The organism is Paenibacillus plantiphilus, from assembly GCF_927798095.1.
GTDB classification, from domain to species: domain Bacteria; phylum Bacillota; class Bacilli; order Paenibacillales; family Paenibacillaceae; genus Paenibacillus_Z; species Paenibacillus_Z plantiphilus.
This window is the reverse complement of the sequence record NZ_CAKMMF010000028.1, coordinates 1-57,671: the sequence shown is the minus strand read 5'-3', so window position 1 is coordinate 57,671 and position 57,671 is coordinate 1. Positions and strand designations below refer to the sequence as shown.

Genomic DNA, 57,671 nt, shown 5'->3' with positions numbered 1-57,671 from the left:
GAGACGTACACGTACAACAACCGCGGCAATCGGATCGCGTTGAAGAGCGACAGGATGCCGGATATTCCCGTTGGGGAAACCAATTACACGTATGATGCGTGGAATCGGTTGACCAGTGTCTCGAAGAGCGGAGGAGGGCAAGTAAGCTACAGATATAACGGAGACGGTTTGCTCTATGAACGGACAGAGAACAACACGACAGTTCGTTACTATTATGATGGCGATCAGATAATTGCAGAAGGCATTGTAGCCAATGGCAATGTAACGATGAAAGCGGAGTATACCCGGGGCAAAGGGCTGATTGCTCGTCAAGATGCCAGCGGCAAGCAATACTACTTGCATAATGGTCATGGCGATGTGGTCGAAATGAGGAACAGTACAGGCGATGTGAGCCTGAACCGCTATACGTATGACATGTGGGGCAATCCGCTGACGACGGTGGAGAGCGTAGCGAACCCGTTCCGCTATTCCGGCGAGTTGTGGGACCAGAGTGCAGGATTGCAGTATCTGCGGGCACGGTGGTATGATCCGAGTGTTGGGCGGTTTATAAGCAAGGATACGTATGAAGGGCAGATTGACAATCCGCTGACGATGAATTTGTATACGTATGTGCATAATAATCCGTTGAAGTATTCTGATCCGACGGGGCATATTGTTTGTGTGGGGGGAATCGATTCGTTCTGTCCGGGGACAGGTGCGGCAGTAAAAGAAATTGCTGATTTTGTAATATTGGATGATATCAGAACAATTCTTGACCCGAATTCATCTTTTTTTGATAAAACGCTTGCTGCGGCAGGTTTCATTCCCTTTGGAAAGTTTATAAAAGGTGGAAAACTAATCGTTGTTAAGTTAATGAACAAAGAAGGAGAAGTGATTGAACGAGCGACCAAATACTCAAATGACAACTGGAAAGCAGCTTCATCCTTGGACCTCATAGGATGCAATTGTTTTACTGCAGGGACAAAAGTTCAAACAGATGACGGTGAGAAAAATATCGAAGACATTGAAGTCGGAGATAAGGTCCTTGCCAAGGATGAGAATAACCCTAATGGAGAATTGGCTTACAAGGAAGTAACAGCTTTATATCGTAACCAACGTGATGATATTATTAAATTGTATGTTGGCGAGCAAATTATCGAGACAACAGACAACCATCCGTTCTGGGTTGAAGGTAAAGGCTGGGTCTACGCAGATAAACTTCGAGTGGGGGATAAACTTCAACAGGCTGACGGAAATAATCTTACGATTGACAAGGTTGAGTTTATTAAGCTTGATGAACCAGTTACTGTATACAACTTTACAGTTGCTGATTATCACACGTACTTTGTAACGGACATTGGGATTTGGGTTCATAACACAAATTGTCCTCTAGCTACAAAAAATAATTATCGTAAACTATATAAAGATGCAAATCCCGGAATGCCAAGCCATTACCAAGTGCATCATACGTTACCTCAAAAGTATGAGTCAATAATGAGTTATGCAGACATCAATATTCATGAAACTAAATATTTGCATGGGGTTGACCCAAAAATACATTCAAAAATAACTACTGAGTGGGCTCAATGGGACAAATCCCTTGGAAGGACACCAACGCCTCAAGAAATACAAGATTTTGCTAAACAAATAGATGAAAAGTATGGAGAGCATTGGTATAAATAAGGGGGTATTTAAATTGGATAAACAGAAATTGCTTTTTCAGAATCTCAAGAGGATTAAAGATTACTGGGCAAATGAAGTAACAAATAGCTTAAAGCCTTCAACTGATTTAATTTGGTCTAACTATGAAGAAAACTATAAGTTGTTACAAGGTAAACTAAGAACACCTGAGGAACAGGAAGCATTCAAAAATATTCAAGACGAAATAATTAAAGGTGTTTTACATTCCATTCTTGTCATGATAGATGGCGGAGACGCTTTGGCAGACGATATAAGAATTGATATTATTGATGAAGAAACAAGGGAATCGCTTAAAGAAAATATCGCATTGCACGAAGAGTTTGTAAGCTATCTTTTGGACGTAGAGTAATATAAGTGAGCTAGGGGACCCCGGAGGGGTTAAAGCCGCCTGAGAGTATTCTCGAGGCGGCTTTCTTCCTTAAATAAACAGCAACTGGGCGGATGTTCACCCCGTTTAAGGAGGTGTGAAAACGAAACAGTAGTCTCGTGTGATAAATACCTAACCTGCTGAGAAAGACGATAGATTGACTTTTTGTCCCCGCAATAATATATTATTGTGGGGACAAAAAGTGGGGTGAAGCGATGTCCTCTAAAAAGATGGGGCGTCCACCATCTGACAATCCCAAGAGCGAAACGATTAAGATACGAGTCGATCAGGAAATTATGAGCAAGCTCGATGCTTCCGCCGAGAAGCTGAATACGACCCGTTCAGATATCGTCCGCAAAGGAATTGAGAAGGTGTATGACGATCTCCAAAAATAAAGAAGGAAGCGGCGCGTCCGACGAAGAACACCGCCACTTCCTATCCCGCAACCGCTTCAATAAGCAGACTGCATAAATATCCTACCATGTGCAGAAAACTCATTCAAGCGGTGGCGATCAAATCTCATGGGAGGAAGAGCATGAATTCCATTTTGGGTGCATTGTATAGAGGCCAACTTAATCCAGACGAAACGATTGTACCGTCCGATCCTGAATATCGACCGTTAAACCGACAAATCGCAGCCATAAGGGATCAATTGAAAAACCGACTAAGCGAGCAAGATTTTTGCAAACTGGAGGAAATGTTCTGCTTACGTGACAAGTCCGACGGGCTGTACATGGAGGCAGCATTTCTTCATGGATTCAAGCTTGGTGCTGCCATGCAGATCGAAGTGATGATTGATCGCGAGGAGTTTGTTCGGGATGCGGCTTCTGGCTTGTCGTTATAATGAAACCAGCGAGTCCATGACTACCGTGCATTGAATGACGGAAGCGGTGATCTACTGAGACAGTACGGGATTGAGGGATTAAAGCATATCGAATTATTTACTTATGATTACCCCAAACCGTGGTTGTCTATCCAATGTAGCGACGTGACACTTGAAGAAGTTAAATAATGTTGCATAGACCTTGAGGGGACTTATCCTTCAAGGTCTTTCTTCTTACCCTCACCCAGAGCCGAATGGATTGGGAGGCTGCGATTTACGGGGGAATCGAACCGTAACGGACTCCGTATACCACAGCAGCGGGCGTATGATGACCACGATGTCCAATCCGACACCGCCGCAGGGCATTTTGTCTGCAATCAGTAATCTGAATATGAAAAAAGGCCAGCCACCATTTCAGATTAATGCTGGCGCAGAGAGCATCTCACCGGTCAGCGGCCGAAGGAAACTAATCTCTCGCTGCCTGGGCGCAATGGGCTATCCTTCTCATTGAATCGTTCTTATGATTCTTCCGCCGCCAATGTCTATGACAAAGAGCTGTCGTTCGGACTTATATGCTATTGTGTCCTTTATTATGACGCAACCAGATACACCGAGACTTATAATACGAATAACGGTGTAACGACACGTTCATATATCGATGACGGACGATTTATGATGGATTATAATCATGTTTCTGATAGCTACACGATGTCAAACTCCTACTATGCTGTGCGGTGGTGGAATTATATCATACGACGAGCGGGTCAGGTGGCTTTTGCTAACAATTGGTCACAGCCAGATTCGAATGGGATTCAAACCCGCACGATTCAGGAGATTAAAATCAATCATAATTCGTCTTTGGAAACAAGGTACTTAGACGCTGGAAACGGTCCTATTATTTCGTGGACGGATGTAGCCACGAACAAGCCTTACCAAGAGCAGCTCTATCCGCTCGGAGCGGGCTGGACGTGGGATATTCCCTATATCAAGACAGAGTTTGGGGATAAGAAGTTTTTGAACATGGGAAGCAAGGGCACCTATGAAATGGTCAACAACACGCTTAAGGGCTATCCGTGGAAGGATTTGACCGTTCTAACGGACACTACGGTTGTTGTGGAACGGTCAAATGTCGCCATCAAGTCGCTGGACGGCATTTATCAGCATTTTGCAACAGATGGACGACTAATTCAAATCTCAGACGCTTACAATAATACGATTCAATTCAAGTATTCCCAGCATGCCAAATATGGCAAGGTGCTGACCTCTATAACCGATGCGATCAACAATTCGATCACGATCGCTTATAGCGAAACGAGTATAACGTTAACGCAAGGGGACAAGGTTGTTCGCTATGACAAAAGCACCCAGTACAGAGGGAACCCGAGACCGCCCTTTGAAACATTGTCTAATGAGTACCTCACACAGGTCACCGATCCGCTTGGGCGAGTCACCCGATTTAATTATGAGGAAAGAAACGCGAAATACAGCACAACTGGAGCGGTTCCAACGGAGCCGAATCCGTTGCTTCTATTGACCCAGATCAAGTATCCGACGGGAGCCTCTACGAATTATACCTATGAATCGGCGGTTACGAACCGACTGCTTGGCGAGAGCGCATCGGAGCAAGTTTATCGGATGCAGTCGAGAAAGGATGTTGGAAACAACAGAGAGTTCAACAAGCTTGATTTCACCTATCTTGGTGACATAGGCAGCAGCTCTCAGAATAACTACAACTTCGGCACGACGATTCAGAACGGACTGAAGAACACCACGTTTAACTATCGCAAAGTCTATGTGGGCATTTCTCCCACCGTCTATACGAATAGCATTGTAGAGACAATAGGAGATGAGAGTCGGACGACAACCTTTCAATATGATGAGGCGCGCCGGATCACCAATCCGATCGTGACCACGAACACATTCAGCAAAGCGGGAACCAACGCAACGCCGACCATCGAACGTGTCAGCTATGATGATTATGGGAACGTGCTGTCACAGACGAATCCGCTTAATGTGACAACGACATTTTCGTACCATCCGACGACCCATCTGCTTGCTGCCTCGACTGAGCGAGTGGACGCGAACCAAACCCGCAATACGACTTATGAGCGCAATGCTCAGGGGAAAGTTACAGCGATCATTGTTACCAATCAGGCCGGAACCAAGCTGGCCCATAGCAAGTTCGAGCAAATCGACAGCTATGGAAATATTGGGAAAACAACCATTCTGGATGATGACCGGAATATCGAATATGTGATGGAATACGGCTATTCAGGCGCATTCCCCACAAAACAAACGGTTCAGGTTACGAATGCGGACGGTCAGCCAAGCACGATCGAAAATAAGCTTGAATACGATTCAAGCACCGGATGGGTCACATCGTTCACGAATGGTAATCATGAGCCAGGAAATAATCACATCACCACATATCAATATGACAAGCTAGGCAGACTGACTAAAGTGACGAATCCTGACCAGTCAACGATGAATGCCAGCTACAATGACGTGACCAATCAAGTAACAGTCGTCGATGAAACGGGTGTTACTAGCATTCAGAAATGGGATCAACTCGGCCACAAAATGGAAGAAGGCATCATGGACGGCGGCTACCGTGTGGTAAAGCAATACGATTATGACGCGTGGAGCAGGCCATTGTGGGAGCAGAATGGCAGCGGGCATCGCACTTCCTATCTGCATGACGCATGGAACAGAGTGACTCGGACAACGCTTCCGAACGGCGCTTACACGACGATGGGCTATGATGAGCTGAACCGGACAACGACCAGTACAGACCCATTGGGCGTACAGTCGCGAACGACAGTGGATCTGTTGGGCCGTGAAATTTTGTCGCAGATCAACAAAGGAGCCGGGTTTCAACAGCTAAGTTCAACGCAGTATGATGACATGGGTAATATAACCTTCTCCACCGATGCTCAGCATACGACCAAATATCAATATGACGCTTTGGGGCGCTTGACCTCCGTTACGGATCCGAAAAACGATACGACGAGCTATACGTATTCTCTGGCCGGATTTTTGAAGGAAATCCGCTACCCGGATGCTACGACAACGCAGAAGCGTTATGATCAGTTGGGAAGATTGGTGAGACAAACCGATACACTGGGGCAGTTCGAGAAAATGTATTACGATAAAAACAGTAATCTCGTGACTACTGTGGATCAGAAGGGACAAGTATTCCACTATCAGTACAACAACCGAAACTTTCTGACTGCTAAAAGTGGACCGAATGACGGTGTTGGATATACGTACGACCTGTCTGGACGAAGGAAATCGATGGCAGATAGCACGGGTTCGACAAACTATGTCTATAAGAACACGACAGGAGAACTGGTCGAGGTTCAATTCCCAGATACGAAGAAAATCTCGTACACCTATAATCAGCTTGGTCTGCGCGATACGATGACTGGACCATTCGGTCAAGTGAACGTTTATACCTATGATAATTTGAACCGGTTAAAGACGGTCGGACCTTCAATGACGGTCTTCGAGGCCGAATACGATTACTACAACAACAATTTGTTGAAAGAAATCAAGCAGCGGAACGGGAATAAAAGTACGTTCACGTATGACGGTTATTCGATTAATACGTTGATTCATACGAAGGCCAACGGCAGTGAAATCAATTATTTTGACTATGATTATGACGGAAATGGAAACATCACGGGACAGACGAGCAGACAGAACGGGCCGTTTGCCGCATACGGATACAGCTATGACAGCTTGAATCGAATTGCGACCTCCTCGCAATTTAACGAGACGTATACGTACAACAATCGAGGAAACCGGGTAGCATTGCAGAGCGATAGGATCCCTGATATCTCCCCTACCGAAGAAACCAATTATACGTATGATGCCTGGAATCGGTTAACGGGTGTTACCAAGAGCGGGGGAGGGCAAGTAAGCTACAGGTATAACGGTGATGGTTTGTTATATGAACGGACAGAGAATAACACGACAGTTCGCTACTATTATGACGGCGATCAGGTGATCGCAGAAGGTAATGTGGTCAATGGTACGGTGACGATGAAAGCGGAATATACCCGAGGCAAAGGGCTGATCGCTCGTCAAGATGCCAGCGACAAGCAATACTACTTGCACAACGGTCATGGCGATGTAGTGGAATTGCGGAACAGTACAGGTGAAGTAAGCCTGAACCGCTATACGTATGACATGTGGGGCAGCCCGCTGACGACGGTGGAGAGCGTAGCGAACCCGTTCCGTTACTCCGGCGAGCTGTGGGACCAGAGCGCAGGATTGCAGTATTTGCGGGCGCGGTGGTATGATCCAAGTGTCGGACGATTTATAAGCAAGGATACGTATGAAGGGCAGATTGACAATCCGCTGACGATGAATTTGTATACGTATGTGCATAATAATCCGTTGAAGTATACGGATCCGACCGGGCATCTGATATGTATGCCAGGAATGGAATCTTGCTCGGCACCGAGTTTTAAGGGAGTAATAGATTTTGTGCTGCTTGATGATCTGAATACGATAAGTTCATCGGAGACGACTTACGTTGAAAAAGGGTTAGCTTTGGTTTCATTGACTCCCTATGGAAAACTAGCAAAAGGCGGAAAAGTCATCATCAAAGCGGGCAGTGAGGCATGGCAATATATCAAGTCACTATTCAAAGGTTGTAATTGTTTTACTGCCGGAACAAAGGTTTTAACAGACGAAGGGGAGAAAAATATCGAAGACATTGAAGTCGGAGATAAGGTTCTCGCTAAGGATGAGAATAACCCTGATGGAGAGTTAGCCTACAAGGAAGTAACGGCTTTATACCGCAACCAACGTGATGATATTATTAAACTGCATGTTGGAGAGCAGGTCATCGAGACGACAGAAAACCATCCATTTTGGGTTGAAGGCAAAGGGTGGGTCTTCGCAGATGAGCTTCAAGTGGGGGACAAACTTCAAAAAGCTGATGGAAGCAACTTGACTATTGATAAGGTCGAGTTTGTTAAACTGGATGAGCCTGTTATGGTTTACAACTTTACGGTTGCTGATTACCATACGTATTATGTAACGGATATTGGTATATGGGTGCATAATACTCAATGTGGGGTTTTTTCAGCAATTAATAAAGACAAGCGACTAGTAAGAGCTGCTGAAGAAATGGGTAAGGATGCTACTATTCAAAAAGAAGCAGATGAATTGATAGCCAAATTTTTAAAGGGTAATACGAATCCTGGACTCGGCAGTAAAAACTTGTTTGGAAATATTAACTACTTACGTGGAAGGAATGGTGCTCGAGTTTTTTATAGAATGAATGACGGTAAAATGGAGATTTTGGGTAAATCAAATAAAGCTAATGAACAAACGGTTATAAATGCAATTACAGATTTATATAAATAAATATTGAATTGGTGGTGAGAATGTATGAGAGTAATGAAAATTCAATACCCGACTTCATTAGATAAAATAGAGGACATTTACAATGATAACATTGATGTAATTGTAACTCTTGAGGATGGCATTTCTAATGTGCTAGTTGTGTCTACGCCCCAAAATCATTATTGGTATATGGACAAAGAAGAGATTGACTATATACCGCCTTCACCACCCCATATTATGGTAAGAAGTCTAACAGAAGAAAATATTCGGACTGCTGTTGAAGCATTTGCAGAGAGTGATGCGTACTGGTTGAAAATTTATTTTCTTTTGGGGAATAGAGATGGTATCTTCGATATGCATAGTATTAACATAATGCTTGATGAAATTAAGAAAAACAACGATGAAATACTTGATTCCAACTAAAATTTCATATGCTTAAATAAGCGACCTTTGAGGGATAAACCTCTGAGGTCTTTTCTTCATTTCACTCCCAGTGCCGAATATAACGGGTGACTAAGTTCAATCAGACTTAACTCTTATCGTCCCCCACTGTTTACATAGGGATTATTCGGTAAAGGAGAAATTTTCTTTGCTAATCAGCAAATTACCCTGAGCGGAAGGAACCTCCCCATTGCGGTGCCAGTAACATTAACATATGCTTTGCCGAGAATCAATGCAGTCATTGCACTGAAAGTGCCCACCTTGAGAGGTATTAGTGAACCTCACCATTGCGCCATTTGACCTATAATCATATTATTAGGTTAACGAAGTTTGTACACAAATTAGAGGGGTAATGACTTTCAGCTATATATGCTAAATGGAGGAAAGGGGAACGATGAGCGTTGGAGCATTCCAAAACAGCAGGCGCAGCGCCTTTATTGAAAGACATTGCTTATGATGCCATCAAGGAACGGATTCTCGATGAAAGGTTCGAGCCCGGACGATTCTTGTCGGAGCGCGAGCTGATCGAGCTGCTGGAGATGAGCAAGACGCCGATCAAATCGGCGCTCACCCGGCTGGAGACGGAAGGGTTCGTAACGGTTTCCTCCAAGCAGGGCATCATTATTAATGACCTGACCTTGAATCGGATTGTCGATATATACGATCTTCGCCTTGCACTGGAAACGTTCAACATTCAGGCAATTGTTGGGCGTCTAACGCAGGAGCAGGGCAGCTTGCTTCTGGATAATCTCCGTGAAACGGAGGAGATTGTGGGGCGTTTGGACATTAAGGCATTCGCTCAGGCGGATCATCAATTTCATCTGCTGCTCTGCAGATTCGCCGGTAATCAGGAAATTTATCGTGTGCTGCTGAACTATCAGGACCATCTGCTGAGGATCACGCTTCGCCATCTGCGGAAGGACCCTGTGAGAATGGTAGGCTTTTATCAGGATCATGTCGAAATCTATGAGCTTCTCCAGCAAGGCAAGAAGGAATCCGTGGAGCGGCTTCGCGATCATCTGCAGCAAGCGAAGAGCAAGCTGTTTATGTAGCGCGGAAGGGATGAGGCGCCAGCCAAGATTCCGTTGTTAACTTCAGACTGATGGCAATAGGAAGGGGGTGTTCCCAGCAGCTTGCGGCTGCATGCGGTGACAGCTCCTTTCTTGTGTAGCTGGCAAGCTGGCAATCGCAGGTTTGCGCGGGGTATGATGAAGCAATGGTCGAACGTAGGGAGGACAAGCGTGAGAATACATATATTAGTTGCGGATGATGATCATCATATTCGCGAGCTGCTCCGATTTTTTCTGCGGAAGGAAGGCTACATGGTGATTGAAGCCGAGGATGGAGAGCGAGCGAGCCGCATTCTGGAGAATGAAACGGTTCATTTGGCGATCGTGGATGTGATGATGCCCGCAAGAGATGGACTGGAGCTGTGTCAGGAGATTAGGTCGTTCTATGATATTCCGGTGCTGATGCTGACCGCAAGAGGCGAGCTTGAGGATAAGGAGCGGGGCTTCCTGTCGGGTACGGACGACTATATGGTGAAGCCATTCGAGCCGAAGGAGCTGCTTTTCCGAATCAAGGCGCTTCTGCGGCGTTATCAGGTCGCATCCTCCGAGCTGATCACGTTGAATGGAACGGTCATTAATCGGAACAGCTATGAGGTGCATACGGATGGAGAGATTAGGACGCTGCCCCTCAAGGAATTCGAGCTGTTATCGCTATTAGGCAGTCAGCCGGGGCGGATATTTACGCGTGAACAGCTGCTGCAGCTCATATGGGGAGCCGATTACGGAGGGGACAGCCGGACAATCGATGTTCATATTAAGCGGCTTAGGGAACGGTTCTCGGGCAGAAGCGATGATTTTGCCATTACGACGGTACGAGGACTTGGATATAAATTAGAGGTGGCGGGCAAATGAAGACCTTATACGTGCGGATTGTGATGATTTTTGCACTGATCGCGCTAGTCAGCAGTCTGCTTGGTCTTGTGCTGTCGGCTGTCTACTATGAGAGCAAGCTCAGATCGGATAATGAACGCAAAATCGTTACTATCGCGCAAGAAATCAAAGCGCTGTACGAGGTGACGCCACAGCTGAACCTGCATGTTTATTTGACGCATATCGCGGAGATGGGATTCCAGATTTATGCGGTCGATAAGGAGGGGAGGGCAGTTGCTTATGGCGCTCCGTTCAAACGGGTTGAGCTGGACCGCATCCATATTCAGCGCGTGCTTCAGGGTGAGGTGTATAACGGAATTTCAGAAGAGGGGCGGCGTCTGCCCATCATCGGCCTGTTCGAGAACAGTGTGCGGAATACGATCGGTATTCCGGTGCAGGCGGGAGAGGATAGCCGAGCACTGTTCATACGTCCGAATCTGGTCCAGCAGATTGGCGAGGTACGCATTCTAATGGCGGTGCTTCTAGTCAGCACTTTCCTTATTAGCCTCGTCCTGATTGTTGTCCTGACGCGCTTCATCGTCAAGCCCGTGACTAAGCTGACGGCCGCAACCAAGGAGATCGTGGGCGGGAATTTCGAATATAAGATGGAGCTGGACATTGCGCGAGATGATGAGATCGGCAATTTGGCCCGCCATTTTGCAGCTATGGCCCAATCTCTGAAGAGGCTGGATGAGATGCGGCAGCAGTTCGTTGCTGATGTGTCTCATGAAATACAGTCGCCGCTTACGTCGATACAAGGCTTCGTTCAGGCGATTCTCGACAAGGATTCAACTCCAGAGGAGGCTGAGCGGTATTTGCAAATCATCGGGGAGGAAAGCCACCGCCTCTCTTCATTGAGCAAGCAGCTGCTAACTCTTGCGGCGCTGGATAAACAATCGAGCGGCGTGAATCGTACGGAATATCGGCTGGACGAGCAGCTTCGGCAAATCCTTATTATGCTGGAATGGCAATGGACGGACAAGCAGCGGGAAATCGAATTGGACTTGCCCCCACTGATGATTGCGGGGGATGAAAGCATGCTCTATCAGGTGTGGCTGAATCTGATCTCGAATAGTATCAAGTACACGGGGCAGGGCGATAAAATTATGATTGAAGCTGAGCAGTCAGCAGCATCAAACCAGATTATCGTGAGAATTAGCGATACAGGCATCGGCATCCCAGAGGCTGAGCTGCCTAATCTGTTCGAGCGATTCTACAAAGCGGACAAGGCAAGGAATCGAGCGAACACCGGGAGCGGACTCGGCCTGTCTATCGCCCGCGAAATTGTATCGCTTCATCAGGGAACGATAGAGATTCAGAGCGAATACGACGCTGGAACTACAGTCGTCGTACGTTTGCCGCAATAGCTGTTTAGCGGCTGGCAGTCATTTTATTGCTCCGCGGCGTGCGCGTGCAGCTCCCAGCGTGCGGTGTTTCGCTTGACGGCGGTCGCGTTGCATGACGGCGGTCGGTCGTCCAATCCATAATAGTGGCCTCATTTGTAATGCGCTGTTCATGGGCCGTTCATATCGTTATTCAATAATTTGAATAACGATATGAACCGTTTGAACAGGAGGCTACAACGCTTATGGTACGTCCATTGCAGAAATTCGTCGCATTCTCAAGTCGTCCAAGGGGAGCCGCAGTTATTCTTATTAGCTGGCTCCTCATTATTATTGTTCTTAGTGGAATTGCCCCGTCCGCCAAACCGTTCGCAATCAATTCAGGCGAGGGGAGCGTTGATGATCGTATTCCATCGGCTGTTGCACGGGAGATGCTGGGGGCGGCTTTTCCAGCTATCGAAGGACTGCCCGTCCTGCTTGTATTCCATAGCGCCGCTGATCAGCCGATCACGCCAGCGGTCAAGGAGCAGATTGCGCACATTAGCAGCTGGCTGTCCTCGAATGATCGCCCCGCTCAAATTGTGTCGTCCCTGCCATTCCATGATATGCCTGACGATGCGCAGAACAGGCTGTATTCGGAGGATGGGATGGCGTTGATTCTAACGGCAGCGCTATCGAAAGAGCTGGAAAGCAGTGAAATATACAATACTTTGCAGCAGATCGACAGCTATGTGAAGCAGACAGACATCGGCAGCATAGAGCTGACCATGACCGGACCGGCAGCCATTGCCGCAGACACGGTCACGCTGTTCAAAAATGCCGATCTGGTCCTGTTGTTCGCAACGATTGGTCTCATTCTGATCATTCTCATTGTCATCTATCGTTCGCCGCTGCTTGCAGTTATTCCACTCGTTATTGCAGGAATCGTCTACATGGTGGTTGATCGATTGTTGGGAATGGCAGCAGAGAATGGCTGGTTTGTCGTTGACAAGCAAGCTCTGTCGATTATGATGATTCTGTTATTCGCCGTCCTGACGGATTATTGTCTCTTCATCTTCTCCCGTTACCGGGAGGAATTATCCCGCATCGATTCCAAATATGAAGCGATGCAGCAGGCGATGCGCCATGTAGCAGAACCGATTCTGTTCAGCGGTGGAACGGTGCTTATCGCCATGCTGACCTTAATTGCCGCGATGTTCAAGCCGTACCACTACTTCGCGCCTGTATTTTCTGTTGCGATGTGTGTTATGCTGCTTGCGGGTCTGACACTTATTCCTGCGGTGTTTGCTATATTGGGCAGAAGGTCATTCTGGCCATTCCCTCCTAAGCTGAGCCTTGACGAGGGCCCGCAAGGAAACAAGCTGTGGAGAAGAACAGGGGCCTTCGTCACCAGAAAACCAGGCATGACAGCAGGTATTCTGCTGCTCGTATTAACGCTTGCAGCTGTGAATGCCGGAGCCATCCAATATTCCTTTAATATGATGAAATCCTTCCCGGAGGATATCGCCTCTCGTCAGGGATTTGATATTTTGGAGCAAAAGTATCCACCAGGGCAGTTGGCCCCCGTATCCATTATTCTGCAATCCTCGGAGCAGCTAGTTGCGGATAAGCCATTTATGGAGCAGCTCGCATCGCTTGTGAAGCAGTTGGAGTCAGCGGAGGGCGTAGCTGCCATTACACCACAGCTTGCGCAGGGTCCAGAGGGTGAGGCTGTTCTGCCCGATAGCGCGATATCGAAGGACAAGCAAGCGGTCCTGCTGCAAGCTGTATTGACGATGAATCCCTACGATGAAGCAGCGCTTGATATCGTTCAGACATGGCTGGATGACAGCGCAGAGCTGCTGAAGAACAGCGGCATGGATTCGGCTAGATTCTCCTTGCATTTGGCGGGAGGGACGGCGGAGCAGGTTGATGTAAGAGCGATGAATTTGCGCGATACGCTGATGATTATAGCGTTGATGACCTTGTTCATCACCATCATGCTGGCTATGCAGTCGAGATCGATTCTCTTGTCCCTCTGGATGATTCTGACCATCTTGCTCTCCTACGCCGCAACGCTGGGATTGAGCTGGCTCGTATTCCACGGCATACTGGGCTATGAATCCATCAGCTATCGTTTGCCGCTGTACTGCTTTGTTTTCCTCGTTGCATTAGGGGTGGATTACAATATTATGCTCGTCTCCCGCATTCGGGAGGAAGCGCGTGAATACAGCTGGAAGGCAGCGGTGGAGCGGGGTGTTGCTGCAACAGGCGGTGTCATCTCATCAGCGGGCATTATCCTCGCGGCAACCTTCGGCGTTCTAATGACCCAGCCGCTGCAGGAGCTGTATCTCTTCGGCTTCATGATGGCCCTTGGCATCCTGATCGATACCTTTATCGTTCGCGGCATGCTGCTTCCATCGATTCTCGTGCTGGCGAGCAAACGCAAATAGAAAGCTGTCCCGGGGGAAGTCTACTGCTTCCGGGACAGCTTGTTGCTGTTGCTGAGAATGGATGAGCACCGGCTGCCGATCCAACTAGCGTTTTTCCGGCCCTCTTGTAATAGCGCCATAGTGGCCAAATCGTTGGAGATCCGTCGGATTGTCCATGCATTAGCTATGACTAGAGCCATTTAATCATGACGAGACTTCATGACTGGAATCACTGGTCATATGACCGGCTCAATCCTTATGATGAAACAGTAGATTCAACGCAGGTTGATGAATATTCGATAAGGAGAGTCGGTTGGTATGAAGAACATGATCGGAAAAAGTGTGAAGCTCGCGATAGGCATGTCGCTGGTGGCATCTCTGCTCGTTGCAGGGGTAAGCAGCGCGAATAGCGCGAATGGCGAGAAGCCGAAGAAACAGGAGTGGACGAAGCTGGAGGCGGAAGGCAAGTTCTCTGCGCTTCAAATCGGGAATCGGGTGTACGTGTTCGACAACGAGAATCAGATTTTTACGACCAAGGGAGCGGGACAGCTTGGACCGCTGCAAAGCCTGTTCGTGCTAGGCAAAGGCACGCCTCATGAAATTCCTTTTGTCGTGGTGAAGAACAGTAAGAAGGGTCTGATGGTGTTCAGCGATCTATGGCCGAAGTTTGATGACGGAACGTATGCTGCCGATACGACGACTGCTTATGACGCCGGACGGATATTCTATGAGGCGAAGACGAATATTGTCAGCAAAACAGCCCATCATACGGCGGTTCAGAAGAACGGCGAGGTGATTCTGAACACGGCGAACGATTTTGACGATCTGAAGAAGGGTTATCATGAATCGTTCAGGGCAAAGGGAACTCTCAGAGGTCTTATTGTGTACGACTGCTGTGGTTATCTTGTAGTAGAGAACAGCGCGGGCGTGCTTGAGGTCTATCACGCTGGTGAGACCGGCGCGGAGAAGATCGGCGAAATTACGCTCCCATAAGCTAGCCAGCCGTATATGCAACTGCACAATTGCTGCACCTCCCCCTGAAAGTCCCCCTCGCATTGCAAAATGAATCCTACCTTCGCAGGAAGTAAGCGGCATCGACCGCTTGAAGCCAGAGGCTGTCCCCATTAGTAGTAGCAACTACTAATGGGGACAGCCTTTCGTGCTTGAAAGCACAGTTGTTTCATAGAAACTGGAACAACAAACGGAGCAGTCCCCGCTTCTTATGGCGGATTTGCGGCTTGGCTGGAGGAGGGGAAGCGGGCTCTTCAAAAGCGGTGAGCGGTCTGAGCTTCGGCTTCTGCAAAGCTTCCACAGAAAGGACCAGCTGTTCCACGATTCGGCGAAGCTCGTCCAGCTCCAGTCGGTGCTGCAGCACCTGCATGGATACGACCTCATCGGCTTTATGGGCCAATGTGTACTCGATCTGCCGGATTTGCGACATTAATTCTGCGGATTCCTCGCCCGTATTGTCTCTTGCATGCGCCTCGTTGAGCTCATTTATCTCATTCCTTACATGTTCGATCATCGCATTCCCAGCCATCTCGATCACGTTATCGACCGTGCCATCCCCCTCGGCTCCAGCGACATCGAGACTTGGGAGCTCGATTTGCTCCAGGGTACTGCCCTGCTCGATCCTGCTCTTGATGTGCTGCAGCCGGCGTATATCCTGCTCTGAGAATACATAGTGTCCCAGACGGTCCTTCTGAAAGCAATGGGAGAAATGGAGGACCCAACGTTTGACGGTTGTCGGGCTGACTCCGAGGGCAACAGCAGTATCCTTTGTTTTCAATACACCCATTTCAATCACCTCGTTATCCTCTAATGCTAGAGGTATTCGATACATATTTCCATCCACCTTCCAGGGTGACAAAGGTAGTGTTCATTCGATAAATAAAGTGCAAATGCGCGGAGAGAGCCCTTCTGTTTCGTTCTATGGCGTTTAGGGTATAAGAGTAAAGGTATGTCTCGATTAATGGGAAAAAGAGGAGATGTGGGTGCTGCATGCTCGGTCTACATATTACGAATCAATCCTTTGTGAAGCAGCTGTTGGCAAATTCATCTCATGGCATTGCTGTCCTTACGACAGAAGGAGTATGGATGGATGCCAATCCAAGCTTGTGCCGCATGCTGGGCTATACTTTCGAGGAGCTTGCGACTCTCTGTTTGGAGGACATCGTTCATGCGGAGGATCGCTGGACAGATGGAATGCCGCATAAAATAGTGGAGGCTGCAATGGAATACGGCTCCTTGGAGTCGGAGCATGTTTTTATGCACAAGGATGGCAGCAGAGTGTGTGTGTCACTGAATTCGATGACCATCAGGGATGAAGCGGCCGGGTCCCCTGTCTGTATAATTCTGCAACTAACAATGATCCAGGAACGAATAGAGCTTGAAGGACGTTTGTCGCGGATCGAGGAAATGAATCAGCTGATTATCCAGAACTCTCCAGATATTATTTATCAGAGTTCGGCGGACGGCATGATCCTGTTTGCTTCTCCTTCCTTTCACAATATGTTGGACTATTCGCCGGAAGAGCTGGTCGGCAAGGGAGAAGAAATGCTTTACAATCCCGAGGATGCGGAGCTGTATAACAATTGCAGGCTGGAGAATGGCACGCGGCGTCAAATGCGGATGCGCCATCGAAACGGGTATGATATTTGGTTCGAGGTAACGATAAAGCAGATTAAGGACTCCTGCGGCAGCATGGTCGCCCTCGTCATTGCAAAGGAAATTACAGAGCGGAAGAAGTACGAGGTTTTTATCGAGGAAGCGCAGCGCATTGCACAGATTGGCAGCTGGGAATGGGATATTATCCATGATGAGATGTTCCTGTCTGATCAGCTCTATCTCATCTATAATCTCGAAGGCAACCATTCCAAGGGCAGGCTGCGGCAGCTGACAGATTTAGTGCCTCTTCAAGCCCGTCAAGGCTTCAAGGAGCTGATTGATCAAGCGCTGGAAGGGGAGAAGCTTTCCTACGAATTCCGGACATCCACTAAGGACGGCGCAGACCAGTATCTGCATATCCGGGGCATTGTATCCTTCTCCGATACGGGCTTTCCAGAGCGTATGAACGGCACGGTTCAGGATGTTACGGAACGCAAGGGAGTCGAGCTCAAGCTGCAGGAGACGATAGAACGGTATACGTCACTGAAGAAATACAATCATGATGCGGTTATATCGCTTGATCTGGATGGCCATATTATCAATGCGAATCAGATGACTCTTCAATTGACAGGATACCAGATGGATGAGCTGGTTGGCAGGGACTTTTCTGGCATTATCGGCAGGAAGGATATTAAGAAGCTTCTCTCCGACTCATTGATGGATATATCCGCCGAGCAGAGCATCGACAAGATCATACATAAGGATGGACATATATCTGATGTGCTTGCGACTATTGCGCCTATTATCATCAATGCGGAGAACGTCGGCTATTATATTATCGCCAAGGATATTACAGAACAGAAGCAGCTGATGATTGCGAAGGAAATGGCTGAAGCGACGAATAAGGCGAAGAGTGAATTTCTTGCCATGATGAGTCATGAAATTCGCACACCGATGAATGGTGTAATCGGGATGACGGACCTGCTTATGGAAACGACAGTCGTAGATGCGCTGCAGAGAGAATATTTGGAAATCATACGCAAGAGCGGAGATACACTGCTTACAATCATTAACGATATTCTGGACTTCTCCAAGATCGATTCCGGCAAGACAGAGCTGATCGAAGAGCCCTTCGAAATTAGAACCTGCGTCTTCGAAGCTGTCGATGTGCTCGCGCCTAAAGCGCAGACAAAGCAGCTGGATATCTCTTTCTCGCTAAGTCCAGATGTCCCGGCTGTACTTGTCGGCGACTATCAGCGTCTTAAGCAGATTCTGATGAATCTGATCGGGAATGCGATCAAGTTCACAAGCAGCGGCGGTATTACGGTCGCTGTCAGCAAGGAGGAGAGCAGCGGCAATAAGACCAGGCTGAGATTCAGCGTGAAGGATACGGGAATCGGCATTAGCAGGGAGAATGTGCAATTCTTGTTCCAGCCCTTCTATCAGCTTGACAATTTTATGACGCGTTCATCGGAAGGAACGGGGCTGGGGCTGGCAATTTGCAAACGACTGGTTAATCTGATGGACGGAAGCATCTGGCTTGAGCAAAGTGATGAGCCAGGCTCGACATTTGTCTTTTCTGTAGTCTTGAAGGAAGTGGAGCGGAAGGATATCCCGACGCAGAGGCCTCTGCTGGGGGAGACGGGCTCGGCTCAGGATGTACTGCGGATACTGGTGGCGGAGGATAACAGAATCAATCAGCTGGTACTGATCAAAATGCTGGAGAATCAAGGGCATTATGTGCGGATTGCGGAGAATGGCGAAGAGGTTATTCGATATGCCACGGAAGAGAATTTCGACGTCATCTTCATGGATGTGCATATGCCGGTGATGAATGGGCTTGAAGCAACGGCGGTCATCAAGGATAGATATGAGGCCAACAATACCAGATGTCCTGTCATTATTGCGGTTACGGCGAATGCGCTGAAGGGAGACAGGGAGCTGTGTCTTGCCGCCGGTATGGATGATTATATTAGCAAGCCCATCAATACGAGAGTCGTCTTCGACATGCTTGAGAAGTTTTTCGGCCGTGTCGTCTAGCGGGCACTGTGTTGCTTTATCCAATCTGAAAGATCGGCGTCTATATGGATGCCGGTTTTTTTTGACCGATCAGAAAGTATACAATTGCTGCCTTATTCAGGAGAGCTTGGTCTGAGGCAATCCAAAGAGGGAATCTTGTAGTCCGTGTATGAAGGTTGTCATGATAGGCGTCGTGTGCGGGGCGTCGATACTGGAGACTACTGTAAGCGGAAAAAGTCTGCTTAAAACTGCTGAGAGGAACGCGACCGGTCGGCCGCCGTCATGCAGCGCCATACCGCGCGCAGTGTGGTCCTGCATAATGGAGGCCAGAACAGGGAACCCTGTTGGTCGAGCGTGAATTTGTGTCAGAAGGAAGTGTGACGGAACGTGGATACGAAATATGCCAAGGAAACGCGCTGCTTCAAGGTGTCCCGCGTGTTTCCAACCGATGTCAACAACCATGATACGCTGTTTGGCGGCAAATTAATGTCATATATCGACGATATTGCATCCATCTCAGCCTCGAAATTATGCCGCGTGACGGCGGTGACAGCCTCGACGGATTCCGTCGATTTTCTGTATCCCATCCGTCCCACGGATTCCGTATCGCTGGAGTCCTTCGTGACATGGACGGGCAAGAGCTCCATGGAGGTTTTCGTGAAGGTGATCAGGGAAGACCTCAGAAGCGGAGAGCGGAGAATCGCAGCGACGTCCTTCCTTACCTTCGTAGCTCTGGATGAGAACAACAGACCGATTCCTATTCCCCAGGTCTTGCCGGAGACGGAAGAGGAGTGGAAGCTGTTCGAAACAGCGGAGCATCGCGCGGTGATGAGACGCCGAAGGAGAGAGGAAAGCAAGAAGTTTGCTGATTTTCTAGTGACGAGATATCCATGGGAATAGAAAGAGGGGATAAGCTGCTTGCAGCTCCCGACGTTGCTTATATACAACAAGTGTCGGAAAGCCAGAATAGCTTTCCGGCACTTCTTTTTTATAATACGCGGACTGTGGATGCAAGGGAATCTGGAAGGGGATTCTGCAGTGGAATAATGTGGATGAGACGAATGTTGTCGAATGCGATTGACAAATGAAAGCGGTTTATTTATGATAGGTATCAAATAGATCTAACATAGATCTAAGATGGATCTATGTACAAAGTATGAACGAACTCATCGGATAAGCACAGCAATAATCAACAACGAGTGGCCATGTCAACATGGGAGAGAGGGAGATCGAATTGACGGATGAGCATAATGTGCTGGCTACTTATCTTATAGAGACGCCCTATCCATTGGAAAGAGCGGCAGAGGTCATGGCAGGCGAGCAGTCAACCGGGACGTTCGTGTCCGTACCAGGCGAAACGCCAGAGCTGAAGGCGCGTCATGCTGCGAAGGTTGTAAGCATCAAGGAGCTGGGAGCCTATGACGCTCCATCGCTGCCGGACTGCTATATCCCGCCGGACATGGGCAAGCCCGTCTACCGAAGAGCGCTTGTGCAGCTGTCCTTCCCGCTGCACAACTTCGGTCCTTCGCTGCCGAACCTTCTGGCGGCTGTAGCGGGGAACCTGTACGAGCTGCGTGAGTTCTCGGGTTTGCGGCTGGTTGATCTGGAATTGCCCCAGCCTTTCGCTGCCCGATATCCGGGGCCGAAGTTTGGCATCGAAGGAACGCGGAAGCTTGCCGGGGTGTATGACCGTCCGATCATCGGAACGATTATTAAGCCGAGCATCGGTCTTCCTTTATCCGAATATGGCCCGATGGTTCGGGAGCTTGCGGAAGCGGGATTGGATTTCATCAAGGACGACGAGCTGTGCGGCAATCCGCTGTATGCTTCATTCGAGCAGCGTGTTGAGGCTGCGATGGCGGAGATTGAGCGAGCCGCCGACCGGACAGGCAAGAAGCTGATGTATGCCTTCAACATTACGGGCGATATTGACGAAATGAAACGGAATCACGATATTGTGCTGCAGGCTGGCGGAACCTGCGTCATGGTCAGCATAAACAGTGTCGGATGGTCGGGCGTGGCGCATCTTCGCCAATACACAGAGCTGCCGGTTCACGGACACCGGAATCAATGGGGTGCAATGACCCGCTGCCCGCTGCTCGGAATGAGCTTCACCGCTTATCAGAAGCTATGTCGGTTAGCCGGTGTCGATCATCTGCATACGAATGGGCTGGATAGCAAATTTACGGAGAGCAATGAATCGGTTGCGCAATCTATCACGGATTGTCTGACGCCAATGCTTGGCGGCTACACGGTTATGCCGGTGCTTTCCTCCGCTCAATGGGCTGGCAGTGCGGTTTCGACTTATGGGGCTGTCCGCTCGCTGGATGTTATCCATTTGGCAGGAGGCGGTATTCTTGCCCATCCGGACGGCACGGCTGCAGGTGTTCGCAGCATGCAGCAGGGCTGGGAGGCCGCGGTGCAGGGAATCGATTTGAACACGTATGCTGGGACGCATTCCGAGCTGCAGCGGGCGATGGAAGCCTTCGGCAAGAGGTAACAGGAGGGGAGGGGATGGTCAGATGAATAACAATCAATTGCTGCTCGCCTTCTACGGCGATGATTTCACGGGATCGACAGATGCTATGGAGGCATTGGCCCGAAGCGGTTATCGTACGGTTCTGTTTCTTGAAGCGCCGACGCCGGCAATGGTTGAGCGGTTTCAAGGCATTCGGTGCATCGGTGTAGCTGGTACCAGCCGGGCCAAGACGCCTCCGGAGCTGGCGAAGGAGGTAGGGCCAGTTATGGAGAGCTTGTCACAGCTCGGAGCGCCGGTCGTTCATTACAAAACATGCTCAACCTTCGATTCATCGCCGCAATTCGGAAGCATTGGCGAGGCTATACGGGTATCACGGCCATTCTTCCCGGGGCAGGCTACGGTTCCACTGCTCGTAGGAGTGCCAGCGCTTGGACGCTATACGCTGTTCGGTCAGCATTTTGCCCGGATGGATGGAAATGTTTATCGTCTGGATCGCCATCCGGTCATGTCCCGCCATCCGGTTACACCTATGGGTGAAGCGGACCTTCGACTTCATCTGCAGGAGCAACTGGACGAAGAGGTCGGCCTCATGAACATTCTGGAGCTGGAAGGCGACTGTGAGACGGTTGAAGCGCGTTATCGCGGGAAGCTTGCAGAGCGGCCGTCGGTGCTGTTAATGGATGCGCTGGATGATGCAAGAATGGCGAGGAGCGGCGAGCTCATCTGGAAGGGCGCAGGCGACGGACTGCGATTCGTAGTCGGATCATCGGGTGTTGAGTATGCGCTTACAGCCCACTGGGAGCAATCCGGCATGTCAAAGGATCAGAACACGGCACAGCGCTCCGCCGAGCGCATTGAATCGGCTAATCGCATTCTGGCTGTATCGGGAAGCGCTTCGCCAGTGAGCCAGCGGCAGGTGGAGACTGCCATCGAGCAGGGGTTCCATGGCATTCGAATTCCTGCCCCTGCGATAGCAGAAGGTAGCGAGCTGCCGATGGAGCTGTTGAATGAGGCGATTCGCCTTCTGAATGAAGGGGAGAGCGTTGTTTTGTATACGGCGCTCGGACCTGAGGACCCTGCAATTGCCGAGACTCGCAAGACGCTGGGAGAGAAAGGCATTGGCGGCTCGCAGGCTGGAGAGCATATCGGCAGACAATTGGGACGCTGGACGAATCACATTATGCGGCAGGCTGGTCTGCGCAGGGTTGTTATTGCCGGAGGCGACACTTCTGGTTTTGTGACGAGCGAGATGGGCATTTATGGCCTGGAGATGCTGCTGCCGATATCGCCGGGCGCACCGTTATGCAGAGTGTATTCTCAGGATAGCGCGATGGATGGAGTTGAGCTTGCCTTGAAGGGCGGCCAGTTTGGAAGCCCGGATTATTTTGCCAAGGTCAGGGATGCTTCTTCGGTGTGATACGGGCAGCACAAGAATGGATGAGCGGGGAGGTGACAGGTTGGAGGACGTTCATTCAGGCGCGTTGCTGAAAGACATTGCTTATGATCAAATCAAGGAACATATTCTGGAGGAAGTTTTCGAGCCAGGCCGATTCTTATCGGAGCGTGAACTGATCGAGCTGCTGCAAATGAGCAAGACACCGATCAAGTCGGCGCTTACCCGTCTGGAGACGGAAGGCTTCGTAACGGTATCCTCCAAGCAAGGGATCATTATTAATGATCTTGCGCTCGGTCGCATTCTTGATATTTACGATCTTAGAGTCGCCCTTGAAACGTTCAATATTCAAGAGATTCTTGGCCGGTTGACGGAAGGGCAAAGCGATCAACTGCTGTCCAATCTTCAAGAGACGGAAGAAATTGTGGGGCGTCTGGATGTCAAAGCTTTCGCCAAGGCTGATCATCGGTTTCATCTGCTGCTCTGCTCGTTCGCAGGCAATCAGGAAATTACCCGTGTGCTGCTGAATTATCAAGATCATCTGCTGCGGATCACGTTAAGGCATTTGCGCAAGGAGCCGAATCGGATGGAGGGCTTTCTGCAGGATCATAAGGAGATTTTCGAGCAGCTTAAAGAGGGCGATGCGGCGTGCATCGAGCGGATGAGAGCCCATCTTCAGGGCTCGAAGAGCAAGCTGTTTAGATAAATGGAATACTAGAGAAAATAGGGTGGAGGAGCTGCAATGAAAGCTGTATATGTGGATGATGCTTACACGGTTGTCGTCAAGGATGTGGATATTCCTGAGATTAGCGCGAATGAGGTGCTCATTAAGGTCAAGGTTGCCGGAATCTGCGGTTCGGACATTCATACTTACAAGGGACTGCATCCTTTTCGCAAGCCGCCTGTCATTATTGGCCATGAAATTGCCGGTGAGATCGTAAAGATCGGGGAAGCGGTCACGAAGTTCCAACTCGGCGACCGGGTGACGGTGGAGCCTCAGTCGGGCTGCGGTACTTGCGAATATTGCCTGACGGGGAAGGTCAACTATTGCGTCCATCGCGGAGCGCCGGGCATCGGCGATTGGTACGGCGCAATGGCGGAGTATTTCACCGCGCCGGAGCAGACGGTATTCAAGCTGCCGGATGATATGAACTATGAGCAAGGCGTTCTGGTAGAGCCCTTCGCAGTAGGGGTGCACGCCGTGCGCAAAGCAGATATTGGAGTAGGGGACAAGGTTGCAGTGCTTGGCGCTGGCCCGATCGGCCTGCTTGCCATGGCCGCAGCGAAGGCAGCGGGCGCGACTACTCTTATGGTAACGGATGTGATGGATTATGCGCTCGACAGCGCCGTCCAGATGGGGGCTACGCATACGCTCAACATTATGAGCAAGCCGGAGTGGATGACGGAAGCGAAGGCGCTTGTCGGCGGCGAATTCGATAAAGTGCTCATAGCTGCAGGTGTTCCCGGCATCATCGATCAATCGCTGGCACTGCTTCGCAAAGGCGGCCGCATGGTTACCATTGCGATGTTCCATGGCACGCAGACGTTCGATATTCACAATCTGCAGAATCAAGAGAAGGAAATCGTCGGATGCATGACCTATACCCGTGAGGACACGATTTCGGCCATCGACTTAATCGGCGCGGGAGCAGTCAATGAGGAAGCGATTATTACGCACAGACTGACCTATGAGCAGGCAGCGGAAGGCTTCCGTCTGGTGGATAAGAAGGAAGACTCGTCGCTGAAGGTGCTTGTCACCTTCGAATAGGATGTCAAGCAGCAGGCTCTAAGCCCGGCTTCACGCTGATACGCGGTGAAGCCGGAGGATGCATCAAGATGATTATACAATCTGGGAGGTCGAACAATGTTTAAGAAACTCGCCTTAGTAACCGTACTTGTTCTGGTTGTTGTAAGCGCTGTAGCTTGTGGGAATGGCAATAATGCCGGCAAGGATGCAGCAGCTGGCAATAACGCTGGCGCCGATAAGAAAGTGAAGCTTCGTCTCGGTCATATTACCGGAGAATCCGATGCCTGGCATAAAGGCGCGCTCAAATTCGCAGAGCTGGTCAAGGAGAAATCCGGCGGCAGCGTTGAGGTTGAAGTGTACTCAAGCTCTACGCTCGGCAATGACCGCGACCTGATTGAAGGCATGCAGCTGGGCTCCGTTGATTTCGCGCTGGTTGCAGGCGTTCTGTCCAACTTCTATGAGCCATACTCCATTCTGGAGCTTCCATACTTGTTCCGCGACCAAGAGCATATGGAAAAAGTGCTTTATGGTGAGGTAGGCACGAAGATGAAAGCAGATTTGCTCGCTAACGCGCAGGTTCGCGGACTTGAATTCTGGGTGCGTGGTCCTCGTGAATTGACAGCTAATAAAAAGATAGAAAAAGTGGAAGACTTGAAAGGTCTGAAAGTTCGTGTTCCCGAGATTCCGGCATCAATCGCAGCCTGGAAAGCGATGGGCGCATCCCCGACTCCAATGGCGTTCGGCGAAGTGTACTCCTCCCTGCAGACAGGTGTTATTGACGGGCAGGAGAATCCATTTGCCCTGATCGCAAGCAACAAAATTCAAGAGGTTCAAAAATATTTGATGCTCACGAATCACGTATACGGCTATGTCATGCTGACGATGAGCGACATCACATACAACAAGCTGTCCGAAGCTCAGCAAAAAGCAGTGGAAGAAGCAGCCAAAGAAGCGACTACCTTCGAGAATGACCTTGTTGCCAAAACAGAGGAAGAGCTTCTCAAAACGTTGAAAGACAGCGGGATGGAAGTTATTGAGCCCGATACTGCACCGTTCATGGAGAAAGCAAAAACCGTTCACGGTGAATTTGCCGACAAATACGGAAGAGAATTGTATGACAGCATTGTAAACACACAATAGGACAATTAGCGGGCAGCGCCAGTGTTCATCAGAGTGTATGGCTTATCCGAAGCACTGGCGCGTCTTTGTTATGCCTTAATGACGTTGGACTTAGTCAAACAGGAGGTTAAATCATGCAGCTGGCGATGAAGTGCATCGACGTTCTTAATAAAATAGTAGGCATCATAGTTGGTATTATGCTGGCCGCGATGTCTGTCATCATTATTGCCCAGATTCTGTGCCGCTTTGTATTCGAGATTCCGCTCACCTGGTCGGAGGAAGCGGCGCGTTATTTGATGGTATACACCGTGTTTCTGGGCGCTTCTCTGGCGCTGCGGCATCATAAAATGATCGCTATCGAAGTTTTACCCGACCTGCTGAAGCCGAGCCTTCGTAGAATGCTAAAAATTGCGATTATGCTGATCTCGATCGTATTTTTTATCATTTTACTTGTACAAGGCATCGATATGCTTGAGATTGTTCAGCGTCAAGTATCGGCTGCAATCGGCATCACGATGGATATTCCATACTTTGCCATTCCGCTGGGCGCGCTGCTTATGATCATTAATGCAATTGCAGTCATTATTGAACTGGTGCAGAACGAGAATTTAGAAACATCTGAAGTGGCAGAAGTGCTGAAGAAGGGGGAGAATCTATAATGGGCGTTATATTGTTCGCATTTCTTCTCATCTTCTTCGCGCTCGGTCTCCCGATCGCAATTTCTATGGGCCTTGCCGCTGCAGTCGCTATATGGTGGGATGGCGGAACGCCGCTTATCGTACTCGTTCAGCGCTCCTTTACATCTATCGATTCCTTCCCGATTATGTCGATTCCGTTCTTCGTCCTTGCAGGGGTGCTGATGGAATTTGGGGGAATCTCCAGAAGGCTGGTTAACTTTGCGAATGCGTTGACCGGACATTTCTCCGGCGGCTTGGCGATCGTTACCGTTGTAACGTCGATGTTCTTCGCGGCGATCTCAGGCTCCAGCGCTGCAACGACAGCTGCTTTGGGAAGCATCCTGATTCCTGCTATGATCTCGCGCGGCTACCATCGCAATTTCACTGGTGCTGTGCAATCCGTATCGGGTGAGCTTGGCGTTATTCTGCCACCGAGTATTCCGCTCATTCTCTATGGGATCTCGACAGAAACATCGATTGGCGATTTGTTTATGGCAGGCTTCCTGCCGGGTCTTCTTATCGCGGGCTCTTTGATTATTACGGTATTTATTATTGCGAAGAAGCGCGGCTATGCCAAGGAAACCCGAAAGTCGGGCAAAGAGCTGTGGCAGGCGTTCAAGGAATCCTTCCTTGCCCTGCTGATGCCTGTCATTATTCTCGGCGGGATTTATGGCGGTTACTTCACAGCAACTGAAGCTGCCGGTGTTGCGGTCGGCTATGCCTTTATCGTAGGTGTTCTGATCTATCGCGAGATAAAATTGAAGCAAATTATGCACGTGCTGACAACATCGGTCGTTACAACATCCTCAATCATGTTCATTCTGGCAAGCGCAGGCTTGTTCGGCTGGATTCTGACACGGGAAGGCATCCCGCAGGATGTTGCGGAGTTCTTCATCGGCATATCCGATAATCCGTATGTGTTCCTGCTGCTTGTCAATCTGTTCCTGCTCGTAGTCGGCATGTTTATGGAGACGAATGCCTCGATCATTATTTTGGCGCCGCTCCTTGCTCCGGTTGCGATTCAACTGGGCGTTGATCCGGTCCACTTCGGTATTATTATGATCGTTAACCTTGCGCTTGGGATGTGTACACCGCCGCTTGGCATCAATTTGTTCATCTCATCGCAGATTGCGAAGATCAATTTGGTGCAGATTACCCGAGGCATGCTGCCGTTCTATATCACGCTCCTGATTACGCTGTTGATGATTACCTATTTCCCGCAAATCGCGATGTTCATTCCGAATTTGCTTAAATAGGCGGTTAATCGATTGTTGGAACTGAATTGCTCTTAGGAATTGGCCGCACTGCGGCCTTTCCGCTTATAAGGAGATATAAAGGCAGGCCCACAGAGGGATAGGCGATTCATTGCCTGATCCTTGTTGGCTGCTGATTGGATAGAAGGAGGAGCCTGAAAATGCCAGACAAAGAGACGGTAAGACAAGAATTGCAGCATACTGGAAAATATATGATGCAATATGAGCTCGCCTGGGGAAATGCCGGCAATATTAGCGCAAGAACAGAGGGCGACCGCTACCTGATTACGGCAAGCGGCACCTTTCTCGGCGAGCTGGACGATCGGGATCTGATCGAATGCGATCTGTCCGGCAGCATCATGGATGCAGAAGGCCGCAAGCCCTCGAAGGAGACGCCGATGCATCGGGCCATTTATGACAATCGTCCGGAGATTGGTGCTATTCTGCATGCTTCCCCATTTTACAGCACGCTCGTTGCTTCCTCGCAGATAGAAATTCCATCGAATTGGTTCGTCGAGACGATGTACTATCTGGAGAAAGTGGAGCGCGTGCCTTATTATCATCCTGGCAGTGAGGCGCTTGGCGAAGGCGTTCGGGAAAAGTCGAGGCTCGCCAATATTCTTCTTCTTGAGAATCATGGTGTATTGGTCTATGATACTTCTATTCGGGAAGCGCGGATGGCCTTGCAAACGCTGGAGATGGCTTGCCGGATGCTGGTCGTGGCCCAATCTGCGGATATTCCGATGTCGGGCTTGTCCCGCGAGATTGAACGGGATTTTGTCGAGAATGCCGGGTATAAGCCAAGAAGAGACTGGGGCTTGTAATTCAAGGTTGGCACAAGAGGGATACTCTCTTGCGGTAAGGTAACACGTAGGAGGAATTATGGCATGGAACAACAGGCTATATTAGCGATCGCGGTGTTTCTCATTACCTATGCGATGATCATTGCGGAGAAGGTCCACCGCACTATTGTGGCGATGCTGGGCGGACTCATTGTGCTGGTTCTTGGCATTGTCGAAGTGGATGACGCAATCAGCCATCATATTGATTTCAATACGCTGGGGCTGCTTATCGGGATGATGATCATCGTCAGCGTAACAGCCAAGACAGGCTTGTTCAAATATATTGCGATTGTTGCGGCTCAGAAGGCGAAGGGAGATCCGGTAAAAATATTGATCGCACTGGCGGCGATTACCGCCTTTGGATCGGCATTTCTGGATAATGTGACGACGGTGCTGCTCATTGTGCCCGTCACCTTCAGCATTACGCGGCAGCTGCGCGTGAATCCGTTCCCTTTCTTATTCACGCAAATTCTGGCTTCCAATATTGGCGGTACAGCTACCCTGATCGGAGATCCGCCGAATATTATGATCGGAAGCGCGGTTCAAGAGCTCACCTTCATGGCGTTCATCGAGAACTTGACGCCGATTGTTATTGTCATTATGCTGGCCCATCTTCCCCTATTCGTTCTCATGTTCCGCAAGCAGATACGGACGACAGATGAATACAAGAAAGGGATTATGGCGATAGAGCGCAGCGGGATCATCACGGACAAGAGGATGCTGACGCGCTGCCTGGTCATTCTCGGACTGACGATTGGCGGATTCTTCCTGCATCAGATTGTGCATGTGGAATCCTCTGTCATCGCGCTTCTTGGCGCTTTCATATTGCTGCTTCTCTCCGGCGAGCATGTCATGGAAGAAGCGCTGACAAGTGTGGAATGGACGACCATCTTCTTCTTCATCGGATTATTCACTTTGGTCGGCGCTTTGGTGGACACGGGCATTATTAGCTCGCTTGCCGTTCAAGCGATGGAGCTGACGGGCGGAGATCCTGTTGCGACCTCCATGCTTATCCTATGGATGAGCGCTATCGCGTCTGCATTCATGGATAATATCCCATTCGTCGCTACAATGATTCCGCTTATTCAGGAGATGGGCAATATGGGCATCCAGAATGTAGAGCCGTTATGGTGGAGTCTCGCGCTTGGCGCATGTCTGGGCGGCAACGGAACATTGATCGGCGCCAGCGCTAACCTCATTACGGCAGGGCTGGCCGCCAAGGAAGGCTATCCCATCACCTTTGTGAAATTCATGAAGTACGGATTTCCGTTAATGCTGCTCTCCATTGTGCTGTCGAGCATCTATATTTTTGTCAGGTATCTGATATAGCTGCAGGAAAATGGAACAATCGGCTGTTATGGCGTTTATTCGCGTCATAGCAGCCGATTTTTTGTCGTATTGTGAAGTCGAACATTGGCATCCATAATTGGGGGTATTCAATTAAAATCGAACGGTTCATGAAAAAATAGCCAATATAGGATGTGAGAGGGAAAGGGGGGCAATGCCGTGCAGGGTTCGGATGATCTCCATGAATGGGTAGGCCTTCATCTAGAGGGGGACTCAAGAGCCTTTGAGGCCATTTATGATCTAACCATTGGACAAGTATACCAGCTTGTCTATTTCCTGAACGGCGGGAATCGGGCAGAGGTCGATGATATTGTGCAGGAAGTCTACACGGGGCTGTTTCGCTTTATTTCTTCTTATGATAGGAGCAGAGCTTTTGACAAGTGGCTGAATGGTATTGTAGTCAGGCAGGTGAGTGCTCACCGCAGACGGACGTGGAAATTTACCCGTCTGATAGAGAAAGCGAAGAGATTCGAGTCAGAAGAGGTGACAGACTTTAGCAGCTCCGTCGATGACCGAGTTTCGAATGAACAGCTGCTGAACCATATCAACCAGCTTCCATTCAAGCTTAAGAGCGTGATTATACTGCATTATTTGAATGACTACTCTCATACAGAGGTTGCTGCAGTGCTCGATATTCCACTAGGAACAGTCAAGTCCAGATTGAACGCGGGTCTTGGCAAGCTGCGCAAGAAGCAACTCCGTGGCCAGCCTGTGCTAGGAAGGTTGGGTGAGAAGCATGGACATTGAGTCCAGAATACGAGCTGCGCTCCGAAGGAAGGAAGGCGAGCTGGAGCCCTCAATCGCGCTTAAAGAGAAGATATTAAACAATATTGGCGCTGCGAGGAAGGCATCGGTTATTTCACGCTTCATTCGTCTAAGACGAACGGCTCAAATCACCGTTGCCGGATTGATGCTGGTTTTGTTCGGGGGCATGACTTTTGCTGCAACTAGTCTATACAATTTTATGGATCTGACAAACAAAGAGGGCAGTGTACAGCATAGAGTTTATGTAGGAGAACATCAAGCTTTCGTTGATCTCGGCTTCAAGGAATATTCAGGGGGCTGGAGACTATGCGATCCGAGTAAAACTTGCGAAGACCTTTTTCTTGTCAATTATGTAGATATTAGATGGACCGACACATTGGAGATGCTGATGCGGCAGTTCACATCATTTAAAGTGCCTGTTCGGAGCGAGCCTGACCGGATGTATAACGCATTCGGATACAAGGATATTGACTCTGCGGAAATTTCCGCAATGAAGCAGGAAGCGTGGCGGACAGGCCGCATCGTTGAGAGAAGGCTGGTGAGAACAACGATTATCGACCGGGTGACGCTTTACTACAAGCTAGGCGAGGGCGAGATCGTGCTGCGTGTATTAAGCTTCAACAATGAGGGGGTTGCAAGCGAGCACCGCAAGCAGAAGGGCTATTCGCAGCAGTTCATCACATTCGACGATACGGAAGCAATGAAATTGGAGCGAGCATCTATTCAACAGTATGATGCCTCTTATTTGCGGAATGGCGATTTCCAAACCCTGGTATGGGAAGAGGAAGAGAGCAGGCTGCAGTATACCGTTACAAGCGAGTGTCCGGAGATATCTAAGGAGCAGTTGTTTGATTTTGCCAACGGATTACAATAGGACCCCATCAGACGAAGAGGTGACGAAATGAATAAGAACATTTTGAGCAGGAAGGCTTTGAGAATGATCGGTATATTAGGTGCAACTATTGCAATTGCGGGCTGTGCCGGCGGTGAAACCCACCCCTACAGTGCGAAGGAACGGCTGGAGAAGCCGGTTATTTTTGCGGATGGTATTGTTTCGAGGACGGATACTCAGGAGTTTGCAGGAACCTTTACCCCCGATGGCAAAACCTTTTTCTTCGCACGGTATGATGATCGGTCTAGACCGATTATCACTTCTTTCAAGACAGAATATAAGGATGGGAAATGGTCGGAGCCGGAGAGATTCGCGCTCTCGAATCCGGACAAAGATATAGTGGTGACGTCAATAAGTCAGGATGGCACAAAAATGCTGCTAGCTATACGGATGGATAAGGATGGACAGAAATCAGGAAACTCAAGCATTTGGATGGCCAAGAAAGAAGGTGATGATTGGGGCGGTCTGGAATATGTTGAAGCCCTTAATTCAAGCGCTCAAGACGGTTCGGCTGTTTGGACGAATAGCGGTGTTTATTTCATGTCCACCCGAGAGGGGGCTTCTCTCTATAAAGCGGAATATAAGGACGGCAAATTCGAAGAGCCTGTTAAACTGGATGGCAGCATCAATGAGGAAGGCATTATAAGTGATGTGTATGTTGATCCGGAAGAGAGCGTTATGCTATTCACCAAATTGATTACTGGCCCCGCCGTCGCGCAGAATGGAGAGTTGTTCATAAGCTATAGGAAGAACGGGGTTTGGACGAAAGCGGAGCGTATCGTGGACCCTGTAATCAGCACATCGGCCATGGAGGAGGCGGCGTTCCTCAGCCCGGACGGACAGTATGTCTTTTTCACAAGGTATACTGGAAGAGGTTATGACATTTATCAGGTTGACCGCAGTTCATTTCCGTTGAAGTGATCCTATCTTTGGTGCTTGTTTGATAAAAACGCTGATTCATGGTTCACTATAACTAATGAAGCGTTTAAATTATGCAGGCATTAAGGAGGTTGGACAGGCGATGATAAATACGAGTCATGCAGGTGCTGGCGAAGGTAATCGTGATAACGATAAAGCTAACGATAAAGCTAATGATAAAGCTAATGATAAAGTGCTAATTGTAACGGCTGTTGAAGCGGAGAGGGATGCAGTGCTGCGTGGATTGAATGACCCGCAAAGGTTTGGGGTTCTTGCAGTCGGAGTAGGTGCGGCGAATGCAGCAGCGGGTACGGCAAAGGCGCTTGCTGCAGGAGGCTATCGGCTGGTCATAAGCGCTGGCATTGGAGGCGGCTTCCAAGGGAAAGCGGCGGTGGGCACAATAGTCGTAGCCGATGCGATTATTGCTGCGGATCTTGGAGCCGAGACGCCAGATGGCTTCCTCAGCTTGGACGAGCTGGGATTCGGCTCTGCCAGTGTAGAGGTTAACAAAGAGCTGGCTCACAAAGTAAAAGCGGCCTTGGTAGAAGCGGGATTAGATGCATGCTTAGGTGCGGTGCTTACGGTTTCGACTGTGACAGGGACAGCCGAGACTGCTTCAAGACTGGCTGCCCGCATACCGGGGGCGACAGCTGAGGTAATGGAGGGGCATGGCGCCGCTGTGGCAGCAGCCAGCTTCGGGCTGCCTGTATTGGAGCTTCGAGCGATATCCAATGCCGTTGGCCCGCGTGACCGCTCTGCTTGGCGGGTCAAGGAGGCGCTTGAGCAGCTGGAAGCTGCCTTCGCCAATCTACAGGAGGTTATATCATCATGAGAATTGCCTACTCTCCGTGTCCGAACGATACCTTTATCTTTCATGCGTGGGCGCATGGGCTGATACCCGGCGCGCCAGAGCTGGACGTAACCTATGCGGATATAGATGTTACGAATCACTTGGCAACACTGCAGGATGGACCGGATATTATGAAAATATCCTATGCTGCGCTGCCGTGGGCGCTGTCTGAATATGCGCTGCTTCCTTGCGGAGGAGCGCTGGGCAGAGGCTGCGGACCGCTGGTGCTAACTAAGGGCGGTAAGGCTGCTCCTGCTGAGTTGTCCGGTCGCAGAGTGGCAGTCCCAAGTGAGCGCTCAACAGCTTACCTGCTGTTCCGGCTGTGGGCAGCCAAGCAAGTGCCAGGAGGAGTAGGCGAGATTGTCGTTATGCCCTTCCATGAGATTATGCCTGCTGTGCAGGGGGGCAGCATTGACGCGGGGTTAGTCATTCATGAAGCGCGCTTTACATACCCGTCTTATGGATTGCAGCTGATGGCTGATCTTGGCAGTTGGTGGGAAGCGGATACGGGGCTGCCGATTCCGCTGGGAGCGATCATCGCCAAGCGTTCGCTGGATCTTGGGGCTATAACGGGCTGGATTCGCGCCTCGGTTGAATATGCATGGGCGCATCCCAAGGCTTCGCAAGCCTATATTATGCACCATGCGCAGGAGCTGTCTCCAGAAGTCGCGCAAGCGCATATCGAGCTTTATGTGAATGAATTCTCCGCCCATCTGGGTGAGAGCGGATACCAGGCAGTAACGGCATTGCTGGGCCGTGCCGCGCAGGAGGGTCTGGTGCCGACAATGGACTTGAAGGCGCTAAGCACATTCGCTTCAATATGAATGTGAGTAATTGGAATTACTCAGGCTGTTGAAATGAGCCTGCTGGACATACATGATGTCCGAGTGCGCACACTGCATTAGCTCGTTAGCCATTGCTTGCATTCATGATGTTGCTGCAGAAATAATCACAAGTAATTGGCCCAGAAATAATCCGCACCGCGCGCAGATCCCAGCGCGCGGTGTTTCGCTGCATGACGGCGGTCGGTCGCATCTCATGACGCGCACCTGCACAAGTACATCTCCTGCAGCAAAACAGCTGCTCGCAGCCGGAATAGCTGCAAAAATACATCAAATATCGCCAGAACCCAGCATTTACGATGCTTTTCTACCTTTTTGATGTATTTTAGCAGGTAAATGGCTTCAAATGGTCCACTCAGGTCATGTTACCTGTATTATTGCAGTAATGTAGGTGCAAGCAACGGTTGGAGCAGCTTAGGGGGGAATGTCCTATGGACTTTCTTAGGCAGTCTGAAAGACTAGAATTAATTAAGCGAGAGGGTTGGCATAAGGACTGTCTATTAATAGGTACATGAATTCGTTTGATTTCCATATATTATAGGTGTCTATCAGTCTGTGGATATTACTTGCAGATACCGTGAAGAGGCGCCTCTTTCAAGGTACTTCTGTATTGAATAATCTAGCAATCAATGATAAACTACAACTAGTTAAGAAAGCGTTTGCACTGAACCGATTCTGAGAGGCAGGAGGCTGCGAGAGAATAAGCAAGCTGTGACTGCCATATTCGGAATTGATTGAAAACGCTTCATTTTTGTGCGTACTTTGTGCAAACGTTTGCGTTAACAGATTATATAATGGGAGAGGTTGGGATGGAGAAAATGAGCAAACATCGCAAATGGCTATCCACCTTGCTAGTGTGTGCGCTAGTATGCGGATTGCTGCCGATTTATGGGGTAGGAACACCTCAGGCAAGCGCAACATCCGATACAATTACGATTGACGGAATTAAAGATGCTGCATGGGACGGGATTGCTTCGGTAGGGGTGTCACCGTCTGCAGGCTGGGAAGGCTTTAGCATTGATAACTTGAAATTTACAAATGATGGGACATATTTGTATTACTGGGTAGATGCTTCTTATATACCTGATGACTGGCTGGACGATGGTCAATATATTCACATCGCTCTTCAGGTGAATGATCAAGATTCCGGAATAAGCGCGGGACCATCCGGAGCATCTGGACCAACCAAGTACTGGAATGGTCAGTACAATTTCAGTGGAACAGATAAGAAGCCTCAATTTCATATTATGCAAAGACTTAAAGGCGTAAATGAAGTAAGAAGTGCTGCTGTATTCAAATCGACAGATTTGACCAATCCAATTCTTAGTACAGAAAGCAACTTAAAGGGAGCTGAATTCAAAATAGATCGGACGCAAGGCTTTGAAGGAAAGGTTCCATTATCCGAGCTGGGGCTCGTAAATGGCGATCAAATCAAAGCAATTGTTGTTCTGAGCGGTAATACCTCGGCAGAGCATGGTGCGTTTGACGTTATTCCTGAGCATACAGATAACAAAATAGCGAAAAGTTGGAAAGAATCTCTAGCTAATGCTCAAGCCGTGTACAGCAATGCTTTTACGATTCGTACCTTTGATATAACGATAGACGGCATCAAGGATGCAGCTTGGGATCAGGCTCCTATTCTGGGAAGATCGGAGACTGCAAACAATTGGGACGGTTCGCCTAACTTCCATATCGATAACCTCCGTATCTATAACGACGGCTATAATCTTTATTATTGGGTAGACGCTGTAAGTTTACCAGATTGGTCTGGTAACGGACCCTTCCTTGATCTAGCTATCAATGTGGTAGGGGAGAATTCCGGAATCTCAGCAGCACCTGACGGATACAATAAATACACTTTCGAAAATACGACCGAGAAACCGAAATTCCATGTTATGCAAAGAATAACGAATGATTCTCAAAAGAAAGCTAAGGTTTTCCAATCTACAGACTTGGTTAATCCAATATTAGCTTCTAACACTGCTCTAAAGGGAGCGGAATTTGCTGCACACTTTGAAACGGGCTTCGAAGGCAAAATTCCATTGTCAGTTCTAGGTTTGAAGAACGGACAACAGGTTAAAGCAATCGCTGTACTCACTGGCGATAATCCAAATCAACACGGTGCACTTGATGTGATCGTGGAAGATCCAGCAAATGAGGTTGCCAATGACTGGACTCCAAGTTCAATCAATAAGCAGGGCACATATAGTGAAGCATGGACAATCAAAGGGGCTGTCAGCGAGCTGACAATTGTCGATTCAACCCCGGGTGTTGGATCCGTTAACGTGCCAATCAGCACGTACAGCATTTCCGTAGACTTCAATGATGATGTAACTCAAACAGGCCCAGTGTCTGTAACGGACGTTACTTACAGCCATGTTGTATCGGGCAAGAATATAACCTTTGATATTAATAGCGATTTGGAATATGGCAAGACCTATGAAGTGAAGATCCCAGCGAACTCGCTTCAAAGCGCAACATACGGTCCATTGGAGAAGGATCTGTCCTTCACCTTCACAGTTGAGCCGCATCCATTGACGAAGCGGTATATTCATCTCTACTATGACCGTCCGGCAAGGGATTATACAGACTGGAATATCTGGGTATGGTCGACTGGCCTAACCAATGATCAGAAGCTATTTAAAGAAGAGCGAAATGGCATGATGTTTGCCGAAATACCGGTGGCTTTGAACTCGAATTCAGTAGGCTTCAAGCTCCGTAAAGGCGATTGGGTCGAAAGAGATATCGATTTGGATCGTATGATCACTTTCGCACCTGGTCAAAGCACAGCTAAAGTTTTCATTAAGCAAAACACAGTTGAAATCAGACAAGTGAAGCATATTAGCAACCCTGTTATGGATCAAGGAATTACTTCCTTCTTCTATCGCGATGAGCTGCTGATGAGAGACAATAAGATGGATACCATCGAAGGTGTTAAGCTGGTTATTGAGAATGATGGCAACAGCACGTCTTATGATATGACTTACGATTCTGTCGAAGAATATTTCCAAGTGGCTGTAGCGGATGTTCCTTTGGGCAAATCCTATTACCACTACGAGGTTACTCGTGCTGGCGGTGTAACAAAGTCAGAGAAGGATTATTACAATTCCAATGTCGAAGACGGCAAGAGCTACTTCGAGTACAAGGATCCGAACTGGAATGTATCTGCTTCTATCCCTGCTAAAGGGGTTAGCTACAAACAAACAGCAGAGCTGTCTGTCAATGTTTCTGTAACTGGCGGCGAGCTGAGCGACATTAAAGACGTGTTCGCAGACCTGACGGCAATTGGCGGAAGCGCCAAAGAGCCGATTGACAAAACGCTGCTGAAGCAGCAAATTGCGATCAAAGAAGGTACAACACCAGGAGAGAAAACGATTCCTGTTACGCTTGTTGACCGCTTTGGACACTATGTAAAAGTTGAAACGAAATTGAACGTGGTTGCACCATCGGGCAAGCCTGATTTTGATTGGGATGAAGCAAGAATTTATTTTGTCCTGACGGACAGGTTCGCTAATGGCGATACCTCCAATGATAATCCGAATGGCGAGAAATACGATAAAGCACATTTGGAAACCTATCATGGCGGTGATTTCCGCGGTCTGATTAATAACCTGGATTACATGGAGAAGCTGGGCATCAATACGCTGTGGATTACCCCAATTGTAGACAATATTGACTACAATCTTGCATCCGCAGCGCCTTACAAATATCAATATGGCTACCATGGCTATTGGGCAAAAGATTTCACCAAGATTGACGAGCATCTCGGTGATCTGGACACGTTCAAAGAGCTTATCGACAAAGCGCATGACCGTGGAATCAAGATCATGGTTGACGTTGTTATCAACCATACAGGCTATGGCTTGAAGCCGACGGATACGAATACGAACAAACTCACGAACTTCCCAACGGATGAAGACCGTGCGCGCTTTGGCGGCATGATTCGTGGTCCAGGAGGAAGTGGTGATATTACAGGCGAAGTAGGCGGGCTGCCTGACCTTATTACTGAAGATCCTGCTGTAAGAGATCAGATCGTACAATGGCAAGCAGATTGGCTGAACAAAGCAAGAACAGACCGCGGGGACACCATCGACTTCTTCCGTGCAGATACGATCAAGCACGTTGAGGGAACAGCATGGAGAGCGCTTAAGAATGCGGTTAATGCCATCGATCCGGATTTCAAAATTATCGGTGAATATTTTGGAGCAAGCATTGATGTTACAGGTGGATACTTGGGTACAGGGCAAATGGATTCCCTGCTTGATTTCGATTTCAAATCTCAAGCCAAATCATTCGTAAACGGAAGTATTGACGAAGTTGTAAGGAACTTGGAGAATCGCAGCAATAGAATCAATAACACTTCAACACTGGGTCAGTTCCTGAGCAGCCATGACGAGGACGGTTTCCTGTACTCTGTCGGCAATGACGAGAACAAGCTGAAAGTAGCAGCAGCTCTTCAAATCACTTCCAAAGGCCAGCCTGTTGTCTATTATGGCGAAGAGCTGGGCGCAACCGGACGTAATGGGGATTTTGATAAAGGAATTTTGGGTGAGAACCGCAAAGATATGCCTTGGGACAATGTGACGAAGAAGGCTGGTCTTCTTAATCACTACAAGAACCTTCTGAACATCCGTGAGAAGTATTCGAAGACTTTCTCCAAAGGAACGCAGAAGAAAACTTCAGGCAGCGATGCGGATAAATATGTTGTTTATGAGCGCAATTACTTGAATGAGTCCATCTTCGTTGGTCTGAACATTGACGATGTCGCGAAATCCGCTACATTCGCAGTTCCATTCGAGGCGGGTAGCTTTGTTAAAGATGAATACAATGACAAGGTTTATACGGTAAGCAGTGATAAAACAGTTACAATCAGCATTCCGGCTAAAGCTAATGGCGGTACTGCTATTATCGCTAAGGGCACAGGTTATTCCAGCGGAGGTCCAGTTGGCGGCGGCACTGCGCCAGCCGATGAAGCTGCTTTGGCAATCAACGAGCAGAATCTCAAAAATGCCGCAGACGGTAAAGTTTCTGTAGCCGTTAGCAGCGGAGTGAAGAGCATTGAGCTTCCTCTCAATACGGCTGATCTTCTGGGCAGCAATGTACTTGAGGTTAAACGGGACAATGCGACTATCCAGCTCCCTGCGAGCGTATTGAAGGCAGTAGCTGCTCTTGTATCCGGAGACAGCGCGAAGGGCTCCAAGGTTGTATTCGAATTCGAGCCAGTAGCTGAAGATGCAGCTAAGAGCTTGCTTGACAAGAAGAAAGAAGCAGGCAGCGATGTATCGCCTGCAAGTGAAGTTTACCACCTGAGTCTGTATGTAAGTACGGCTGACGGCAAGAAGCTTCCACTTAGCACGTTCGAGCAGCCGCTTACGATTATTCTCAAGCTGGCTGACAATGCGAACACGGATTTGACAGGCATTTACTACATCGGCGACAATGGCGAGCTAGAGTACATTGGCGGTAAAGTAGAGAATGGCTTCATGAAGGCAGATATTACTCATTTCAGTAAATATGCCATTCTGGAATTCAACAAAACATTCAGCGATGTATCCAGCAAGCACTGGGCTTCCAACGTGATCAAGACGCTCGCGGCGAAGCACATCATTGAAGGAACGAGCGCAACAACCTTCTCGCCATCCAAAGACCTGACACGCGCAGAATTCGTGGCGCTGCTTGTACGGGCATTGGACTTGAAGGCAACGAAGCAAGCTGCTTTCTCTGATGTAGCTGATCAAGCATGGTATGCAGAGGCAGTTGCTGCCGCATCAGAAGCAGGCCTCGTTACTGGTGATGATAAAGGCAAATTCAACCCGAGCGCGAAGGTGACTCGTGAAGAAATGGCTGTTATTCTGATCCGTGCTTATGAGAAGAAAACAGGCAAGAAAGCGGAGCAGGCAGGCAACGCTTCGTTGAAAGACAGCGATTCGATTAGCGCTTGGGCGAAGAGCTCGGTATCACAAGCGGTTGCACTTGGTCTGCTGCAAGGCAGAGACGGCGGATTGTTCGCTCCTAAAGCAAGCTTGAACCGTGCGGAAGGCGCGCAAGTGATTCACTCCCTAATTAAGGAATAGTCGAACCAATAGAAACATAATGAACACCCCCTGGCAGGCCAGGATTAACCTTGTGGTTAGTCCGCCCTCTGCCAGGGGGTGTTTGTCGTTTGCAGGCTTGTCAAAAAATTAAAGCATATTATAAAACGGCCCCACATATGCTGAGGGGGTAAGCGTTTGCAGGGAAATGATGCATGCCCGGACGGTTATGTTGAAAACATGAAAAAGGGGAGTCCAAGGATGAAGATGAGAAGAATGCTGTCGATTGTCATTGCTATTGTCATGGTGATTGTAATTGCTGCTTGTGGAAGCGGCAACAACAATGAACCGAGCGAAACGACGAACACCCCCCCGGCAAATAACAGCAATGCGACCGTAGATGAGCAGGAGAATGAGGCTGTTGTGCCGACAGAGCCAGAACTTGAGAAAGATGCGAAGCTGATTGTATGGGATAACGGCGGCTCGGATGAAACATGGGCGAAAGCGGTGGCAGAGGAGTTCACGAAGAAATATAATATTCCGGTTGAAGTACAAGTCGTCTCCCAAGGCGATGCGCCGACCAAATTGCAGACTGATGGCCCCGCAGGCCTCGGCGCTGACGTATTCCTGGCGCCGCATGACAAGATTGGCGGATTAGTGGCCTCGGGCTTGGTGCTGGAAAACTTCTTTGCCGATGAATACAAAGTGAATTTTATGGAGGCATCCATTACAGGAACCTCGATGAACGGTGTGCTGTACGGCTATCCTACTGCTATCGACACCTATGCCTTATTTTATAACAAGGATTTGGTGAAGAACGTTCCTGCAACGATGGATGATTTAATCGCGCAGTCCAAAGGTTTCACTGACAAGGCCAAGGAGAAATACGGCTTCATGATGCAGGTCAATGACTTCTTCTTCCTTTATGGCTTTCTGGGCGGATATGACGGGTATGTTTTTGGCGATAAAAATACGAACAAGGATGACATCGGACTTAACAACGAAGGGGCGGTCAAGGCAGCTCAATTTATGCAAAAACTGCACAAGGAAGTACTCCCTTTGAATAGTGGAGATATTAACTACGCGTTGAAAGAAACCTTATTCATTAACAACAATCTGATGTTCGATATTAACGGGCCGTGGGCTGTAGCCGCGCTGCAGGAGGGCAAGGTGAATTTCGGAGTGGCACCGCTGCCCAAGCTTGATAATGGGAAGGCGCCAACGAGCTTTTCCGGCATAAGGGCCTACTATGTCAACTCCTATACCAAATATCCGGAGGCAGCTGCCGCCTATGCCAGGTTCGCGACCAGCGAGGAAATGCTGATGAAGAAATTCGAAATATCCGGTCAGCTGCCGCCTCGTATTAGTCTAATGGAGAATGAAACGATCAAGGGCAATGAAATTATTAAGGGCTTCCTGGATCAAGCAGCCGTATCCGTGCCTATGCCGAACATTCCTGAGATGGTGCCGGTGTGGGAAGCGATGGGCAATGCCTTTGCCGTAATTTGGGATGACAATGCGGACCCTAAGACGGTGCTGGATAAGGCTGTTAACCAAATAAAAGAGGCGATATCCTTATCGAATCAATAAAATGGTGAGGGGAGTCTGCCATGGAATCACCAATGACAATCCATCCAGCCAGTAGAGAGCAGAGATCGATGAAGACAATCGTCAGCGTGGCGTTGTCGGTGATTTTCATGGGTCTGGGCCAGCTCTATAACCGTCAGATTGTGAAAGGTCTGATGCTGGCGCTCATTGAAGCCTATGTGCTTATTTTTTGGAGCAAGCCGATTATGAACGGGATATGGGGCTTGGTTACCTTGGGTGAACAAGTGCAAATTCGCCAGCGCGGCAGAATTGTGGAGCAGGGTGATCACTCCATCTTTATGATGGTGGAGGGAATTATCTATTTGCTGGCGCTGCTCGTCATCATCTGCTTCTACATCTTCAATATCGGGGATGCCTACAAGGTGAGAAAGAGGATGGAGGAGGGGATATCCGTCCGCAGTGCAAGGCAGTCTGTAAAATACGCATGGGAGAAGGGCTATGCCTATTTTCTGTTGACGCCTGCTATTGTTTTTACCTTGTTCCTGACGATATTGCCGCTTCTGTTCGGCGTCCTGATCGCTTTCACTAATTATTCGGGCCCGAACTACTTGCCTCCCAAGCATCTGGTTGATTGGGTGGGCTTCAAAACCTTCTCCAATCTGTTTAATCTGCGCGCCTGGAGCCACACCTTCTACGGGGTTGTCGGCTGGACACTGCTCTGGGCGGTTCTGGCTACGGTAACGACCTATTTCACAGGATTATTCTATGCGTTAATGATCAACGTCAAGAGGATCAGATTCAAGCGTTTTTGGAGGACGGTCTATATTCTTCCCTGGGCGATTCCAGCGTTCGTAACTATTCTGATCTTCCGCAACTTCTTCAATGCGCAATTCGGTCCGCTGAACGAATATTTGAGCTTATTCGGGATTGCAGCGATACCGTGGCTGTCCGATCCCTTCTGGGCGAAAGCCTCGCTTGTATTCGTAAATACGTGGCTGGGATTCCCGTTCTGGATGGCTTTAATGTCGGGTGTGCTCACGAGTATTGACAAGGATATGTACGAGGCGGCTGAGGTGGACGGGGCGAGTCCGTGGCAGCGGTTCCGCACGATAACCTTTCCGCTGGTGCTGTTCGCAACCGCCCCGCTGCTCATTATGAGCTTCGCCGGGAACCTGAATAACTTCAACATCATTTACTTGTTCACAGAGGGCGGTCCCGTCAATATTGACTACAGCTATGCGGGCTCGACGGATATCCTGATTTCATGGATCTTCAAATTAACACTGCAGCAGAATCAGTTTAATACCGCGTCGGTTATTTCGATTCTGATCTTCATCATTATCGCGATCTTCTCGATCTGGAATTTCCGGCAAACCAGAGCCTTCAAGGAAGAGGAAATGATCCAATGAAGACGATCTCAGGGAATCACAAGGTGTCTATCCGCCAGTCATGGAGAGAAAATGTTCTGCTCACAGTGATTTATATGATACTCGCTGGAACCGCGATTGTTGTGCTATATCCCGTAGTATGGGTTATTTTGGGCTCCATGAATCCGGGCGATACCATCAGCTCAACAACCTATTTGCCCGAGCGGCTGACGCTCAGCCATTATGTTAGCCTTTTCGAAGAGAAGGATTACCTCATATGGTACAAGAACACCTTGTTCATCGCATTCATGAATATGATTATTTCTACCGTACTAGTAGTGACAGCTGCGTATGCTTTCTCGCGGTTCCGCTTCCCGGGGCGCAAGCAAGGTCTGATGGTCATGCTGGTGCTGCAAATGTTCCCGTCCTTCATGGGAATGATCGCAATCTATATTTTGCTGCTGCAAATGAATTTGCTTGATAATCATTGGGGGCTTATTCTGGTCTATGCGGGGGGCTCGATTCCGTTCGGGGCATGGCTTGTAAAAGGGTACTTCGACGGCCTTCCGCGAAGCTTGGAGGAAGCGGCCAAAATCGACGGGGCCTCTCACACATCCATTTTCTTCCGAATTATGATTCCGCTCTCGGTGCCGATGCTGACGTTTATTGCGGTATCCAACTTCATCGGGCCTTGGATGGACTTCATATTTGCACGGCTGGTGCTTCGTTCGAATGACAACAAAACATTGGCCGTCGGACTGTTCGAAATGGTCACCGGACGTGCCAACAACGAATTCACCACCTTCGCCGCAGGAGCAGTGCTCGTCGCGATTCCAATAACCATACTGTTCCTGTTCCTGCAAAAATACATTATCGAAGGGCTGAAAGCAGGCGCGAACAAGGGATGAAGGGGAATTACGGAAGTGATATGCTATAAAAGAGCGAAAATAGCACGAAGAGTCGGAGGGTCTGCAGGACTCCCCGACTTTTTTGCCGTAAACATTTAAGTAGCAATGATGAACCTTTCCCTCATATTGATGCATTTTATTGGCGTCCAGCTTTTACAAGAAGTCAGAAGAGTTTTGCTTGAAAGTTGATACCCAAAGTTGTTGTCCGTTCTACTTCAATCATTAGGAAGATTTATAGGCAACCAAGACTCAAGCTTAGCGATCCTTCATAGAGAAGAACTCGCAGGCTGCTCTTGAATGATAGGAGATATCGCTGACGCTGGATTGAATGGCGACCATGTCATCATCGAATCGAATAATTATGCCTCCAGTGTCAATAATATGATCGTCCTTGAATACGCGCAAGCGTGTTCCGCGCTCCATTGCTTCATTGAAATCTTGATCAGAGATTAATCGGCGAACATGTGCCATAGTACGGTGCTCCTTTGAATGAAATGGTGAAGGTGTTCTGTCCTTTCATTATACGGAATAATCCAGCTTGGCATTCGCTACAACGATAAGCAGAGCATTTGCTTTATCATACCGGACGGTCCCCTTAGAAGAATAGTACCACGTTTTGTGTTGAGGATTACTGCTCTCAACAACGAACAGATTAATCTCGTCCTTATGCTGCAACACTTGCTCAGCTGCTTGTTCATCGGTAATATGGATGATGAATTTCCAGCTGGAAGTCCCTTCAGATTCAATCTCATAGCTTGCGATATGCGCCTTGGAATCGAGAAGCAGCTTGCTGCCAACAGCATGCCGGATATACATATGGTTCATCATGAACACTCCTTGGTTTATAACATTTGTTGAGGATGAGAGACAGGTGGTTGCCGAATCAATAGCTTGACAAGTGTACTATAACACATTATCATACTTACACAAAGTAAGTTATTGCGAAAATGTGAGTATTAGCAAGCTGATGTAAAATGTGAGTATCCGCGTGATATTGTGAAACACCCGTATCGCACTGCGTTGGGAGCTGCGCACGGTGGGACAAGTATCCGGCAAGTAATCTTTTGCGAAAATACGAATACTAGGAGAGATACGATGATCAAGATTTATCCGGCTGAATCCAGGCATTCGGGGAGCCATGGCTGGCTCCAATATAATTTCAGCTTTTCCTTCGCCGATTATTATGATCCCGATAATGTTAGCTTTGGACCATTGCGCGTATTTAACGATGATTATATCCAGCCGCTCAAAGGCTTCGGAACGCATCCCCATCGGGAGATGGAGATAGTAACGGTGGCGCTTGCAGGCCAACTCCATCACGAAGACAATACAGGCGGCAAGGAAACGTTGCGTCCCGGCGAAATTCAGCGGATGAGCGCGGGTACTGGAATTCTGCACTCAGAGGTTAATAATTCCGATACGGAAACAGCTAATATTTTGCAACTGTGGTTCATGCCTAATGAACAAGGGCTAAAGCCCTCCTATGAGCAGAAAACATATGACATTAGCGCCAAGAAAAACCACCTCCTGCCAATCGTTTCGAACCGCATACAATCAGAGCAAATCGCACATATTCATCAGGACTTAACGATCTACCTGTCTGATCTGGACGCAGGGCAATCACTAGCATTCTCTCAGGCTGCGGGCAGAAGGATTTATTTGTTTGTTATCGAAGGGGAGATTACCCTGAACAAGGAATCCGCACTCAAGAAACGCGATGCAGCAAGAATAACAGATGTAACGGAGTTAGCTATAGATGCTGCATCAGACGCATCCTTTATGCTGATTGATCTTCCTTAATCCTATCCCGGCGGATTTATGAGTCAGGCGCAGCTACCGTATAGACGGCAGCTGCGCTTTTGCTTTGTTGATTATGCCGCTGATCTGGTTCTCCAGGTTGAGAATAGCTTGTTTGTGTACAGTGATTTGGCGGGAATGAGCGACTATTGAGGTTAGAGAGTCTAGTGTTTCTTTAACCTGCGTCTTTTTGATCGCTTGCTTGAAGGCTGCCAGCAGGGGGGCGATACGTTTCTTGGAGGCGGCTGCTTCACTCCGTGCAGACTTGATTCGTATGTTTAACGTTCCCATGCCGGATAGTGTTTCTTGTATTCTCTTCTTTGCTGCTTTCGCCGATTTTTTTGCAGCGGTCAATAGGCTTTCTTGCGCTTTAATATCCTGTCGCGCGAAGTGAACTGCGAGCTTCGCAGTATCTGCCTGCGCTCGAAGCAGCGCATTCAAATCCTTGTTCTTGATCCCTTTTGCCGCAGTGATTTGCTGATTCAATGTCGTATAGAGGGAGAATAAAGGCTTGTATCGCTCTTTCATCTCTTGAACCTGCTTCTCCAGCTTCTTGATTGTATCCGCATCGATTTGCTTGATTCTCGAACGTAGTGCAAGAAGCTCCGCCTCGTTCTTATAATGGACGGATCTGATGGAGCCATCCAGAGCTTGCTCCTTCTGCCCGATGATAACGAGATCCAGTTGGAGTCCTTTAATTGCGGTTTGCTGGGTGCTGCTTGCTGCAGCGATTGTTTTGTCGAGTGCGGCTTGACTGGAGACCGTTAATTCCATAGTCGTCGCAGCTAGTGCGAGAGGGGCGCTCGCGATCAGCAGCATCAATGTCATCAATAACGTCCATATTCTTCTAGCTTTCATCATTATCCTCCTCGTATGCTGCCGTTGTGCGCGACTTCGCGGCATAATAAAAAGCACCCGCAAAAAAGGCATAATGAGCCTTTCTTACGGGTGCTTCCAACGTAAGTACACAACGTGCATATTTTTTTCCAATATACCGCGAGAGCCTTGCGGGTGTCAAGCCGCATATATCGGTGCTGACTCAATTGTGAGGGGTAGCGGTCCAATTGTTAACGATGTATAAGATGAATGGTGTAAAAAGGGTTGACATGAAAATATTAGAACGGTTAAATTTGGTTTACAGCTCCGCACAACATAGAATGAGGTGGATAACTTGCAGTATCAGCCGGGAGATTGGCCCCGCTTAGAAAAGTCAATGATTGAGCCTAACGTCCGCTTGAATCAACCGCCAGAATTGCCGCTAAGTGTGGAGAATATCGCGTTTATCAGCAATAGGGAAGTTATTTTTTTCAAGCGGGTTGGAGCGACGATTGTTGATATTATTTTGTTATGTTTATTATTCGTAGGGTGTATTTCATTAGGGTACTACATACCGGAATTATCAGTCGTGCTGGTAGGCTCGATGATGCTAGGCGCAGTCCTGTATTATTTGCTCATTGAAGGTTTGACCGGCTACACCGCTGGAAAATTTGTGTTCCGTATTCAGGTTGTAGGGGCGGATGGACGGCCTCCAGGCATCCTGAAGGAGCTCATTCGTTATTTGCTGCTGCTGGTCGAGAATGGAATTATCGCTGCTATTGCTGTGCTGGCATCAGGCAAGAAACAGAGGCTCGGCGATAGGGCGGCGAACACCTTCGTGTTGAATACGAAAGAACTGCCACCGGGATCAATAAGCAGGAATAAAAATATTATACTAACGATCGCATTCTCGTTCATGGGTTTTGCTGCCGTTATCTCCGCCATTATTGGAGTGGCTACACTTATTGCAGGGATAGCTGACTACGACAAAGAAAAAGTGTTTCTAAGCAATAATAAGCAATTTCAAGTAACGGCTCCGGGCAGCTGGAGAGTGGATAAGGAGCTGAATGACGAGCAGGATATTGGGATATCCAACCACTTTGCAGAGAAGTATTTCATGGTGCTGTCAGAGGACAAGGGGGATGTATCTGAATTCTATGCTACGCTTGAAGACTATCATGCTGAGATTGAAGAACTCGCCAGGGAGAATTATGCATATGTCTACGTTCTTAAAGAATCCCGCTTGATCTCTATTAATGGGAATGAGGCCTACCAATTTCAATTGCATATGGAAGTGGACGACGATTATCCCTTTATTATGACGATCACTTCAATCGAAACAGAATCCCATTTTCATCAAATGTATGCGTGGGTGCTTGAGTCCAAGAACAATAAAAGCATGCAGCAGGAATTAACAGACATCATTAATAGCTTTAAGGAAGTGGCACGGCCTGCAAGTGGGAAGGAATGGACAATTTAATAATTGTGATGGCAAGCAGCTGCTCCTTGCAAGGGGCAGCTCATTTTATTGGGGGGATAGCCGTTTAAGAATACGTTTCGTTTCTGTTATGATGATGGTAAAGTTTAATGGAGTGAACATAAGGATAAGGGGAAATGGGAACCCTGTAATACATTATACGCTGTATAGCAAATGGGAACACATCCCAATAAGAGATGCTGCCTTCATGCATGCAATCATAATCGTTTGGAGCTGTTAGCGATAGAAGACAGCTGCCGATAGGAGACTTTATATGAAATCCAGATATTTGGCAAGCATTTCTCTAGCCATTATGGCTTCCGGCTTCGTGGCCACATTATTTCTTCCGAAGTCGACACTCGTCTATCTGCTGCAGGGCGGCTTTGAGGCGGGACTGGTTGGCGGAATAGCCGACTGGTTCGCTGTGACTGCTCTATTTCGCCATCCGCTGGGCATTCCGATCCCTCACACTTCATTGCTGCTGAAGAATAGAAATCGGATCATTCAGTCATTGATCTCGGCTATGGAGAATGAGTTTCTGAACAAGGAGAGCATTGAGAACAAGCTGCGGAAGCTGAATGTGCTGCAATATGCGGGGTCCTTGTTAACGAGACTGCTGAGCAAGAGGAAAGTAAGAAGAGGCGCTCTTAACCTTCTGATTCAACTGATTGAGCGGTTGCCGCTTGATCGGGCCGTTCCGTATATTCAATCCGGGATTACAGCTTATATACGCAAGTTTGATATCAAATCCGCTGCGGATACGGTTCTGACGAAAATTATGAATGACCGCTATGATGAGAAAGCTTTAGACTATGCCCTTGATGAAGGCGCGAAATGGGCGGGACGTCCGGAAACCGGCATGATGCTGGGCAAGCTGGCAAGCGAGAAGCTGAATGAATTGAAGGTCGGCGGGTTCATGGGCTTCGCTGTGCAAGCATTCGCAGGCTTCATGAATGAAGAGAAGATGGGGGTTATGCTTCAGAACCTGCTCCTCTCCAGCATCCGCGAGCTGAAAAATGAGGATAACGCCTATCGGGAGAAATTTATCCGTGAAATTCGCGTACAGCTATTCGAATTGGCAGGCAACGAGGCCCGTCTGGACGGGGTGAAGGAATGGGCCCTGAACCAGCTGCAGGGAGAAGGCGCCGAGAGCTTCGTTCAAGAGCGAATCGAGGAAATCCGCAGCGCAATCCTTCGCAAGCTGGAGGAAGAGCAGGCTGGCGGAGGGCGCGCAGTATTCACCGCGTACCGAACTGCCGTGCGTTATGTGAGCCAGCAGCCGGGATGGGTTGCAGCATGGGAGTCCCGTCTGATGTCAGCGATTATTTCATTCGTAGAATCGAATCATTACCGGATCGGCCAGCTGGTGAAAGAGAACCTCGACCGCATGGATGATGCCTCCTTAGTGCGCATGCTGGAGGAGAAGCTCGGGAATGACTTGCAATGGATTCGTGTCAACGGAGCGCTGTGCGGCTTTATAGTCGGTATAATTCTATCGTTGATTCAGCTATAGTAATCGGCTATGAGCTATCATACGCTGAACAAGCAAACATCCCGATCCAGATGGAAAGGGATGTTTGCTTGTTTGCGTATGACACTAGCGGCTTCGCAGCCATCTGCGCACGGCACGCGCTCTTTGGTTAAGGAAGCCCGAGATATTCCTTGATGCCTGTCACGATCGCTGATGCCACGCGGTTCTGGAATTCTTCCGTATGCATAATGGACTCTTCCTCGGCATTGGACAGAAATCCAATTTCCAGCAAGGCGGCAGGCATTGTCGCATCCCGCAGCACTTTCAAGCTTTTGTACTTGACCGTCCTGTCCTTGAACCCTGCAGCGGCAAGCAAATGTCTATGTAAGATATTGGCTAACGGCTTGCTGCTGTCATTGTAGTACAAGGTTTCGGTTCCCCGTACCGTAGGCGAGCTCAGAACTGAGTTGCCATGGAGGGAGATGAATAAGGCGGCCTGCAGGTTATTGGCAATGACTGCCCGATCCCCCAGCGGGATGAAAGTATCATCGCTGCGCGTCAATACAACATCGACGCCCGGTATTTGCCTGAGGAGAGCCTCCACCTTGAGTGTCAGAGCCAGATTGAAGTGCTTCTCCAGTTTGCCGGAAATGCCCGTAGTTCCAGGGTCAGTACCGCCATGACCGGCATCCAGAACGATAAGCTTTCTTCCGTTCGACTCGATAGGTACAGGGGGAACAACCGGTACAGAAGCAGGATCCGGTGCGCTCAGATCGACAATAAACAAAGCGGCTCCGTGCTCGCCTTCGTTGTAGACGGTATACGATTTCACCACGTTCAGATCGATAACAATTCGTACTTTTGAAGGGCTGTTTGAGAATAAGGAATAACGCACCCCTTTGACATCGGGATAATCCTTGACCTCAAGTTGGCCTGTTGGAGAGGTGCCAAGCAGTTGGCCATTTCCGAAGGTATCGGCAAATTTCGCGTTCGGGATATCAATGACGATCCGATTCGGATCGCTCATGGTGAACACATTTGGCACCGTGCTCCCAGTTATAGCGATCATCAAGCGGTTGCTGTCAAAGCCAATCCCGTCGACAGTGGCCAATCGAGCATGTGAAGGATTCGTAGACCCATCGGGAAGCGTTGTTTCAGAAGGCGTTTCAGTGGTATCTGGAAATTCGGCTGCCGGTGGTTCGGGTTCTTGTTCAATCACAGGGGGAGCCACTATAGGGCTTGCAATAGCAACCTCTTTGGTTTGATTGTCCCAGACTACCTTCAAGCCCATTGTTTCGCTTATGAAGCGAAGTGGAACGAGTGATGTGTCGGAATGAATAACAGGCGCTGCTATTAATAATTGTTCCGTTCCATCTACTATAGCTGCTTTACTTCCGATTGCCAGCTCGACAATCGTATCTTCTTTCGTAATGGTGACTTTGCGTGTCTGCTTGTCCCAGTTGACATCGAATCCGAGATTCTCCACAATCACCCGAATGGGGACCATGACACTGCTATTGATGATTTCGACCTCAACCTTGTCAGGCAAGGAAAGCTGCACTCCGTCAAGCAGAATGCGTGTATTTCCGCCAGAAGCGGCTTGTCCATACTGCGGGGACAGGAATAGGAGGATGACAAACAATAACAGGAATCCTACCTTCTTCATCTTTCACCTCATCCATTCTATTACTGGATTCATATGGACGAGCGGACTGAGGGCAGCCCAAAATTGTCCAATAACTATTGGACGCCAAAAAGTGCTAATAGTTGCAGGTGATCAACATTTTTATGTGAAATATGCCGAAAAATATAACAGACGGACTAAGGCGCGCCTTAATCCGTCTGTTGCTGCGAATGATTAAGCCGGAAGCCAGAGGCTGCTTGTCAGCCGCTCGGAAGGCCGTACACGCTTCTGGTAACGATCTCGGCCAGCTCTGAACGCTGCGCACGATATTGATCGAGGGTGATGCTGCCCTGTGTTAGACGCTGGTCGAGCTGCTCCGTCATCTCCGTTAGCTGCAAAGCAATGACACGCCGGATATCCCCATTGTTGTCCTTCGTGATATCCGCCAATGATTTGCCGTTATACAACGCCTCTTGCATCTCTTCATTTGATGATACGCCAAGCAAATGCAGCAGAGCATCCTGAACCTCGATGTTTATTCTCTGAGTAGGGGCTTCAGTATTCTTGGGTTTGGCATTGGCCTTGTCGGTCCAAATGCCTCCGCTAAGTGTAATTACAATGGCTATCGTGCCGACGATTATAATTTGTTTGGGATTCATAGGTAATCCTCTCTTGAATAGTAGTTGTCCTCTTTTTACTACGAGCAAGCGCTGCAATTAGTTGCATGATCTTTGAAAGTAGTTCCTGAGAGGAGATGTAACAATATGGAACTTCCGCTCGTTAGTTAGTTAGTTAGTTAACGGAGGTTGATAATGATGGGCAAACGTTCCCTGATGATTTTATTTTGCTGCTTATTAGCATGGAGTACGTGGTCCCTGTTCAAGCCTGAGGCGGTATATGCTTGTACTTGTGAGGAGCCTTCTGCAATAAAGGAGGAGCTGAAGAAGAAGACGGCGATCTTCTCTGGAAAGATCACGAGCATAAGCAAGCCCCGCAAACAAAGCGGAGTGCTGCACCAGGTTCTAACCGAAATCACCATCAAGGTGAATGAAGTATGGAAAGGAGACCTGGGTTCAGAAGTGATCGTGAAAACAGGATGGAGTCCAGAGATGTGCGGCTATGACGGATTTGAGGTCGATGAAGAATTTCTTGTCTATGCCGATAGTGGCGGGGGGCAGCTGGTGACAGGCAGGTGCGGACCGACAAAGCGTCTTTCCTACGCTGGGGGGGATCTTGCGGAGTTGGGAGCAGGATATGCGCCAACACTGCACGCGCCGCTTGAGATTGCAGGGGATGCAGTGCGTGTCGAAGGAGTGAAGACGGCAGCGAAGGAAGAATCTGCTGGAACCTGGATTAATGGTGTGATTGCGATTGCAGGCTTGGCAGCGATGCTTCTGCTCATGATAGTATGGAAGCGATATACGAGACGATCATAAATTTAGCTTTTCCCAGTATGAGGGCAGCTTCATGCCGCTGCTTTTAGGCAGTACGACATTGGATGTGCTACAATATGAACATAACGAAAAGGGGATGACGAACCGATGAGCGAACAGCTTAATGAGCAGGAATTAGTACAATATATAGCAGAGCATACCCAAGCAGATTCGCGGAGCATCATGCTTGTCCTGAAGCACGAACAGGCGTACATTAATGGCGCCAAGGAGAATGCCAAGGGCGAGGTGGAGATCGACAGCGACGATTTGGTGGATTACATATTGGGCAAGTCGGATATTAAGCTGGACGAACTGACTGTAGAGAAAATTTTGGATGCCGAAATGGACTATTTAATGGACAAGGGATTGGCAGGATATACGGATTAGCTGCTGTAATTTGTGGCTATGTCGTGATAAATGTCCATTCAGCTGCGAATTCTTTCATATGGCAGGTTCTCGGTCATTGACTTCATTCCTTGTTACCTGTAAGGTTTACGAGGAAGGAGCAGGTTAATGCCTACTGAAAACTATAGACTCAATGTGTTTGACCCTAAGCTGGAGCCTTACTTGACAGAGCTGTACAGGCAGCATCGTGAACGCGCCGCCAACATTGACTGGAGCTACCATGAATTTATTCCATGGGAAAAAGGACGCAGTTTCAAAGAGGAACCGTGGACAATCGAACAGAGAAAACTCCCTTTAGCTATTTACACTGCTGTTGAAACATCGCTGCTAACTGAGGTGAACTTGCCCTTTTTCTATCATCATCTTGCCGTAACATTCAAGGGCTCCCTAAAGGTGCTGCAGGACTTTGTCCATACTTGGGTATCGGAGGAAGACCAGCATTCATCCTTGCTGGAGACGTATTTAATTATAACGAGAAACGCAGACCCGCATGAGCTGAATGCTTTGCGCAAATCGGTGGTAGAGGCAGGATATGTTCCTGATTTCGATACCGCTATGGAAACGATGGTTTATACGGCGATACAAGAGCTCGCTACAATGGTTTTCTATAACAATGTGGCTAAAGCCGCCGGGCCGTATGATAAGGATTTATCCAAGCTGCTGCGAAGAATTGCCAAGGACGAGACGCTGCATTATGCCTTTTATCGGGATGCCGTTAAAGGTTATCTGGGTGTAGATGAGAATTTCGTCTACTATATTCATCAGGCAATGACGAATTTCGCGATGCCTGGCAAAGCAATGCCGATGTTCAAGGATCGAATGGACATGATTTCTAAAGAAGCGAACTACGGTCCGGTCTCCTATTTCAATCAAGTATTCGATCATCTGTACCAGGTATGGGGGATTGAGCGGCTAAGGCCGAGCCGCAGCGAAGCGGAAGCGGCCAGATTGGATCTCGTGGAATACCGAATCAAGCTGAAGAGAATCAGTGAGCGTCTGGCGGCCAAGGGCATCAGCTAATAAAGGCACGCTGCCTGAACATGAACAGCACCCGCTATGACCCTTATTGGTCATAAGCGGGTGCTGTTTCTTTTGCCTATCCGGATGTCGGGAGGAGCAGGGACTTGCGCTTTTGGAACATAATGGGGCATGTCTGCGTCTAGTAGATAAATCAAAGCTGCGCACAGCATGAAGGAGACTATCGAGATGCGAAAACTGTCATTCACAACACTGCTGATTATTGCATTTGCACTGGCATGTACCTCTGCGGGTGCTGCATTTGCCGATGGAACGGTGAAGGGCAAGGCTTCAATCGAGATCAAGGAGCGGCTGTACCGCATCGAGAAAGCTGGCAAATTCGGCTTTATTAATGGAAAAGGGAAGATTGTCATTGAACCAAAGTATAATCAGGTTGCTCATATGGCAGGAAATCCTGTCTATGTCGTCAGCGACGGGAAGCAAATTTATTACGATGCTGACGGCAGCAAGCTGTTCGAGTGTCCGTTGAACCGATGCGGTCTTCTTTCCGAGGGGATGGTTGTTTACCAGGAAAAGGTCAAGACAGAGGATGGCGCGCTTAAAACAAGATTTGGCTATTTGAACGACAAGGGTGAGAAAGTAACGGAGCCGATCTTCCACTATGCCTCGCATTTTGCCGATGGCATGGCCAGAGTGAATGTGGGGAAAGCGAGCGGCTATATTGATAAGACGGGCAAGCTTGTTATTCCTTATCGCTTCAGCAGTACGTCTGATTTCTCAGAGGGGAGAGCGGTTGTCCAATTGCAGGCAGACGGCAAGTATGCCTATATTGATAAGACGGGCAAAGTGCTCACTCCAGCTATGTATGCCCATGCAGGCCGATTCTCGGATGGAGCGGCGCATGTCTATGTGAACGGAAAGTATGGTTATATTGATCGCAACGGGAACATGTTTCTGGAACCGCAATTTTCAGCAGCCTGGGAATTCTCTGAGGGGCTCGCGGCAGTGGAGAGAAACGGTAAAACCTTCTACATTAACAAGCAGGGCAAGAAGGTTATCTTCATAGGTGGCGGACAGTTCTCAGACGGTCTGGCTCCCGCCTTCAAGGGACAAGAAACCGGCTATATTGATCGGACAGGCAAGTTTGCAATCCAACCGAAATTTGTCTGGGGAGATGTTTTCATTGGCGAACTTGCCATGGTCTATATCAAGTCGGAGAAAACAGAGATCGGCTTTGTTGAAGGCTATATTAACAGAATGGGACAAATTGTATGGACTCCATAGCAATAGGCTCATATACGACAGGTCAAATAAGTTGTAAATCCGGTCTATATGGGGTATTTTCTATATATAGCTGACAGAATGATCGCGGAAGTGATGCTTTTTTATTCCCATAGAATTCCCATAGAGAAGGGGGACTTACCTGTGAATTATGAGATTTTGTATGAGGGTGCATTTCCACTCTTGAAGGTGCAGTTGGAGCAGGGAGAGACTGTGAAGGCGGAGTCTGGCGCGATGGTGTCCATGACGCCTAATATTGATCTTACCGGTACGGTGGACGGGGGAATAATGCGAGGGCTTGGGCGCATGCTAAGCGGAGAGAAGTTCTTCTTCCAGGAGTTGAAATCTGCAAGAGGCAGGGGAGAAGTGACGCTTGCTCCATCGACGATCGGCGGCATACAGGCTGTGGAGCTTGATGGCTCATATACGCTTTGTGTGCAAAAGGACGGCTTTTTGGCTGCAACTAGCGGCATAGAGGTAGCGACCAAGATGCAGAATTTGTCCCGAGGCATTCTATCGGGCGAGGGCTTCTTCATTATTGAGATTAGAGGCAAGGGAACAGTCTTCCTGTCGTCATATGGCGCTATTCACGCGATTAATCTGAGTCACGGAGAAGAAGTTGTTGTCGATAACGGACATTTGGTAGCATGGCCAAGCTATATGAACTATACGATCGAGAAGGCATCCAAGGGCTGGATATCTACTTTTACAAGCGGTGAGGTGGCGGTTTGCCGATTCCGTGGTGAGGGTGTTGTGCTGATTCAGACGAGAAATCCGCGAGGCTTCGGTGAATGGGTGAAGGGATTCATTCCAGGCAGATAGAGACTGAAGGCAGAAGTCCGAAGGCGTGTCATAGAGCTGGATCGGATCGGTTCGGTTGGCGTACGGCTGGCTGCAGCGGGCAAAATTTTTGTTTCATCATCGGAGGGCAATTATGCTTAGTTTTGAAGAAAAGCTTGCGATAATAGAGTCTTACCCTGAATTGCAGCGGCGGGATGTATCGCTTCGCCGTGTGAATTTCCATTATGAAGAGAGCGCTCATGACAAGAAGATCGTTGTCTTTCATCTGCATCCCAATGGCAATGGCTACGTGTATGGGGGCTTGCTGCGCAATTATGAAACAGATGATAAAGGCTTCCTGAATATTCGCGACTATACGGAAGATGCGCTGCGGACTTTGCTGGAGGAGTCCATTCATTCCTTATCCATGAGGGTGCCGGAGCTGCCTGCGAAGAGCAAGCGCAAGCAAGCAGCGAGCGGCGAGGGTCAGGATGCGGAATGGATTGGGCCGGAAGGCCAGTTGCTTACGCTCAAACAGGAAGATGAGCTGTGGTACATATACGCGGGACTTAATCTGGACATGGTGTTCGAAACCTATGGCGAGGCGGAGCAATATTTGCAGGAGGAAGGTTTCTCGCCTGGGCAATAATGCATGTATGCAATCGATGAAGAGAACTAGACGGCACAAGTGGTGTCGTGGGTTCTCTTTTTTTCATTATGAAGAGGCTGGAGCGGCTAAAGGCATAATCGGTGAACCAGCTTGTAGCAAATAGCAGCAGTATTTCGGTTTGTCAGCACGGGATCTGTATTCCAATCCTCCCATTCTCCGTGCTGCAGAATATCGCTAATATGTCCCAGCCATATGCTTGATACTCCACAGGCAAGAGCGGCGGTATAAAGGGCGGATGTTTCCATATTGACGATGTCAGCGCCCTTGGATACGAATTCTTCTATGAGCGCGGTAGTTTCTCTATACAAGGCATCGATGTTGGCTGCACACACAGCGTGGGCGCAGATGCCATTCTCGCGGAACAGCTCTTCAACCAGATTCAACAGTGATTCGTCACCATTCACGATAGGCTGATTAGAATGAGAATAGGCTTTGCTAGTCCCATCGCTTGGTAGTGAGCTTGAAGCTACGATCGGGTCGCCCTTTTTAAGTCTGGGATTGATGGCGCCAGCCAGCCCGTACCCGATAATCGTCTTGACCTCCAGATGGGCGAGCTCTTCAACCAGAATGGCCGCTTGTGGGCCACCCCAGCTTAACCCCGTAATAATGCCTACTTGATGCCCGCCGATGTCTGCCTGGAATACTTGTCTGGACGTACCTTCCGCATCAATGCCGTAGAAAATTTTATAGCTCGGTAATGGCACGGCCTTGAAAGTATCGATAAGGATACCGCAGCTAGAGCTTTCACGGAAACACATAATGGCTAATGACCATTGTGGCCTTGGGTTAACCGTGAAGCGAGCCTGCATTACTGTTTGGGGAGTTAGATAGGGTACAAGCATGATATGAATCATGACTTATGCAGTTGACTCCAAATACTAGAAACTTCACTAAATCGCACGCTATTATCACAAAATCATCTTGACAAATGAGAATGGCCCAAATAATCACGAAGAATACCTCTTTTTAAC

Annotated in this window: 47 protein-coding genes (1 of these 47 running past the window's edge); 40 read left to right on the top strand and 7 right to left on the bottom strand. The window is 48.7% G+C overall.

Annotated elements, in window-relative coordinates; all coding sequences use genetic code 11:
- From L6H65_RS20960 to L6H65_RS20910, 11 genes are all read left to right on the top strand, one after another.
- Nucleotides 1-1,662, top strand: the end of a protein-coding gene (locus L6H65_RS20960; RefSeq protein WP_236344679.1) for a polymorphic toxin-type HINT domain-containing protein. The gene continues 3,768 nt to the left of window position 1, outside the view; the window shows 1,662 of its 5,430 coding nt (coding positions 3,769-5,430); the start codon falls outside the window, past its left edge; it ends in the stop codon at nucleotides 1,660-1,662.
- A 13-nt stretch (nucleotides 1,663-1,675) separates the two neighbouring features.
- On the top strand, nucleotides 1,676-2,029 hold the full coding sequence (locus tag L6H65_RS20955; RefSeq protein ID WP_236344677.1) for a histidine kinase: 354 nt from the start codon (nucleotides 1,676-1,678) through the stop codon (nucleotides 2,027-2,029).
- 233 nt (nucleotides 2,030-2,262) lie between these two features.
- Complete coding sequence (locus tag L6H65_RS20950) at nucleotides 2,263-2,442, top strand: ribbon-helix-helix protein, CopG family (protein ID WP_236344675.1); 180 nt, start codon at nucleotides 2,263-2,265, stop codon at nucleotides 2,440-2,442.
- 140 nt (nucleotides 2,443-2,582) lie between these two features.
- Complete coding sequence (locus L6H65_RS20945) at nucleotides 2,583-2,891, top strand: DUF6809 family protein (RefSeq protein WP_236344674.1); 309 nt, start codon at nucleotides 2,583-2,585, stop codon at nucleotides 2,889-2,891.
- Nucleotides 2,892-3,377: 486 nt separating this feature from the next.
- Nucleotides 3,378-8,249 (top strand): polymorphic toxin-type HINT domain-containing protein, encoded by a 4,872-nt coding sequence (locus L6H65_RS20940; protein WP_236344672.1) that lies wholly within the window; start codon nucleotides 3,378-3,380, stop codon nucleotides 8,247-8,249.
- A 24-nt stretch (nucleotides 8,250-8,273) separates the two neighbouring features.
- A complete protein-coding gene (locus L6H65_RS20935) occupies nucleotides 8,274-8,651 on the top strand; it encodes a hypothetical protein (protein WP_236344670.1) in 378 nt (125 codons plus the stop codon).
- Nucleotides 8,652-9,070: 419 nt separating this feature from the next.
- Nucleotides 9,071-9,721 (top strand): GntR family transcriptional regulator, encoded by a 651-nt coding sequence (locus tag L6H65_RS20930; protein ID WP_236344668.1) that lies wholly within the window; start codon nucleotides 9,071-9,073, stop codon nucleotides 9,719-9,721.
- A 189-nt stretch (nucleotides 9,722-9,910) separates the two neighbouring features.
- Nucleotides 9,911-10,591 carry a response regulator transcription factor gene (locus tag L6H65_RS20925; RefSeq protein WP_236344667.1) on the top strand — a complete coding sequence of 227 codons (681 nt, stop codon included), beginning with the start codon at nucleotides 9,911-9,913 and terminating at the stop codon, nucleotides 10,589-10,591.
- Nucleotides 10,588-11,976 carry a sensor histidine kinase gene (locus L6H65_RS20920; protein WP_236344665.1) on the top strand — a complete coding sequence of 463 codons (1,389 nt, stop codon included), beginning with the start codon at nucleotides 10,588-10,590 and terminating at the stop codon, nucleotides 11,974-11,976. Before L6H65_RS20925 ends, L6H65_RS20920 begins: the two co-directional genes overlap by 4 nt.
- Before the next feature lie 221 nt (nucleotides 11,977-12,197).
- Nucleotides 12,198-14,384, top strand: coding sequence for an MMPL family transporter (locus L6H65_RS20915; protein WP_236344664.1), 2,187 nt, complete (start codon nucleotides 12,198-12,200; stop codon nucleotides 14,382-14,384).
- A 297-nt stretch (nucleotides 14,385-14,681) separates the two neighbouring features.
- Nucleotides 14,682-15,356, top strand: a complete 675-nt coding sequence (locus tag L6H65_RS20910; RefSeq protein WP_236344663.1) for a hypothetical protein — start codon at nucleotides 14,682-14,684, stop codon at nucleotides 15,354-15,356.
- Nucleotides 15,357-15,543: 187 nt separating this feature from the next.
- Here the strand turns inward: L6H65_RS20910 and L6H65_RS20905 are convergent, their stop codons facing one another.
- Nucleotides 15,544-16,206 (bottom strand): MerR family transcriptional regulator, encoded by a 663-nt coding sequence (locus L6H65_RS20905; RefSeq protein ID WP_236344662.1) that lies wholly within the window; start codon nucleotides 16,204-16,206, stop codon nucleotides 15,544-15,546.
- Nucleotides 16,207-16,364: 158 nt separating this feature from the next.
- Between L6H65_RS20905 and L6H65_RS20900 the strand changes: the two genes are divergently transcribed.
- From L6H65_RS20900 to L6H65_RS20805, 20 genes are all read left to right on the top strand, one after another.
- Entirely contained in the window at nucleotides 16,365-19,010 is a 2,646-nt protein-coding gene (locus L6H65_RS20900; protein ID WP_236344661.1) for a PAS domain-containing hybrid sensor histidine kinase/response regulator, read from the top strand.
- 366 nt (nucleotides 19,011-19,376) lie between these two features.
- Nucleotides 19,377-19,889: an acyl-CoA thioesterase gene (locus L6H65_RS20895; RefSeq protein ID WP_236344660.1), complete on the top strand. Its 513-nt coding sequence runs from the start codon at nucleotides 19,377-19,379 to the stop codon at nucleotides 19,887-19,889.
- 313 nt (nucleotides 19,890-20,202) lie between these two features.
- Nucleotides 20,203-21,489, top strand: a complete 1,287-nt coding sequence (locus tag L6H65_RS20890; protein ID WP_236344659.1) for a ribulose-bisphosphate carboxylase large subunit family protein — start codon at nucleotides 20,203-20,205, stop codon at nucleotides 21,487-21,489.
- A gap of 22 nt (nucleotides 21,490-21,511) precedes the next feature.
- Entirely contained in the window at nucleotides 21,512-22,885 is a 1,374-nt protein-coding gene (locus L6H65_RS20885) for a four-carbon acid sugar kinase family protein (RefSeq protein WP_236344658.1), read from the top strand.
- Nucleotides 22,886-22,925: 40 nt separating this feature from the next.
- Nucleotides 22,926-23,567 (top strand): GntR family transcriptional regulator, encoded by a 642-nt coding sequence (locus tag L6H65_RS20880; protein WP_236344657.1) that lies wholly within the window; start codon nucleotides 22,926-22,928, stop codon nucleotides 23,565-23,567.
- Between the two features lie 36 nt (nucleotides 23,568-23,603).
- Complete coding sequence (locus L6H65_RS20875; RefSeq protein ID WP_236344655.1) at nucleotides 23,604-24,629, top strand: zinc-dependent alcohol dehydrogenase; 1,026 nt, start codon at nucleotides 23,604-23,606, stop codon at nucleotides 24,627-24,629.
- Nucleotides 24,630-24,725: 96 nt separating this feature from the next.
- Nucleotides 24,726-25,748 carry a TRAP transporter substrate-binding protein gene (locus L6H65_RS20870; protein WP_236344654.1) on the top strand — a complete coding sequence of 341 codons (1,023 nt, stop codon included), beginning with the start codon at nucleotides 24,726-24,728 and terminating at the stop codon, nucleotides 25,746-25,748.
- Between the two features lie 113 nt (nucleotides 25,749-25,861).
- Entirely contained in the window at nucleotides 25,862-26,386 is a 525-nt protein-coding gene (locus L6H65_RS20865; protein WP_236344653.1) for a TRAP transporter small permease, read from the top strand.
- Entirely contained in the window at nucleotides 26,386-27,660 is a 1,275-nt protein-coding gene (locus tag L6H65_RS20860) for a TRAP transporter large permease (protein ID WP_236344652.1), read from the top strand. Before L6H65_RS20865 ends, L6H65_RS20860 begins: the two co-directional genes overlap by 1 nt.
- Before the next feature lie 158 nt (nucleotides 27,661-27,818).
- Nucleotides 27,819-28,481, top strand: coding sequence for a class II aldolase/adducin family protein (locus L6H65_RS20855; RefSeq protein ID WP_236344651.1), 663 nt, complete (start codon nucleotides 27,819-27,821; stop codon nucleotides 28,479-28,481).
- Nucleotides 28,482-28,544: 63 nt separating this feature from the next.
- The gene (locus L6H65_RS20850; RefSeq protein WP_236344650.1) at nucleotides 28,545-29,828 is read left to right on the top strand and encodes an ArsB/NhaD family transporter; all 1,284 of its coding nucleotides are present in this window, start codon (nucleotides 28,545-28,547) and stop codon (nucleotides 29,826-29,828) included.
- 177 nt (nucleotides 29,829-30,005) lie between these two features.
- The gene (locus tag L6H65_RS20845) at nucleotides 30,006-30,593 is read left to right on the top strand and encodes a sigma-70 family RNA polymerase sigma factor (protein WP_236344649.1); all 588 of its coding nucleotides are present in this window, start codon (nucleotides 30,006-30,008) and stop codon (nucleotides 30,591-30,593) included.
- Nucleotides 30,583-31,485 carry a DUF4367 domain-containing protein gene (locus L6H65_RS20840; RefSeq protein WP_236344700.1) on the top strand — a complete coding sequence of 301 codons (903 nt, stop codon included), beginning with the start codon at nucleotides 30,583-30,585 and terminating at the stop codon, nucleotides 31,483-31,485. The genes L6H65_RS20845 and L6H65_RS20840 overlap by 11 nt, the downstream gene beginning before the upstream one ends.
- A gap of 27 nt (nucleotides 31,486-31,512) precedes the next feature.
- Nucleotides 31,513-32,424 (top strand): TolB family protein, encoded by a 912-nt coding sequence (locus tag L6H65_RS20835; RefSeq protein ID WP_236344648.1) that lies wholly within the window; start codon nucleotides 31,513-31,515, stop codon nucleotides 32,422-32,424.
- A 100-nt stretch (nucleotides 32,425-32,524) separates the two neighbouring features.
- On the top strand, nucleotides 32,525-33,253 hold the full coding sequence (locus L6H65_RS20830) for a futalosine hydrolase (RefSeq protein WP_236344646.1): 729 nt from the start codon (nucleotides 32,525-32,527) through the stop codon (nucleotides 33,251-33,253).
- Complete coding sequence (locus tag L6H65_RS20825) at nucleotides 33,250-34,095, top strand: 1,4-dihydroxy-6-naphtoate synthase (RefSeq protein ID WP_236344644.1); 846 nt, start codon at nucleotides 33,250-33,252, stop codon at nucleotides 34,093-34,095. Before L6H65_RS20830 ends, L6H65_RS20825 begins: the two co-directional genes overlap by 4 nt.
- An 827-nt stretch (nucleotides 34,096-34,922) precedes the next feature.
- Nucleotides 34,923-40,187 (top strand): alpha-amylase family glycosyl hydrolase, encoded by a 5,265-nt coding sequence (locus L6H65_RS20820; protein ID WP_236344642.1) that lies wholly within the window; start codon nucleotides 34,923-34,925, stop codon nucleotides 40,185-40,187.
- Between the two features lie 219 nt (nucleotides 40,188-40,406).
- Nucleotides 40,407-41,735 carry a sugar ABC transporter substrate-binding protein gene (locus L6H65_RS20815; protein WP_236344640.1) on the top strand — a complete coding sequence of 443 codons (1,329 nt, stop codon included), beginning with the start codon at nucleotides 40,407-40,409 and terminating at the stop codon, nucleotides 41,733-41,735.
- Between the two features lie 20 nt (nucleotides 41,736-41,755).
- Nucleotides 41,756-43,102, top strand: coding sequence for a carbohydrate ABC transporter permease (locus L6H65_RS20810; protein WP_236344638.1), 1,347 nt, complete (start codon nucleotides 41,756-41,758; stop codon nucleotides 43,100-43,102).
- Nucleotides 43,099-43,968: a sugar ABC transporter permease gene (locus tag L6H65_RS20805; RefSeq protein WP_236344636.1), complete on the top strand. Its 870-nt coding sequence runs from the start codon at nucleotides 43,099-43,101 to the stop codon at nucleotides 43,966-43,968. Before L6H65_RS20810 ends, L6H65_RS20805 begins: the two co-directional genes overlap by 4 nt.
- Nucleotides 43,969-44,223: 255 nt before the next feature.
- Here L6H65_RS20805 and L6H65_RS20800 read toward each other — a convergent pair whose 3' ends face one another.
- Together L6H65_RS20800 and L6H65_RS20795 are read right to left on the bottom strand one after the other, a co-directional pair.
- Nucleotides 44,224-44,439, bottom strand: a complete 216-nt coding sequence (locus L6H65_RS20800) for a hypothetical protein (RefSeq protein ID WP_236344635.1) — start codon at nucleotides 44,437-44,439, stop codon at nucleotides 44,224-44,226.
- A 48-nt stretch (nucleotides 44,440-44,487) separates the two neighbouring features.
- Nucleotides 44,488-44,796, bottom strand: a complete 309-nt coding sequence (locus L6H65_RS20795) for a hypothetical protein (protein ID WP_236344634.1) — start codon at nucleotides 44,794-44,796, stop codon at nucleotides 44,488-44,490.
- A gap of 267 nt (nucleotides 44,797-45,063) precedes the next feature.
- On the opposite strand from L6H65_RS20795, the gene L6H65_RS20790 reads away from it, so the two are divergent.
- A complete protein-coding gene (locus L6H65_RS20790; RefSeq protein WP_236344633.1) occupies nucleotides 45,064-45,768 on the top strand; it encodes a pirin family protein in 705 nt (234 codons plus the stop codon).
- 33 nt (nucleotides 45,769-45,801) lie between these two features.
- On the opposite strand, the gene L6H65_RS20785 is transcribed toward L6H65_RS20790, so the two are convergent.
- A complete protein-coding gene (locus L6H65_RS20785) occupies nucleotides 45,802-46,626 on the bottom strand; it encodes a hypothetical protein (protein ID WP_236344632.1) in 825 nt (274 codons plus the stop codon).
- A gap of 310 nt (nucleotides 46,627-46,936) precedes the next feature.
- Between L6H65_RS20785 and L6H65_RS20780 the strand changes: the two genes are divergently transcribed.
- Together L6H65_RS20780 and L6H65_RS20775 are read left to right on the top strand one after the other, a co-directional pair.
- On the top strand, nucleotides 46,937-48,061 hold the full coding sequence (locus tag L6H65_RS20780; RefSeq protein ID WP_236344631.1) for an RDD family protein: 1,125 nt from the start codon (nucleotides 46,937-46,939) through the stop codon (nucleotides 48,059-48,061).
- A gap of 271 nt (nucleotides 48,062-48,332) precedes the next feature.
- Nucleotides 48,333-49,571 carry a DUF445 domain-containing protein gene (locus tag L6H65_RS20775; RefSeq protein ID WP_236344630.1) on the top strand — a complete coding sequence of 413 codons (1,239 nt, stop codon included), beginning with the start codon at nucleotides 48,333-48,335 and terminating at the stop codon, nucleotides 49,569-49,571.
- A 127-nt stretch (nucleotides 49,572-49,698) separates the two neighbouring features.
- On the opposite strand, the gene L6H65_RS20770 is transcribed toward L6H65_RS20775, so the two are convergent.
- Nucleotides 49,699-51,195, bottom strand: coding sequence for an N-acetylmuramoyl-L-alanine amidase family protein (locus L6H65_RS20770; RefSeq protein ID WP_236344628.1), 1,497 nt, complete (start codon nucleotides 51,193-51,195; stop codon nucleotides 49,699-49,701).
- A 218-nt stretch (nucleotides 51,196-51,413) separates the two neighbouring features.
- Entirely contained in the window at nucleotides 51,414-51,812 is a 399-nt protein-coding gene (locus L6H65_RS20765) for a hypothetical protein (protein ID WP_236344626.1), read from the bottom strand.
- A 153-nt stretch (nucleotides 51,813-51,965) separates the two neighbouring features.
- On the opposite strand from L6H65_RS20765, the gene L6H65_RS20760 reads away from it, so the two are divergent.
- The 6 genes from L6H65_RS20760 to L6H65_RS20735 all read left to right on the top strand — a co-directional run bounded on the left by L6H65_RS20760 (nucleotide 51,966) and on the right by L6H65_RS20735 (nucleotide 56,679).
- A complete protein-coding gene (locus L6H65_RS20760; protein ID WP_236344625.1) occupies nucleotides 51,966-52,589 on the top strand; it encodes a hypothetical protein in 624 nt (207 codons plus the stop codon).
- Nucleotides 52,590-52,694: 105 nt separating this feature from the next.
- Complete coding sequence (locus L6H65_RS20755) at nucleotides 52,695-52,973, top strand: hypothetical protein (protein ID WP_236344624.1); 279 nt, start codon at nucleotides 52,695-52,697, stop codon at nucleotides 52,971-52,973.
- A gap of 126 nt (nucleotides 52,974-53,099) precedes the next feature.
- The gene (locus L6H65_RS20750) at nucleotides 53,100-54,011 is read left to right on the top strand and encodes an acyl-ACP desaturase (protein WP_236344622.1); all 912 of its coding nucleotides are present in this window, start codon (nucleotides 53,100-53,102) and stop codon (nucleotides 54,009-54,011) included.
- Between the two features lie 186 nt (nucleotides 54,012-54,197).
- Complete coding sequence (locus L6H65_RS20745) at nucleotides 54,198-55,253, top strand: WG repeat-containing protein (protein ID WP_236344621.1); 1,056 nt, start codon at nucleotides 54,198-54,200, stop codon at nucleotides 55,251-55,253.
- Nucleotides 55,254-55,394: 141 nt separating this feature from the next.
- Nucleotides 55,395-56,072, top strand: a complete 678-nt coding sequence (locus L6H65_RS20740) for a TIGR00266 family protein (RefSeq protein ID WP_236344620.1) — start codon at nucleotides 55,395-55,397, stop codon at nucleotides 56,070-56,072.
- A 112-nt stretch (nucleotides 56,073-56,184) separates the two neighbouring features.
- Nucleotides 56,185-56,679, top strand: coding sequence for a hypothetical protein (locus L6H65_RS20735; RefSeq protein WP_236344619.1), 495 nt, complete (start codon nucleotides 56,185-56,187; stop codon nucleotides 56,677-56,679).
- An 86-nt stretch (nucleotides 56,680-56,765) separates the two neighbouring features.
- On the opposite strand, the gene L6H65_RS20730 is transcribed toward L6H65_RS20735, so the two are convergent.
- Nucleotides 56,766-57,554 (bottom strand): phosphorylase family protein, encoded by a 789-nt coding sequence (locus L6H65_RS20730; RefSeq protein WP_236344618.1) that lies wholly within the window; start codon nucleotides 57,552-57,554, stop codon nucleotides 56,766-56,768.
- Nucleotides 57,555-57,671: the final 117 nt, after the last annotated feature.

What these genes read in the sequence shown, in the direction of transcription:
- L6H65_RS20950 (WP_236344675.1), top strand. Translation starts at nt 2,263, where the DNA reads ATGTCCTCTAAAAAGATGGGGCGTCCACCATCTGACAATCCCAAGAGC.
- L6H65_RS20945 (WP_236344674.1), top strand. Translation starts at nt 2,583, where the DNA reads ATGAATTCCATTTTGGGTGCATTGTATAGAGGCCAACTTAATCCAGAC.
- L6H65_RS20935 (WP_236344670.1), top strand. Translation starts at nt 8,274, where the DNA reads ATGAGAGTAATGAAAATTCAATACCCGACTTCATTAGATAAAATAGAG.
- L6H65_RS20920 (WP_236344665.1), top strand. Translation starts at nt 10,588, where the DNA reads ATGAAGACCTTATACGTGCGGATTGTGATGATTTTTGCACTGATCGCG.
- L6H65_RS20915 (WP_236344664.1), top strand. Translation starts at nt 12,198, where the DNA reads ATGGTACGTCCATTGCAGAAATTCGTCGCATTCTCAAGTCGTCCAAGG.
- L6H65_RS20910 (WP_236344663.1), top strand. Translation starts at nt 14,682, where the DNA reads ATGAAGAACATGATCGGAAAAAGTGTGAAGCTCGCGATAGGCATGTCG.
- L6H65_RS20905 (WP_236344662.1), bottom strand. Translation starts at nt 16,206, where the DNA reads ATGTATCGAATACCTCTAGCATTAGAGGATAACGAGGTGATTGAAATG.
- L6H65_RS20900 (WP_236344661.1), top strand. Translation starts at nt 16,365, where the DNA reads ATGCTCGGTCTACATATTACGAATCAATCCTTTGTGAAGCAGCTGTTG.
- L6H65_RS20890 (WP_236344659.1), top strand. Translation starts at nt 20,203, where the DNA reads ATGGGAGAGAGGGAGATCGAATTGACGGATGAGCATAATGTGCTGGCT.
- L6H65_RS20885 (WP_236344658.1), top strand. Translation starts at nt 21,512, where the DNA reads ATGAATAACAATCAATTGCTGCTCGCCTTCTACGGCGATGATTTCACG.
- L6H65_RS20875 (WP_236344655.1), top strand. Translation starts at nt 23,604, where the DNA reads ATGAAAGCTGTATATGTGGATGATGCTTACACGGTTGTCGTCAAGGAT.
- L6H65_RS20870 (WP_236344654.1), top strand. Translation starts at nt 24,726, where the DNA reads ATGTTTAAGAAACTCGCCTTAGTAACCGTACTTGTTCTGGTTGTTGTA.
- L6H65_RS20865 (WP_236344653.1), top strand. Translation starts at nt 25,862, where the DNA reads ATGCAGCTGGCGATGAAGTGCATCGACGTTCTTAATAAAATAGTAGGC.
- L6H65_RS20860 (WP_236344652.1), top strand. Translation starts at nt 26,386, where the DNA reads ATGGGCGTTATATTGTTCGCATTTCTTCTCATCTTCTTCGCGCTCGGT.
- L6H65_RS20855 (WP_236344651.1), top strand. Translation starts at nt 27,819, where the DNA reads ATGCCAGACAAAGAGACGGTAAGACAAGAATTGCAGCATACTGGAAAA.
- L6H65_RS20850 (WP_236344650.1), top strand. Translation starts at nt 28,545, where the DNA reads ATGGAACAACAGGCTATATTAGCGATCGCGGTGTTTCTCATTACCTAT.
- L6H65_RS20840 (WP_236344700.1), top strand. Translation starts at nt 30,583, where the DNA reads ATGGACATTGAGTCCAGAATACGAGCTGCGCTCCGAAGGAAGGAAGGC.
- L6H65_RS20835 (WP_236344648.1), top strand. Translation starts at nt 31,513, where the DNA reads ATGAATAAGAACATTTTGAGCAGGAAGGCTTTGAGAATGATCGGTATA.
- L6H65_RS20830 (WP_236344646.1), top strand. Translation starts at nt 32,525, where the DNA reads ATGATAAATACGAGTCATGCAGGTGCTGGCGAAGGTAATCGTGATAAC.
- L6H65_RS20825 (WP_236344644.1), top strand. Translation starts at nt 33,250, where the DNA reads ATGAGAATTGCCTACTCTCCGTGTCCGAACGATACCTTTATCTTTCAT.
- L6H65_RS20820 (WP_236344642.1), top strand. Translation starts at nt 34,923, where the DNA reads ATGGAGAAAATGAGCAAACATCGCAAATGGCTATCCACCTTGCTAGTG.
- L6H65_RS20815 (WP_236344640.1), top strand. Translation starts at nt 40,407, where the DNA reads ATGAAGATGAGAAGAATGCTGTCGATTGTCATTGCTATTGTCATGGTG.
- L6H65_RS20810 (WP_236344638.1), top strand. Translation starts at nt 41,756, where the DNA reads ATGGAATCACCAATGACAATCCATCCAGCCAGTAGAGAGCAGAGATCG.
- L6H65_RS20805 (WP_236344636.1), top strand. Translation starts at nt 43,099, where the DNA reads ATGAAGACGATCTCAGGGAATCACAAGGTGTCTATCCGCCAGTCATGG.
- L6H65_RS20800 (WP_236344635.1), bottom strand. Translation starts at nt 44,439, where the DNA reads ATGGCACATGTTCGCCGATTAATCTCTGATCAAGATTTCAATGAAGCA.
- L6H65_RS20795 (WP_236344634.1), bottom strand. Translation starts at nt 44,796, where the DNA reads ATGATGAACCATATGTATATCCGGCATGCTGTTGGCAGCAAGCTGCTT.
- L6H65_RS20790 (WP_236344633.1), top strand. Translation starts at nt 45,064, where the DNA reads ATGATCAAGATTTATCCGGCTGAATCCAGGCATTCGGGGAGCCATGGC.
- L6H65_RS20785 (WP_236344632.1), bottom strand. Translation starts at nt 46,626, where the DNA reads ATGATGAAAGCTAGAAGAATATGGACGTTATTGATGACATTGATGCTG.
- L6H65_RS20775 (WP_236344630.1), top strand. Translation starts at nt 48,333, where the DNA reads ATGAAATCCAGATATTTGGCAAGCATTTCTCTAGCCATTATGGCTTCC.
- L6H65_RS20770 (WP_236344628.1), bottom strand. Translation starts at nt 51,195, where the DNA reads ATGAAGAAGGTAGGATTCCTGTTATTGTTTGTCATCCTCCTATTCCTG.
- L6H65_RS20765 (WP_236344626.1), bottom strand. Translation starts at nt 51,812, where the DNA reads ATGAATCCCAAACAAATTATAATCGTCGGCACGATAGCCATTGTAATT.
- L6H65_RS20760 (WP_236344625.1), top strand. Translation starts at nt 51,966, where the DNA reads ATGATGGGCAAACGTTCCCTGATGATTTTATTTTGCTGCTTATTAGCA.
- L6H65_RS20755 (WP_236344624.1), top strand. Translation starts at nt 52,695, where the DNA reads ATGAGCGAACAGCTTAATGAGCAGGAATTAGTACAATATATAGCAGAG.
- L6H65_RS20750 (WP_236344622.1), top strand. Translation starts at nt 53,100, where the DNA reads ATGCCTACTGAAAACTATAGACTCAATGTGTTTGACCCTAAGCTGGAG.
- L6H65_RS20745 (WP_236344621.1), top strand. Translation starts at nt 54,198, where the DNA reads ATGCGAAAACTGTCATTCACAACACTGCTGATTATTGCATTTGCACTG.
- L6H65_RS20735 (WP_236344619.1), top strand. Translation starts at nt 56,185, where the DNA reads ATGCTTAGTTTTGAAGAAAAGCTTGCGATAATAGAGTCTTACCCTGAA.
- L6H65_RS20730 (WP_236344618.1), bottom strand. Translation starts at nt 57,554, where the DNA reads ATGATTCATATCATGCTTGTACCCTATCTAACTCCCCAAACAGTAATG.